Annotated in this window: 35 protein-coding genes (2 of these 35 running past the window's edge); 21 read left to right on the top strand and 14 right to left on the bottom strand. The window is 44.9% G+C overall.

Translation table 11 applies throughout. The features are described from left to right. Positions 1-853, top strand: partial view of a GGDEF domain-containing protein gene (locus tag NDI52_RS12125; protein WP_190772586.1) — the 3' portion only. It extends 47 nt beyond the left edge of the window; 853 of the gene's 900 nt are visible here — the last part of the coding sequence; its start codon lies off the left edge, out of view; the stop codon is at positions 851-853. Here the strand turns inward: NDI52_RS12125 and miaA are convergent. Further along, the gene (gene miaA / locus NDI52_RS12120) at positions 831-1,811 is read right to left on the bottom strand and encodes a tRNA (adenosine(37)-N6)-dimethylallyltransferase MiaA (RefSeq protein ID WP_190789435.1); all 981 of its coding nucleotides are present in this window, start codon (positions 1,809-1,811) and stop codon (positions 831-833) included. The two genes, NDI52_RS12125 and miaA, sit on opposite strands and share 23 nt — an antisense overlap. Positions 1,812-2,221: 410 nt before the next feature. Between miaA and gyrB the strand changes: the two genes are divergently transcribed. From gyrB to NDI52_RS12080, 8 genes are all read left to right on the top strand, one after another. After that, entirely contained in the window at positions 2,222-4,159 is a 1,938-nt protein-coding gene (gene gyrB / locus NDI52_RS12115; RefSeq protein ID WP_190772585.1) for a DNA topoisomerase (ATP-hydrolyzing) subunit B, read from the top strand. A gap of 130 nt (positions 4,160-4,289) precedes the next feature. After that, positions 4,290-4,952, top strand: a complete 663-nt coding sequence (locus NDI52_RS12110) for a TnsA endonuclease N-terminal domain-containing protein (RefSeq protein WP_348256433.1) — start codon at positions 4,290-4,292, stop codon at positions 4,950-4,952. A 55-nt stretch (positions 4,953-5,007) separates the two neighbouring features. Next, positions 5,008-7,371 (top strand): Mu transposase C-terminal domain-containing protein, encoded by a 2,364-nt coding sequence (locus tag NDI52_RS12105; RefSeq protein ID WP_348256432.1) that lies wholly within the window; start codon positions 5,008-5,010, stop codon positions 7,369-7,371. 15 nt (positions 7,372-7,386) lie between these two features. Further along, the gene (locus tag NDI52_RS12100) at positions 7,387-8,472 is read left to right on the top strand and encodes a TniB family NTP-binding protein (protein ID WP_348256431.1); all 1,086 of its coding nucleotides are present in this window, start codon (positions 7,387-7,389) and stop codon (positions 8,470-8,472) included. Between the two features lie 116 nt (positions 8,473-8,588). Beyond that, positions 8,589-10,094 carry a TniQ family protein gene (locus NDI52_RS12095; RefSeq protein ID WP_348256430.1) on the top strand — a complete coding sequence of 502 codons (1,506 nt, stop codon included), beginning with the start codon at positions 8,589-8,591 and terminating at the stop codon, positions 10,092-10,094. Between the two features lie 426 nt (positions 10,095-10,520). Next, a complete protein-coding gene (locus NDI52_RS12090) occupies positions 10,521-12,452 on the top strand; it encodes a TniQ family protein (RefSeq protein WP_348256429.1) in 1,932 nt (643 codons plus the stop codon). 149 nt (positions 12,453-12,601) lie between these two features. Continuing rightward, the gene (locus NDI52_RS12085; RefSeq protein ID WP_348256428.1) at positions 12,602-13,075 is read left to right on the top strand and encodes a TniB family NTP-binding protein; all 474 of its coding nucleotides are present in this window, start codon (positions 12,602-12,604) and stop codon (positions 13,073-13,075) included. Positions 13,076-13,194: 119 nt separating this feature from the next. Further along, positions 13,195-13,389 (top strand): hypothetical protein, encoded by a 195-nt coding sequence (locus NDI52_RS12080; protein ID WP_348256427.1) that lies wholly within the window; start codon positions 13,195-13,197, stop codon positions 13,387-13,389. A gap of 151 nt (positions 13,390-13,540) precedes the next feature. Here the strand turns inward: NDI52_RS12080 and NDI52_RS12075 are convergent, their stop codons facing one another. The 8 genes from NDI52_RS12075 to NDI52_RS12040 all read right to left on the bottom strand — a co-directional run bounded on the left by NDI52_RS12075 (position 13,541) and on the right by NDI52_RS12040 (position 31,984). Continuing rightward, positions 13,541-18,283: an ATP-binding protein gene (locus NDI52_RS12075; RefSeq protein WP_348256426.1), complete on the bottom strand. Its 4,743-nt coding sequence runs from the start codon at positions 18,281-18,283 to the stop codon at positions 13,541-13,543. Between the two features lie 727 nt (positions 18,284-19,010). Then, positions 19,011-20,675, bottom strand: coding sequence for a hypothetical protein (locus NDI52_RS12070; RefSeq protein ID WP_348256425.1), 1,665 nt, complete (start codon positions 20,673-20,675; stop codon positions 19,011-19,013). Then, positions 20,675-24,901 (bottom strand): protein kinase, encoded by a 4,227-nt coding sequence (locus NDI52_RS12065; protein WP_348256424.1) that lies wholly within the window; start codon positions 24,899-24,901, stop codon positions 20,675-20,677. The genes NDI52_RS12070 and NDI52_RS12065 overlap by 1 nt, the downstream gene beginning before the upstream one ends. After that, on the bottom strand, positions 24,901-26,304 hold the full coding sequence (locus tag NDI52_RS12060; RefSeq protein ID WP_348256423.1) for a restriction endonuclease subunit S: 1,404 nt from the start codon (positions 26,302-26,304) through the stop codon (positions 24,901-24,903). The genes NDI52_RS12065 and NDI52_RS12060 overlap by 1 nt, the downstream gene beginning before the upstream one ends. Continuing rightward, positions 26,305-28,356, bottom strand: coding sequence for an N-6 DNA methylase (locus NDI52_RS12055; RefSeq protein WP_348256422.1), 2,052 nt, complete (start codon positions 28,354-28,356; stop codon positions 26,305-26,307). It abuts the gene before it with no gap. Next, a complete protein-coding gene (locus NDI52_RS12050; protein ID WP_348256421.1) occupies positions 28,353-30,893 on the bottom strand; it encodes an N-6 DNA methylase in 2,541 nt (846 codons plus the stop codon). Before NDI52_RS12050 ends, NDI52_RS12055 begins: the two co-directional genes overlap by 4 nt. Before the next feature lie 48 nt (positions 30,894-30,941). Beyond that, the gene (locus NDI52_RS12045; protein ID WP_348256420.1) at positions 30,942-31,331 is read right to left on the bottom strand and encodes a helix-turn-helix transcriptional regulator; all 390 of its coding nucleotides are present in this window, start codon (positions 31,329-31,331) and stop codon (positions 30,942-30,944) included. 149 nt (positions 31,332-31,480) lie between these two features. Further along, positions 31,481-31,984 carry a MerR family transcriptional regulator gene (locus tag NDI52_RS12040; RefSeq protein WP_348256419.1) on the bottom strand — a complete coding sequence of 168 codons (504 nt, stop codon included), beginning with the start codon at positions 31,982-31,984 and terminating at the stop codon, positions 31,481-31,483. 257 nt (positions 31,985-32,241) lie between these two features. Here NDI52_RS12040 and NDI52_RS12035 point away from each other — a divergent pair, with 257 nt between their 5' ends. The 10 genes from NDI52_RS12035 (at position 32,242) to NDI52_RS11990 (ending at position 42,095) form a co-directional block, all read left to right on the top strand. Then, positions 32,242-33,234 carry a nucleotidyltransferase gene (locus NDI52_RS12035; RefSeq protein ID WP_348256418.1) on the top strand — a complete coding sequence of 331 codons (993 nt, stop codon included), beginning with the start codon at positions 32,242-32,244 and terminating at the stop codon, positions 33,232-33,234. Continuing rightward, a complete protein-coding gene (locus NDI52_RS12030) occupies positions 33,231-34,925 on the top strand; it encodes a ThiF family adenylyltransferase (protein WP_348256417.1) in 1,695 nt (564 codons plus the stop codon). The genes NDI52_RS12035 and NDI52_RS12030 overlap by 4 nt, the downstream gene beginning before the upstream one ends. After that, positions 34,903-35,364: a Mov34/MPN/PAD-1 family protein gene (locus NDI52_RS12025; protein WP_348256416.1), complete on the top strand. Its 462-nt coding sequence runs from the start codon at positions 34,903-34,905 to the stop codon at positions 35,362-35,364. Before NDI52_RS12030 ends, NDI52_RS12025 begins: the two co-directional genes overlap by 23 nt. Beyond that, positions 35,361-36,797 (top strand): SAVED domain-containing protein, encoded by a 1,437-nt coding sequence (locus tag NDI52_RS12020; RefSeq protein WP_348256415.1) that lies wholly within the window; start codon positions 35,361-35,363, stop codon positions 36,795-36,797. Before NDI52_RS12025 ends, NDI52_RS12020 begins: the two co-directional genes overlap by 4 nt. Before the next feature lie 237 nt (positions 36,798-37,034). Beyond that, positions 37,035-37,631, top strand: coding sequence for a hypothetical protein (locus NDI52_RS12015; protein ID WP_348256414.1), 597 nt, complete (start codon positions 37,035-37,037; stop codon positions 37,629-37,631). 563 nt (positions 37,632-38,194) lie between these two features. Next, positions 38,195-38,509: a hypothetical protein gene (locus tag NDI52_RS12010; RefSeq protein ID WP_348256413.1), complete on the top strand. Its 315-nt coding sequence runs from the start codon at positions 38,195-38,197 to the stop codon at positions 38,507-38,509. 440 nt (positions 38,510-38,949) lie between these two features. Then, on the top strand, positions 38,950-39,297 hold the full coding sequence (locus tag NDI52_RS12005) for a hypothetical protein (RefSeq protein WP_348256412.1): 348 nt from the start codon (positions 38,950-38,952) through the stop codon (positions 39,295-39,297). Positions 39,298-39,408: 111 nt separating this feature from the next. Next, positions 39,409-41,235, top strand: coding sequence for a DUF262 domain-containing protein (locus tag NDI52_RS12000; RefSeq protein WP_348256411.1), 1,827 nt, complete (start codon positions 39,409-39,411; stop codon positions 41,233-41,235). A gap of 35 nt (positions 41,236-41,270) precedes the next feature. Continuing rightward, entirely contained in the window at positions 41,271-41,693 is a 423-nt protein-coding gene (locus NDI52_RS11995) for a hypothetical protein (RefSeq protein WP_348256410.1), read from the top strand. A 78-nt stretch (positions 41,694-41,771) separates the two neighbouring features. Next, on the top strand, positions 41,772-42,095 hold the full coding sequence (locus NDI52_RS11990) for a hypothetical protein (RefSeq protein WP_348256409.1): 324 nt from the start codon (positions 41,772-41,774) through the stop codon (positions 42,093-42,095). Between the two features lie 43 nt (positions 42,096-42,138). Here the strand turns inward: NDI52_RS11990 and NDI52_RS11985 are convergent, their stop codons facing one another. Further along, on the bottom strand, positions 42,139-43,962 hold the full coding sequence (locus NDI52_RS11985; protein WP_348256408.1) for a Mu transposase C-terminal domain-containing protein: 1,824 nt from the start codon (positions 43,960-43,962) through the stop codon (positions 42,139-42,141). Between the two features lie 721 nt (positions 43,963-44,683). On the opposite strand from NDI52_RS11985, the gene NDI52_RS11980 reads away from it, so the two are divergent. Both NDI52_RS11980 and NDI52_RS11975 read left to right on the top strand, forming a co-directional pair. Beyond that, positions 44,684-45,715 carry an ATP-binding protein gene (locus NDI52_RS11980; protein WP_348256407.1) on the top strand — a complete coding sequence of 344 codons (1,032 nt, stop codon included), beginning with the start codon at positions 44,684-44,686 and terminating at the stop codon, positions 45,713-45,715. A gap of 787 nt (positions 45,716-46,502) precedes the next feature. Beyond that, positions 46,503-47,921: a caspase family protein gene (locus NDI52_RS11975; RefSeq protein WP_348256406.1), complete on the top strand. Its 1,419-nt coding sequence runs from the start codon at positions 46,503-46,505 to the stop codon at positions 47,919-47,921. 59 nt (positions 47,922-47,980) lie between these two features. Here the strand turns inward: NDI52_RS11975 and NDI52_RS11970 are convergent, their stop codons facing one another. The 4 genes in view from NDI52_RS11970 to NDI52_RS11955 are tightly spaced (at most 39 nt apart) and all read right to left on the bottom strand, a layout consistent with a single transcriptional unit that may run on beyond the window. Then, positions 47,981-49,078: a hypothetical protein gene (locus NDI52_RS11970; protein ID WP_348256405.1), complete on the bottom strand. Its 1,098-nt coding sequence runs from the start codon at positions 49,076-49,078 to the stop codon at positions 47,981-47,983. A gap of 26 nt (positions 49,079-49,104) precedes the next feature. After that, positions 49,105-56,532 carry an SAV_2336 N-terminal domain-related protein gene (locus tag NDI52_RS11965; RefSeq protein WP_348256404.1) on the bottom strand — a complete coding sequence of 2,476 codons (7,428 nt, stop codon included), beginning with the start codon at positions 56,530-56,532 and terminating at the stop codon, positions 49,105-49,107. A 14-nt stretch (positions 56,533-56,546) separates the two neighbouring features. Continuing rightward, positions 56,547-57,614: a MoxR family ATPase gene (locus tag NDI52_RS11960; RefSeq protein WP_348256403.1), complete on the bottom strand. Its 1,068-nt coding sequence runs from the start codon at positions 57,612-57,614 to the stop codon at positions 56,547-56,549. A 39-nt stretch (positions 57,615-57,653) separates the two neighbouring features. Further along, positions 57,654-57,671, bottom strand: the end of a protein-coding gene (locus tag NDI52_RS11955) for a hypothetical protein (protein WP_348256402.1). The gene runs 1,254 nt beyond the window's last position; only the last 18 of its 1,272 coding nucleotides appear in the window; the start codon falls outside the window, past its right edge; its stop codon occupies positions 57,654-57,656.

The following is a 57,671-nucleotide window of genomic DNA, read 5'->3' as shown; positions in this document are numbered from 1 at the left end:
CTGGAATGTTCCCCTGACAACGGTGCATGTTGTGGCAGATGGGTTAATTGGGCTGGCCTACTTCTCAATTCCCCTGATTCTGTACATGAACCGCCAACATGTGAGTACTGGAGCGACTCCACTGTTGATGCTGTTTGTGGCATTTATTTTTAGCTGTGGCATTGGTCATTTGCTGAGTGTCTGGAACATCTGGCATTCAGACTATTGGCTTGAAGGAATTGAGAAACTCATGACAGCAGCGGCTAGTGTGTACACAGCTTTCTGCTTGTATCAAAAACTGCCCGACTTGCTGCAAACTCGCAAAGCTTTAGAAGAAACTACGGAGATGGCACGCACCGATCCCCTAACCGGATTGGCAAATCGCCGTGGTTTAATCGAGGCCATGACGACCTCCATGCCGCAACTGAATGCCCCGGGTATTTCCCATGCACTGGTGCTGCTAGATCTTGATAATTTCAAAGAGATTAATGATACCTGCGGGCACCTGATGGGCGATCGCGTTCTGTGCCAAGTATCCGAATTGCTTCGGCTGAATACGCGCCTGCTGGATACCTCGGCTCGCATTGGGGGGGATGAGTTTGCCGTGTTTTTGCCAGGTTGTCCTTTACCTCAGGCCCTCGAAATTGCTGAGCGGTTGCGGATGGCGATCGCCCTGCTTAGCAAAGAAGATCTGCTTCCCCCTGAGCTGGAATTCAGTGCCAGTGTAGGGCTTGTAGTGACAAACCGTATCCAATCCGACGAACAGTTCTATGCCAAAGCGGACATGGCACTCTACCAGAGCAAACGCAGTGGTAAAAACCGAGTTTCGTGGCTAGAAGATGGTGCGGATCTCATGCCTCTAGCCATTGACTAAGCCAAGCCTGAACATGTTCCCAAACCTGTTCCACTAGCTGGGGATGATTAGAATCAAACCATTCAATTTGAGTGTCTGAACGAAACCAGGTGCGTTGTCGCTTGGCAAATTGGCGGGTATGCAAAACAGTTTGGGCGATCGCTTCATCCAATGAAATTTTCCCTGCTAAATACTGCTTGACTTCGGCATATCCCAGGGTATTTAGCAGGGGTAAATCAAATCCATACCGTTTACCCAACGTTTCTACTTCTTCGATAAATCCTATTTCAAATAAGTGTTGGGTCCGTTTACGAATGCGTTCCGTTAAAAGATCTGGCTCTTGTGGTACGGGTTCACCACAGTCCAACCCAATCTGCAAAATAGGATAATGGGGGGGATATTCACCCTGTTGCTCTGAAATAGGTTTTCCCGTCACGTAGAAAACCTCCAATGCCCGTAGGGTACGCACCTGGTCATTGCCGTGAATCCGCTCACAAGCCGCAGGGTCAACCTGTTTTAACAGGGCATAGCAGAGGGGTTGGCCTAGAGCTGCGAGTTGCGATCGCAATTCCTCTTGAGGAGCGACACGGGGAATTTTCATCCCTCGGGTTACCGCTTTAATGTAAAGCCCCGTTCCTCCCACTAACAAAGGAACGGCAATTCCGGATTCTTTCCCCTTATGGTGAAAGAGGGAGATTAGGTGCTGCGCCTGTTGCTGGTAGTCGGCAACGGTGAACGTTTCAGTAGGGTTGCAAATATCAATTAAGTAGTGAGGAGCCTGTTGTTGCTCTTCTGAGGTCGGCTTAGCAGTACCAATGTCAAATTCCCGGTACACCTGTCGCGAATCAGCACTCAGGATGGGGCTGCCGAGACGTTGGGAGAGGGCGATCGCCAGCCCGGTTTTTCCGGTAGCTGTAGGGCCACATACCACAATCAGGGCAGATTTGTTAGAATTTAGTACAGAGGTATTGTTGTCCAACGCGTGTAACCAAGGGAAATCAAGATTGGAATTTGTCTATCTGTTCGGGTTTCTCCTACCCTAAGGATCTGCTAGCTCAGTCAGAATTGTTGAGGAAACCTAACGGAACGGTCAAGATTCTGGTCGCCATGAGCTATCGATTTAATAGCAACAAGTAGGAATATTTTGCGGGATCTGAAGTACCCTCAAAGCAACTTAGACAGAATCTTAGCGGACTTTGATGCCCATCTCCCCTGCCCCCCTTATGGCCCCTTGTGCGGTTGACGACAATTTTCCCCATTTCCATCCCCTCTTCAAATCTCAATTCAGATGCCCTTAGAATGCCTTTAGAGGCGGATGTGTTATAATTTTAAGGCGTTTTTTTGTTTTGAGGCTTAAGAGGGCTTCAGCGCAGTTATAGGAGACACTCTATGACAACCGGCTATGATGCTGGCCAGATCCGAGTTCTTGAAGGGCTAGAGGCGGTTCGTAAACGTCCGGGGATGTACATTGGTAGTACCGGGCCTAGAGGCTTGCATCACCTGGTCTACGAAGTAGTAGACAACTCCGTTGACGAAGCGCTAGCAGGCTATTGCAAAAATATTGATGTATCTCTCAATGCCGATGGCTCCGTCACTGTCACGGATGATGGTCGGGGCATTCCCACAGGCATTCATCCACAAACGGGTAAGTCAGCGCTAGAGACCGTGCTGACTGTGCTCCATGCTGGGGGCAAGTTTGGTGATGGAGGTTATAAGGTGTCCGGCGGTCTGCACGGGGTTGGCATCTCCGTTGTAAACGCCCTGTCGGCAAGCTTAGATGTCTCCGTCTGGCGGGAGAAGACGGTTCATAAGCTGCACCTGGAGCGGGGGGCTGTGGTAGGCGAGATGCAGGTCGAGCCGACTAAAGTCGATCGCACTGGCACCTCTGTCACCTTCATGCCTGATGTTCAAATTTTTACAACGGGTATTGAGTTTGACTATGCGACCCTGGCGGGTCGTCTGCGAGAATTGGCCTTCCTCAATGGGGGCGTTCGCATCACCTTCACAGACAACCGCCTGGAGCTCCGGAAGTTAACCGAGCCCCATGTCGAAACCTATTACTACGAAGGTGGCATCAAGGAGTACATCTCCTACGTTAACAGTGATAAGCAACCGATCCACGACGAAATTATTTTCGTTCAGGGCGAACGCAATAATATCCAGGTGGAAGTAGCGTTGCAATGGTGTGTTGACGCTTACACCGATAACCTCTTAGGGTTTGCCAACAACATCCGCACGGTGGATGGTGGGACGCACCTGGAAGGCTTGAAGACGGTGCTGACCCGGACGATGAATGCGATCGCCCGTAAGCGCAACAAAATCAAGGAAAACGAATCTAACCTGGCTGGAGAAAACATCCGGGAAGGTTTGACAGCGGTGGTTTCGGTGAAAGTTCCGGATCCGGAATTTGAAGGGCAAACCAAAACCAAGCTGGGTAACACCGAAGTTCGGGGGATTGTCGACACCATTGTTGGCGAAACCTTGACGGAGTACCTCGACTTCCGCCCCGGTGTGGCCGATTCGATTCTCGATAAGGCCATTGAAGCGTACAAAGCCGCCGAGGCCGCTCGCAAGGCCCGCGAACTGGTACGCCGGAAGTCAGTTTTAGAATCTTCTACCCTTCCCGGTAAGCTGGCCGACTGTAGCTCTCGTGACCCCAGCGAGTCTGAGATCTATATTGTGGAAGGGGACTCTGCGGGTGGTTCAGCCAAACAAGGGCGCGATCGCCAGTTCCAGGCGATTCTCCCACTGCGGGGTAAGATCCTCAACATCGAGAAAACTGACGATGCCAAAATCTACAAGAACACGGAGATTCAAGCGCTTATCACGGCTTTAGGCCTAGGAATTAAAGGCGAGGAATTCGACGCATCACAACTGCGTTACCACCGCATCATCATCATGACGGACGCAGATGTGGATGGTGCTCATATTCGTACCCTACTACTCACCTTCTTCTATCGCTACCAGCGAGCCATGGTGGATCAGGGCTTTGTTTACATTGCCTGCCCTCCCCTCTATAAGGTGGAGCGGGGCCGCAACCATTTCTACTGCTATAGCGATCGCGAACGCGACCAACTCATTGCCTCTTTCCCCGAAAACGCTAAGTACGAAATCCAGCGATTTAAGGGTCTGGGTGAAATGATGCCTGTGCAGCTTTGGGAGACAACCATGAATCCTGAGACACGCACCCTCAAACGAGTCGAGATCGAGGATGCTGCCGAGGCCGATCGCATCTTTACGGTGTTGATGGGCGATCGTGTAGCTCCCCGTCGTGAGTTCATCGAAACCCATGGCCCTAAACTCAACCTCACTGACCTGGATATTTAATACTCCTGTCGGATCGCGCATAAGTTGCAATTTGTCGCACAATACCTGCAATTTTGTCGCGTAATAGTTGCAATTTTTTATAAGCTCAGCTAGTCTAAAGTCACTAGCTGAGCTTATGGGCGTTTAAGCCATGGCATTACCTGACAAACCTGCCAGAAAGATTACTAACACAGGCACGAAAAAAAATATTTGTAAATTTTCCAGTGCCAAGATGGGGAGGATGATCTGGTGTGAGTCGTTGCTTGAGAAATCTTTGGCTTACTTGCTAGAGATTGATCCTGACGTTGTGTCTTTCACAAGCCAGCCCTTCAAAATTGAATATGTTGCTGACGGGAAGAAAAGAAAGTACACACCTGATTATTTTGTTGAGCGCAGAAATAAGAAGCAGGTTGTAGAGGTTAAACCTGCAAACAAGGCACGCTCCGATAAATACGTCGCTCTATTCCAACGAGTCGGTCCCATATGTCGGGATCAGGGTTGGGAATTTATCGTAGCAACGGATGAATTTATTTGGCTTCAGCCAAGGCTTAATAACGTGAAGCTGTTGAATAGATATGCCCCGGTGACCTATACCTTTCAGAATCTTCTCGATTGTGAGCAGTATTTTAAGTACCAAGGAGTTGTGTCTTTAGGGAAAGCCGCGGAAGATTTGCAGTCCCGAGGAATCACTAGACAGATTCTATTCAAGCTAATCTACTCTGGTTTTCTACAGATAGACATCATGCAACCAATTAATTCACAAAGTTCAATCAACTTGTCAAACATGGTACTCGACCCAAAATCATGTAATTAGGGATGTGAATCATTCTGTTTAAAGTTCATTCTTTTAACCTTTACGCATTATTTATATGGGAAAGTTTAGATTTAAACGAGGGTTAAGTTTTTGGTTAAGTGGTAAAGAATACGTAATTAAGAAACGCTTAAGTAATAATGATTTCCAAGTTTGTAATGCAATTACAGAAGAACTTTCTAGCTTCAGCGAAGAGGCTTTAGTTAGCTTTCTTTTTGAGCGTAAACTATCGTTAGAACCTCCACAAGCAAATGCTGATTCTAAAAGGAGAGACTATAGAGAAGCAGACTTCTCACAAGTAGATGATAGCCTCAAAGAAGAAGCGAGACGAAGAGAAAAGTATGTTAAAGAGTATCTAAGTCAAGGGCTGCAGAAGCGAACAGAAGCAGTCCTTAAGCCTATTATTGAAAAAGTAGCAAATGAAATAAAAGATAAAAATCCACCTAACTGGTCAACACTCTATCGGTGGATTAAGAAGTACGAAGGTCAAAGAAACGATATTCGTGCATTAATTACTAGAAATGTTGGAAAGGGAAATAGAAAATCGAGACTTGATATAGAAGTCGATCAAATCATTAATGAGGTGATTGATGAATATTATCTTACTTTGGAAAAACCAAATGTTCAGGCTGCATGTTCTGAAATTATTTTTAGAGTTGCTGCAGAAAACCTTAAACGCTCAAGAATTGGTTTAGAGCAATTAAGACTTCCGAACCGATCTACAATCTATCGCCGTGTTGATAAGCTTGATCCTTATGAAGAGGCAATCAAGCGCTATGGTCGAGCGACAGCAGACAGAATGTTCCACGTATCAGAAAATGCTCGTCCCTACCCAACTCGCCCATTAGAAATGGTAGAAATTGACCATTCAAAACTACCAATTTATGTAATAGATCCTGAAACTAATCTTCCAATCGGAACTCCGTGGCTAACGACAGCACTAGATAAATTTACAGGTATTCCTATTGGATATTATCTAAGCTTTGAACCACCCAGTGCATTGTCTGTAATGCAATGCTTGCTTCATGCTATTAAACCTAAAACTTATGTAAGCAAAAAGTACCCCTCCGTAAGCAATACTTGGGATACATTCGGATTATTGGAGGCTCTTAGACCTGACAATGGACCAGAGTTTTATGGAAAAACGCTTGAAGATGGCTGTGACCAGCTTGATATTGATATTGACTATACTCCCCCCAGATCAGCCTGGTATAAAGGTTCGGTTGAAAGATTCTTTGGAATGATTAACACTATGTTGCTTCGAGGGCAGCCTGGTAGTTTTCTTAAGTTTCTGAAGGTGTATGACGATGAATATGATCCCAAAAAGCCTAGCAAAAAGGGAGCAGTTTCATATGATGGATTAAATGAAATAGTACACATATTTATTGTTGACATCGTTTGCCAAATGTCTCATCCAAAATTTGGCACCCCTAGGATCAATGTATGGCGAACAGCTACCCTTGAGTTTCCACCTGCTCTTCCTTCAGATGAGAAGGATTTACGAGTGCTGCTTGGAGCAATTACTCACCGTGTTATTAGCGAAAAGGGAGTAGAGTTTGAAAGGCTTTATTACAATAGCCCTGAACTAGCACGGTTACGTCACATTTACGAAAAAAGAGATAAACGCCGTAAAACTGGAGCTAAGGATAAGGAAAAGGCAAAAATCAAGTATGACCCGACAGATATATCTTGCATATATGTCTTTAATCCAGAGACGGATAGTTTCGTCACTGTTCCTGCTGTTGATCAGCAATATACTCAAGGTCTTTCTCTTTGGCAGCATAGAGTAATTAAAAGGCACGTAGCTGAACAGGGTAAGGAGGTTAACATTACGGAGCTCGCGATCGCTAAAAAGAAAATTCAAGAAATTGTTGAGCGTGAGTGGAAAAGTACCAAACAAGGTAGAACGAAAGTTTCAATGGCCCGATATCTTGGAGTTGGACGTGATGCTCTTGATCTTAGTGGAGTGGAAGCCTTTGTTAAGGAACAAGCATCTAAAGATGAAGAACGGCAAGACCAGGAAACTGCTCCAAATTTTGGTTCTGTTCAAGATAGTTCTGATATCTTAGCTGGGGTCTCTGACATTGGTATTACCTATGATTCTGTAGAAGTCAAACAACAAGGTGAAGAAGTGCAAGAGGATGCTCAGGGAAACGAAGCAGTGGGTGAGTTGATCAATGATACTGATCTAGAAAATGAGTGTAGCTTAGCTCCTTCTACACAACAGACAGACGCTGAGGAAGAAGATTCGGAAAAAACCTTACAGACGTCGAAGAAAGAGAAAAGTGATAAGAAGACCAGAGAAAAAAAATCCTCTAAAGATAAATCCACTTCTAAGAATGATTCAAAACCTGCAGAGCAAGAAAATGAGTTGGATGATTGGGTTCCTGATGCAGGATGGAGTACTAATTACGATTCTTGATTAAGGATTATTGGCATGAATGATAGCAAATCGTCTTTCCTAGATATGACTCCTAAACAGAGGGAGAGAGTTTTATCCGAGATGACTTATGCACAAAGGAGAAAACTCTTGCATGAGCTTGTCGTCAAGTATAAAAGATTTGAAGATTATTTGAAACGAATAAAGAAATGCCATGAGCAATTTGGCTATAGCTCTGAACCTGATTGCCTTTTTATTGGAGGTGATACTGGAGCAGGTAAGTCTACCTTGAAGGACACATATGTCAAAAACTTTCCAATCGAAGAAACAAGTGAGGGTACAAGAATACCTGTTTTTTCTACTTCTGTTCCGGCCCATCCAACTGTTAAGGGTCTTGTAAGCAAACTCTTGTTTGACATCGGTGACCCTCACTTTAGTAAAGGAACAGAAGTGAGTATGACTGCACGATTGCTAGGTCTTCTAAACGATTGTGGAGTAGAGTTAATTTTGTTAGATGAATTAAACTTCCTAATTGATCGTGACTCAAATAAGTTTCTATACTCAGCTTCAGAAAAAATTAAAGAAATAATTACTGACAGTAAAATTCCTATAGTTGGGCTTGGTCTCCTGGCAGCTGAAGAGATTCTTTCTGCTGGAGTTAATAGGCAGCTTAGTAGAAGATTTTCGGACAGAATTACTTTAAAGCCTTTTCCATGGTTTGAGCAAGATGAATTTGGTAAACCGAAGAATGGTCATGAGTTTAGAAGTCTCCTTCACTATATAGAGTCATATCTTCCACTAATTGAAAAGTCCAATCTGTCAGTTGGATCCATGGCTCGCCGAATTTACTACGCTAGCGATGGCAATATTTCATACGTGATGTCATTAGTGAAAGGTGGTTTCGATATTGCACAAGACAATGGTGAGGAGAAGTTAGATTTGAACACACTGGCTGCCTCTTTTGAAAACAGAATCAGAAAGGAGAAGCCAATGAAGAAAAACCCCTTTCTTGAAAAAGACATTACTTTAGAAGAATTAAAAGATTGTCAAATCATACCTCTAACTAGTACTGTAGGAGCAACAAACCGGAGAAATCGCACTAAAGAAACTACTCCGAGAGCATCTGACATTTTACACACATAGAAGCACATCTCTACTTGGGTATATGTAAATATCACAAGTTTGTTTGCAGATCAACATGTAGAGATATGTTAGGTATTAAAAACACCTTTCGTTCATCTTCAATTTGAAATTAAAGAATGCAACCAAAGCCAATTCTTCGTACAGTTCATCCACATCATGATGAAAGTTTTGTAGGCTTTATTGCACGAGTAGCTGAGCAGAACTACTACGAAAATCTCAACTGGGTTCTCCAACTAGTGGATGCTCCGCGACTCATTCATGGGGCAAAAATATATTATCCGTATCGTACTGATAATATTGATGTACCTTCGAGTCTAGCTCATATATTAAGAGTTGATAGAAATTCCCTATGGTCAACTTATCCTTGTTTCGCTTTAAGGAAGCTAAAACCTGGTTTACAATCCTCAAGCTTTTGTCCTCTATGTCTTCAAGAGCAGGCGTACTATAGGAAATTATGGCAACTAACTATATTAACAGCATGTGTTAAGCATCGTTGTTCACTTATAAATTCATGCCCTTCATGCAAACAGATCCTATCCTTAGATAGAAGCAGTATAGTTAGATGCAACTGTGGGTTTGACCTACGTCGCTGCAAACCCATTTTTAGAAACAGCGTTGATCTTAGGCTCTCTCAACTTATTGAAGCTAATTGGGGCACTTTTTCCAAAGATGAGGCACTTTTGAAAGGTGCAGAGAATAGACAAGAAATACGACTTGAGTTAAGCAAACTGAATCATTTACTCGGAGTCATTTATGAAACATTTGAGGAAGTGCGTAAGAAACCTTTGGATGAGGAACTTTTAGAAAAAATACAACCTTATAAGCAGCAAGATTTGGAAAAGTTCAAGTGGATTAATGAAGCCCTTTCAAAAACTGATTCGATCTTTGACTCAATCTTTGAATTACTAGGAGATCCTGTCAAGCTTAAGTATTTCAACTTAATTCAATACTACTCAATGATAGGGCAGTTTTGTATTCAAACCAATTGTGGCACAACACATAATTCAGAAGAAAGCGTAATTTGCAAAGCTGTAATGACAATGATAAGTAGCTTTCGGCGCTACTACTCATACAGTGAGTTCCTCAGACTTTTACAAGGAGAAGAAGTTGAAGAAGTTGGAGACATTGCACTTAACTTTTTTGACTCAGCCAATATATCTATAACTGTAAACTGGTATTACTTGAACGACCAAGACAAGCGTATTAAAACTTCCAGGACAATTCCTGCTAAAAACTTTAATTTTCTTATTTTAGATATACGTAGAGATTTGAATATGCCAGATTTGACCTTTATGGATATTATAAATGGTACAACAATCTACACTAGACATTACGATGCCATCAGTAGCAATCTTACTTTGAACTGTGCTGGTAAGAAATGGTACAGGAAAGAGGAGTTTCAGGAGACTCAATCTTATAATATCGATCACACCGCTAAGAAGAAATATGAGCAAGAATATGAACCTCCAGTTCCTGAGGAAGGATATATTTATGATTTATGGATTGGAATGCAAGCTACAAATGCTAAAAATTGTACTAAAGAAAAAGCTATCCAGCTTGAGACTCCACAGGTTGAGGAAATAGACTGGGACGAATATGGTAGCGATGGAATTTTTGTGTGAATCTCTTAGCACTAGGGTAGTGCTTAGACGTGTGAATAGTCATGACACGCAGTACATTGTCTTCCAGTTGAAAGACAAATATCAAAGATAGGCAGTCTTTGACTTGGTACTTAGTTATCGATGTCTCAGATTTCCCGTTAACACGACTGGCGAATTTAGAGGAAATATCCCCTCTTTGATACTTATTCAGAGAATAGATAGAACAACGTTTTTTCTTATAGAGGTAGTTTTCACTATAGAGAGGCATAGGCGAAAAGCTAACTTTATAAACTTTGTCCAATTAAAAAATAGATAGTGCTACTTAATTAAGTTAATGCAGATGACGAGCAATCTAGTCGTGAATCACGATTAGGTTGAACTTTAATAGTGTCAATTGGCATAGATGAATAACTATGATGCTTCTGTACAGAGCTAGCCTTAACAGAAGTGCCAAGAAACGACACACTTTTGAGAAGACCTCGACCATATTCAGATGAGAGCCTAGCAGGTTTTTTCCTTCGACTTGCTGACAGTAACTACTATGATTCCTGTCGCTGGATCTTTCAATTAGCAAATATTTCTAAGTACGAACCTAATGCAAACTTACTCATACCCGAAAAACATGACCTTACTCGGTTGAGCCAGTTGACCGCAGTTCAAGAATTGGCTCTCTGGGACATGGCTTTTCCCCCTATACGAGGAGAAGGAATAGGTAGTTATTTAAAAATCTTTGGTGAATTCATTTCGTCTTACTTTGTCCATAAAACTACTGCAAAAGTATGTCCGGAGTGCTTAAAAGATTTGCCATATCGTCGAAAAATATGGGACATATCTACAGTAACTACATGCCCTAAACATAGTTGTCTCCTAGTTGATGTATGCCAACAGTGTAAAAAGCTAATGACATGGGGTAGGAGCTATTTGCTGAAATGCAGGTGTGGTTTTGATTTGTGCAAAAGTAGCATTAAAACTGTTTCTGAACAAGAAATAATATTGTCTCTGCAAGTTCAGCAGCTTTGTAATCAGAGTAATTGGCAAAACAAATTATTTCCTAAGATTAATCTTGTCGCTTCTTTCTATTTGTTGAAGATAGAGGAATTGCTTACATTGATTAATTTCCTGGCTGGGCAATTTGTAGGAATTTGTGATGCAACAGGAAAACGAATTGCCACACAGTACCAGAATTCTGAACTTCATGTTTTACTAATGAAAGCCTTAAATCTGTTAACAGATTGGCCAAATGAATTTTATAAATTTTTGGATTGGCGTAAGTCTCAGCAGCAGACCCACGATCGCGACACGGGAATAGCGAGAGATTTTGGAAGCTTCTATAAAAAACTCTACACGAATTTTTCATCTGAACCTTATTCATTTTTACGTGAAGCATTTGAGGATTATCTGGCAAAGTTCTGGGATGGTGGGTATCTGAACACCAAATTAGGACGCATTGAGAACTCTATTCGAACCGACAAAGTATTTATTCCTGGTACAGAAGCCGCTCAAATTTTAGGTTTAAGCGAAGCATGGGTTCTTAAACTTGTAGAGCAAGGAGTGTTAGATGGTAGTGTCAGAAAAATGGGGACGAGAAGCCTGATTTTAGTCAAAAGTGACAGTGTGGCTACCTATCAGCAATCTTTAAATACAGCATTAACTTTAAAGGAAGTTGCTGTCATGCTGTCTATAAATCATAGAACTGTTGTTGGTTTAGTAGAGTGCTCTTGTATTCAAGCTTTGCGAGGACCTAAAAGCGATGGTTACAAACAGTGGCTTATTAATTCTGAGAGCGTGGAGAAATTTTTACAGCAAGTTGAAGCGCTATCAAATTTTATCTCTGACACCACCCAGTCAATTATTTCTTTTTCGGACGCTATTCGAAGAACCTCTGGCTTAGGCTATACAGCTGGAAAATTGATGCGTTTAGCCTTAGATCGAGAGGTAAAGGTTTTTCAAGGCGCATTCAAAAATGGATTAGATAAGTACTATTTCCTTGACGATGAAGTGAATGAATTGATACAGAGAGCTACCTTGGCGAAAAGGGATGTTCACCTTACAGTTGTTGATATAGCAAATATATTAGGAGTAAAGCAGGAAGTAGTTCGTTTTTGGATAGACAAGAAATTCATAAAGTGCAAGCAGGTACTTGAAGGGAAGCATCGTAGACGGCAGATTCTTGAGGATGACCTAAAGGCTTTCCAACTCAAGTATGTTTCTGCTGTGGAGTTGGCGATAGCTTTAAAGACATCTCCCAAGAAGGTAGTTCAGTTACTTGCTGAACAACAAGTTACACCGATTACAGGTCCAAATATTGATGGTGGGAGACAATACCTCTTCCAAAGGAGAGACGCAGAATTTTCTATGAAGGAAGTGAAGCTGCCCTAATCAAGATTTTAATTTATGCTTATCTGTGAATGGATAGCAAAATAGCTTATACGTTAAATAAACATAAACTTACCACCCTGCTGAGATTAGTGCTTTAGAATATCCAGATTACGGTATATATCAGTCTAGAGCTTAGGCACCGTACATATATGCAGAATTTTTTTAGCTGGTTGGATAGGTGCATTGACTTGAAGTCTTCTGGTTGTGTTGTCAAAACATCATCTCAGAGGTCTCACATTGTTTACCAGTACTGTGTGGGGAAGAATCAAGTAGATGACCAAGGTCGATTAAATATCTGCCCTGTTTCTTATGTACTCCTACCAGCCAAATGCACCCAAAGGCATTTACTGTCCTTAATGTCCGATCCATTTAGGATTCCATCAGCGAAAGAATCTCTATCGCAGATTAAGATGCGTTTAGCTGAAAAGTTGAATGTTTCTGGTATTCGAATGCTAATGGTTGAAAATGCTGAGCTGCAAGATATTGATGTGTTGAAGACTTTATTCGATTTAGCTAGGTTGCTCAATGTTCCCTGTATTTTAGTGGGAGATAAAGGTTTAGTTAAAATGCTCTCAGCAGATGAACAACTTCGGCGACGCTTCTCAGAGGTCTTTTCACTGTAGTTGAAGGACTTGAAGTGTGTTGAATAGACGATGCTTGTATCCTGCGGAGGGGGACGTTCGCACTGTTAAATTTTTGCTGTAAGCCTTTCACTTAAGTATCTAACTTCGGAGATGATTATATGTCTTCAGGTAATGAGCATATCGACGGAAGTATCGATATACAACAGCTCGATATCATGATTCTTGATAAATCCGGTAAATCCACAAGACCTTACTTGGCAGTTATCACAAATCCTGAAACTAAAGAGATTCTGGAGTCCGAAGTTGTTCTACAACCTGAAGACGTTCAACCAGCATTTAACTCTGATAGTTGAAGAGTTCAGAGGGGCTGGATACTGCTGATCAAGCTATCAAAACAACATTACCTCCTCATAACTCACCAATTTTAGCTTGGTGGTTCTCACCAACCTTCTTCGTCTCACTGTCCTTATTTTTTAGGCAGAACTTGAAGCCTCAACAAAATTTTCAAACTGCTGTTCTTGTACTCCCACCATGCTGAGTTAATCTCGGACGAAGTCTAACCTTCAATGCTCCTTTAACAAAACTATCCTCGCTAGACTTGCCTGACCAAATATATGCTTCTCCCGGACCTAACTGGCTCATCTTTTCAGGAGTCAAATTGTCCAGAGCAGCGTTAGCTTTTTGGATGTGCTTAAGCCAGGCTGGCGAATTAAATCTATGTAGGATTATTTGTGACGATAATTCGATGAGAGAGGTTGGCACTGAGGGGGGATCTTGTGACGCAACCATTATGCTAGTGCCCTTGTGACGCATCTCACGGACAATCTCGATTAGACCAGCAACAAGGTCTGGACTTTCTATGTATTTGTGAGCCTCGTCAAATACGACAAGTTTGTTAAATAGCGATTCTTGATATGTCGCCTCTGAAAAAATTTGCAACATTACAACGAATAGACCTAGCGCCTCATCCTTCTCGATGAATTCATCGCGTAAGTCAACGATTACAAGGCGTCCAGGGCGAATGATATCTACAAGCTTTTGGCTGTCCTCAATATACTCAGCAGCAAACTCTAAACGAGTCTTAGCTAAATCCTTTAAGTGGTCTGCTAATCCTGATTCCTCGACTGCAGTGACTAGGGATGCATAGGTCAGGTTATCCCTAAGCTTTCTCAAAATTAGATTGATTTGGCGCAGGTACATACTTTGGCTACCTACAGCACCCATTAAAAATTTCCAATGTGATGACTTTAGTTCTGAAGCAGCAAAGGTAATTGGTAGAACTTGAATGTCTGGGTATTCAACTTTTCGCTCATCAACTTTTGACTTGGGAACAAGAATTACGACATCCTCTAAGCACGTAGGTTTAGCATGATATCGCTCTCGCAAGGCTAAAACTTGATCCTGTTCCGAATTCGGCTGAACCATTGAGGTGAATTCGGGTTTATAGTCTTGTGTTGGACTGTAGTGAAAGATGACAGTTGCAAGAGGTTTCGGAAGCACATTAATGCCGGGTGCGGGCAGACAAGCCATCTCGACGATACTTCCTAATGTGTAGCTTTTTCCTGCACCTTGAACTCCAAAAAGACTTATTGTGTGGGTCTGGTTCAAATCCAATGCAATTTTATGTCCAGATGATTCCCCTAGTATTCCGTATTGAGGGGAGCCTGTTTGTGTTCCAAGAATGATGTCGTATGAAAGCGTAGACGCCAGTGGAACTTCAAGTTGAACAGGTATTTGAGGTATTTGATCTGGTACCACACGTTCCTCTGGGACGGGCACCGTAGGAGATTCAGACAATGCCTGAGGTTGCTCAACGCTTTGGGAATTTGACGAAGTTTCTTCGGAAGGAGACTCGACTGGAGACGGTACCGTACTGAATGAGTCTATTTTTGTTCCTTCAGTCTGTTCATTAATTTCAATGGACGACGTTCGCTTGGATTGTGAGTAGGATTCCCACGTCACCAAATGGCTACGCTTGGGTCGAATGAAAGCAGCAGATTCTAGGCGAGGAATAGAATCTTCTGAGTTGGAAGATTTGCCAGTTGAGTCATCTGATTCTGGTTCAGTCGTCTCCGCAATTAATGCCCTAATCAAATCAATTCCAACACGATGGAATTCGATACCAAATTCTTTCTCGGGTGGCTCTGTTCCAGGTTTATCAAAATCAAAAATTAGCGCACTTCGAGTGAATTCAAGTGTATAACCTTCCTCCAAAGTGGTTAGTAAAACATCAGCTTCTTCAGCAGCTTGCTGATCAATGAGTCCATAACGAACTGTCCTATCTAGATAAAACTTGAGCAATGTGGCAAATTGTCTGGTTAGTAGCAGACGGTCAGGGCGATCTGGGCATTTCCAGTTGGGATCAAAATACTCGCGTAAGACTTCCTCGCTGCGATTGATTTGCTGAACAATTTTGTCGCGTAATTGATTGTAGGCATTTAGGCTACCAACGGTATGGCATTTCACCTCAACTAAGTTGCAGGTCACGGTACGGGAGGAAGCATTTAGCTCAAATAGTGCTAAATCTGTTCTTTGCAGCGTAACCTCGTTCCCTACTGCTTCTGCATATTTCTTTGAGGACTGAAATAGTTCTAGGTGGGCATCTAGGGGAAGAACAATTTGATTTGATAACGCCCCCTGATACTTTAGGAAAAGACGAGCTAATGCCAACCCTAACACTTCAGCTTGTTGAGTAGATGAGGAAAGCAGCTTTAGTGCCAGACGACTGGATAGCAGCCTCAGTTGTTCTAAAATCAGCGAAGTCTGCGGTCTTTCGATGCGAGAACCATAACGGTCTAACACTTTGTAAAGTAAAGCCTCTAGCTCAGATAGCGATCGAGATGTAATCACAATCTGATAACTGCTCCCAGTGAGCGCGCTTGGAATGTAATCTACAAGGTAGTCAGGGCGATCGCTCTTTCCACCATGATCAAAAAACTCAATCCCTAAGTTGCGATCGATGGTAAAAACCCAATCACTGACGCCATGAACATAGTGAATTAATTCACGTTTATCCGCATCGAGACCCAATGTAATCTGAGGGCGCTGTTCAAATGCAGGAGCGTTGAGGGCAATTGTTGAAACTGCACCAGATAGAGTTTTCGGTAACGAGGCAAGTAAATCAATAAGATGGACATCTTTGTTTGTTAGATGGGTTGCCTCACCATGCCGAGGTTGTCGTAGCCAATATGTCCCAGTCTCGTCATCATGATACTGAATATCAAAGTCCTGAATTAGTCCGTGCAGCGAAGCGACATCAGTCGGGCGCGTAGCCTCCCCCGTTGAGATTGCTGCTGCTGGGAATAAGTCCAGCAATAAGCTGAGATGAGCACGGTAGGTATCTGGAGTGGCTCGAAAATCGTCAATTGAATGGATTGACAGACTGAGTTTAGGAAAGAGGTGGTTTCCACTCGATATTGAGAAGGCATCTGCATCAGAACTGGTTGTTCCAGTTGGCGAAAGAAGTTGCTCTAGTGCCTCACCTACTCCGGGAGCCTCTGAATCTGAGACGAATAAACGAATGTCATAGCGAAGCTGTGAAAAGGCTTGCTGCTTTTGAAGGGATACTAATGCACTTGCTAAGACAGATGCCTGACCTGGATTGAAAAGATTAATACAAAGTGTGCGAATGTATGGGTGCTGCACCAAGTAGCGGGTGATTCGAGATGCCAGTACGCCTCCTGTAATTGACGAGCCACCAATGTTAGGCTCAGGCAGGTCAAATACAGTACAAACTTCAGCTAGCAGTCCTCTAGGATCTTCAACATTTGCGGGAGCATAGAGAGACCAAAAAGGGTGAATGTTGTCTATGGCTGCAAAAACCCTGCCATCAGACAAAGGTAAAGTTGAAGGCACATTGGACAAAGTAATTGTTTGAAGTAAAGCGTCTCTCACAGGAGCGGCATACTCGGTTCCTCCTTTTTTCGCCTCTAGCAGCCAACTTTGAGCCACCTGTGCCCAGCTTGTAAGCCAGAGTGCTCGTAGTGGATGAATTGGACCTATTAAAATTGCTTCCCTAACTTTGCCTCTAAAGTCTGTCAGTACGAGGTGGATGGTGTCGAGTAAAAGTACGGTGCGGAGAGCTGCGATCGCTCTTTGTTGATCTGCACCAGTGCTGCGCTCAATTTTAATTTTTAGGTCTAACAAGAGGTCTTGATATGCAGCAGCATACTCACTAGAAATATCTTTAAGGTTCAAGAAATCCGCTGCCTGAGAAATCAGCTCTTTCTCTGAGCCAAGAATTGATTCAAAATATTTGCTTCTCGCTGCCAGGAAGCTTTCTACTGCTGTCAGTTTAGGTAACTCCAGAATGTCTGGAATAGGCATCTCAATCTGTCGGTTGTTGATCTGTAAGCGCCAACTTACTGGGCTGCTAGGAGATGATAGGATGCGTTGCTCGATATGTCGAAGATGCCGCGCAACCGGAATGTGAAAAATACCATTCCGACCAAATTTCACTTCCAATAGTTCTTGGGGCGATTGACGAGTGCGTTTATTGCCGTTGCTCCAGCCAACCGATTCAAGTCTAATAGCCTCCGGGTCACGCCCCTCTAAAATAGCTGCAAACTGTAGCTGAAGCCTTGCATACTCAAGGCTATGCTCCTGCGGGAAGGAGCGTTGAGATGCTTCTTCCTCGAAATCTCCCTCTGGTAGAACGTAGAAAGGTTCACTTTCATTCGGGGCAAGCAAACTGTCGTCTGACTCCTTACGGGGATCGACTACGGGAATTGGATCGTTATCTTCTGTCCAAGCAAGAATCCGAATGAAATGCCAGCCCTCTTCCCAATCAACCTTGTTCAGCTTGTCGAGTGAAACTGTACAAGCTAATTTCTTAGAACTCCAGGCTTTCGGAGTCTTAACAACCCCTACCGGAGTCCCGTCTTTCGTAAGAATTTGTACTGAAAAGTGGTGTAAGCCTTGAACTTGAGATGGATGAGGATCACAGCTAAAAGTTACGCTAAACTTGCGGCGATCCTGGGGCAGTAGAATTTGTTGCCCAATAAGTCCCTGCAATCGCTCATCTGATTCAGTTTCGGGAACGACGGGCAAATCAATTGACATCACCTCCACCAGTACTTTGTCAGTTCTGATCTCGGTTTCAAACTGCCATTTGTCGAAAGACAATCCCCAGTTTGGGGCATTGAGAACAATTTGGCGAGTCCAAGCTTGAGGATTGTCTAACCCTGCCTCAATCAGGAATTGGGTCAGCCGACGCTGAAAAGTTTTATCGCTCAATCCCAATTCCATAGCTCTGCCTCGGATCGACAAATCCGAGTAGGTGAGTTTATGGACTGACTCATGGTTTCTGGAGATACGGTTAATGGCGATCGCCGGATCGTTAAAGAGCTTGAAATCTGGTACTAGCCCCAGTTCAAATAAGGCAGCTCCCAAGGATGTACCATCAATGCCATTACGGATAGCAGTGAGCAAATAGCGGACTTGAGCAACCTCATCTGCCCATGCCCAACGAATTGTTATTAAATGCTTCAGAATTGCCTGCGTATATCCTTGAAGCGCTGAAGGAACTTGCAACAGCAGTGTTTCTGCTAGTCCACGATAGATATTGCTGACATCGATTTCTTCAAATGTTGCAACGCCAAAAGAGTCTTCGGCACTGGTTTGGAGATTGGGTGGTAGGAAGACAAGCAATGGTGAACCGAGAGAACCATCAGGTAGAGGATTCCGCAGTTCTACCAACTTCGTGGCGGAAACAAATAGGTCGGGATAATCACTGCCCTGCTGCTGGTCAGCCAGGATAAAGACCTGAGTATCTACAAGGCTCTCTCTCAGACTTTGACAAAGGGACAACATTAAATCCCAATCCAAGTCCGCAACACGCATACAGTGACCAGGAGCACGGGAGGTCAAGATTTTCTGAAGCTGAGGCAGTAGCCATTCCTTCAAGGCGTCAGTCAGTTCTGCTGGTTGTAATTCTCGAAAACTGGTACTCATGAGCTTGCTCTCCTGTTATGCGCTATCGCCGTGCGTCTTGGGTAATGGTGTAACGCGGAGTTACAGTCTGAGTTATGTAGGCATCGGATAAGTCCTGGAAAAAGCCAATTTCCCGCAGTCGAGTCTTGAAGGCATTGACGTTTTGTCGTAAAGCTTGGCGATCGAGAATACTTGCTTGTTGAAACCCGTCGTAGGAGGGCAGTTGATCAATGTAAATTCCATAACGCTCCCTAAGGAACTGGAGCAATTCTTCAATCCGAACTTCACGGGTTTTGAACGATGTTCCCTGGGGCGTCAGAACTGCAATCTGCAAGAGAACTTCTAGCAAGCGACTGCCCATTGCAAAATAGCGTGGACTGCCTTTAGCACGAGCCTGGGCAAGTAAACCGGTATCGCTATTCTTCATCAAGAACGAATCTAAGCATTTGGTAACCCGCTCTCGATGAAACTTGCCTCGAAGTGCTACCAGGATTTCGATATAAGTCTCAAAGGCATCGAGTCCCATATCTAAAACCCGCTGCACTTCTGGATCAACATCTTGAGTTTTGCCAGATTTGGTTTCTTCAACCAAGCTCGCCAGCCTAGCCTTAAAGTAAGCATCTCGATCGAGTGCTTGTTTAGGTCCTAGAAACTCAAGAACCTGCCCAACAGAGAAATAGCCAGCACTGGGCAACGCTTGTTTACCTAATTTGCTGGTTAAGTAGTCAACGAACTCATCCAGCTTTTTAGTGATGAACTGTGCCTCGATATATTTGGGAAGACGGCGGTAGTGGCTGTCAGCACTGCGATACGCTAGAGCCGTCATATGGGAATTAGTGGGATCTCCCATATCCACGACTAAGCCGATTCGGTGTGGGCAGTTTCCATGAGGTGATGTTTGATCATCAGGATCAACAGGGCACTTAGTGCAGATTGGGTCATCACTACGTTGCTGAACTAACGAGGGAAGAAGTTTAAGCAGGCGTAAATGGTAAAGCGCTAAATGAAATGACAGTAGGGTTTTGAGGTAATCCACCAGGACAGAACGGGGGATGTGTTTCTCATATACCAAGAGGCGGCGAATATCATCAGCGAGAAAATCAGCTTGCCCAATGCAGAGGGGAGAAAACCGATTGGGAGCTTTGGAGTCGCGCATGTCACCCGTTACCTGTTGATCAAGCCGTAACAGAGCTTGAGTTTCAACATCAACAGCAACTTGGGGATTATAGCGATCGGTATTTAGGTCAATGCCTAAGAAGAAGAACCGTTTGAGGGCATCTCGCACGGTCTGTCCGCGCCCCCGGCGCGCGTAGTAGAGCATCCAGTAAAGCTGATCGGCTGCTCCATAGTCGCGAGTATGTCTGGCATTGCGAAATTTATAGGTGTTGCCATGCAAGGGACGCGGAGCAGCGATCGCCTGATTTGGCTTCCCCCGATTCACTAAATCCATCAAATCGGTTTCGATCCACTTTCGGACAACATCTGGGTATTGGGTAAACCCCGAAAACCATTCAGGGTGTTCAAGAAACTCTTTGGTGAATTCTTCCAACGACAGTTCCGATTTACGGGGCGGTCGGCGGCTGTTGTGACCATCAAAGCGAAGACGCGGAAACAAAAGCGTTAAGACCCGATCAATCTCGATGTGAGTATGATCTACATAGGTGACTTTGGGTAAGCGAAATTCTTTGTCTCGTCCTTGAATTGCCATTACTGGTCGCCTCCCGTGCTACTCAGATCGCTAGGTGTTGGAGGTGAATTAGAACTCGCCCCCGAACTAGACTGAATTTGCTCCATCAAAAGCTTGCCGTCTGTTTCCCGTTTAATTCGGTAGAACTCGAACTCGTTCTCCGTCAGTAAAACTTCCTGGTAAGGAGCAGAAGACAGGACATTCTTAAACATTACGAGACTTTGATAGAGTCCCTGTTGCTCCTCGCGGCTGGGGCGATAGCCATTCTTCAAGCGGGTCAACATCTCATAAACATCCAGATTCAAAACGAGATTTGCCTGCTGCCCTGTACCAGAGGAGTACTGAAGAATCAGGGTTTGAGGCAGATATTCAATGAAGCGAGAGTTGATGATAGAACGTAGAAGAGAAAAGGCACTGGCGGGAAAGAGGCGGTAGCTACGGACGGTTGCCTTCTCAACTTGGCGAACGCGCAAAGCCAGTTGATCGCCCAGTCGAGTTGGATTCTTTAAGCCCTCTCCACGATTGATAGCAGTGAGCAAGGAGGGGACTTCGGTAGCTAAATCTTTTGTGCCAATGATCAGTTCCTGGAAGCGATCGGCACTTAGATAGGGCAACATTTGCCGCCAATCGCTATCTCGACGCTCAAAATAATGGCGACGGCGGAGCATCGCAACATATTGACGGTAAGATTCCACGCGCTGGGAGCTGTTGCCTTCTGAGTAATCTCGTGGCAACTGATCAAACACTCTTTGGAGCAAGTCATCGTCGTAGTGCCCTCGCTCTGGAAAAGCAAAGCGTGCCATTTCTCGATCATTGGGCTGTAGGAAAGCGAAGCTACGATCGAGTTCTGGGCTGCCTGTTTCACCAACATCCACTTGTCGAAGGAGGGAAACCAGGCGATCGGTTGAGCCTTCGGTGCCACCTAACCACGAGTTGAAGTAGAAGCCGTCGAGAATTTTCTGAATTGCGTCTGGAGTGCCAGCCCGGTACAGTTCATGAACACTGTCACAATCAAGAGTTCCTACCAGCATGAATGCCAGTGCCGATCGCAAGTCGCGCAAGGTGATATGGAGCCGTCCACGCAGATGGGTGAGGGTGTATAGCTGTTTTAAGCGTTCGATAACTTTTGGTCCCGCCGTTGCATCCATCAAAGTGCGAGCGTTGTGATGGATGTAGCACTCCTGTTTGAGGTCGCAGCTTTGGCATGCTTGCCAGAAGCGTTCCTCAGTCATGCGACGGGCAAGACGACCAAAGATTGATGCATCCGTGAAGGGTGGATTCGTGACGATGGCATCGATCGCCCCAGATGCTGTTCCGCTGCCACAGAAGGGGTCAGCAACGACCGAGCGCAGATTGAGGTTGACAACAGCGACGCCGTTTACAGGGTCGCCTCCTTGCAGCCCACCTCGAACGATCGACATCAGGCGGGAAAATTGAGTTTCGTGATCGGTCAGAAAGTCAATTAAACGACCTTCGTTAATAGCAATGAGTCGAGTTTGGTCAGTTGCCCAGGTGGTTTCATTGCCCTGGAAGGGGCTAAAGAAATCGGATAGCACCGCATCGTTGACACGATCGCCCTCATCCTGGCTACCGTCGTAATTGGTGACAAAGTTACGCCCGTTTAACTGGAAGGTTGCACCGTTCTGCCCACGATCAATTTGAGCGGACTGGCGTTCAGCGTGTTTTTCGAGCTGTTGAATGAAGGCGGTCTTGCCATCCCCGGCATTTCCAGAAATAATGACCAGGCGGAATTCTCCGCTCAGAACAGCGCTCATAAGCTGCACGTCCAGCAGTGTGGGGATGTAGAGCGCTTCCCCGATCGCGTCTAATCCCCGTGTGCCAGCGTTCGTTTTTTGGCTTTGGCTGTAGACAGTGAGTAAATGGCTGACAAAAGGATTGAAGTTGGGTTTGTCAGAGAGAATGCCATCAGGCAGAGGCAGCAGCGAATCAGCAGAAACTGCTTGAATGGGTGTTTTGGGAAGCCGTAGAGTTTTAATCTCGTTGAGCGCTCGCAGCAGGGCTTCAGCCGAGGAGAAACGATCGGCTCTGGCAGGAGCAATCATCTTTTGCATTAGATCGACCAATTCGATGCTGAGATCTTCACAGCCTTCAAATTGGCGAGGATCTAGTGCTTGCTTGCGTTTTGGAGGTTCTAGCTCTTGAAAGGGGTACTGTCCGGTAACGCACTGGTAGAAAGTAATTCCAAGTGCGTAGAGATCCCGGTCAATTTTGTCAGTCTCAGTTAGCTCAAAGCTGAAGTTGAGATCGGGCGGGAAATAGCGACGTGTGCCACCAATGCCAAGCTCATCCTCCAGGTCGGATTCTGCCACGTTGAAGTCAATAATCCGCACCCCTTCGTTCGTCCAAAGCAAATTGGAGGGCTTGATGTCCTGGTGATAAACCTTTTCGTTGTGAATGTGAGCTAACCCCAGAGCCGTTTGACGAACGATTGTCATCGCATCTTCGAGCGGAATGGTTTCTTTGTCCAATCGCTCTTCAATGTTTTGCCCTCGGAGAAAGTCAAAGACGATATAGGGAGTGTCGTCTGGTAGCTTTCCTGCTCCAGTAACCGGAACTACGTTGGGGTGGGGAGGCAATTTGCGGAGCGTAGCATACTCTCGTCTCAGCCGTTCGTGGGCTGAAATTTTGTCATAGAGAATCAGCTTGATGACCTGGTCGCAATTGGCGTAGAAGTCAAACACCTGGTAGGCAACCCCAAAGCGTCCCTGTCCCAGGTATGCCTGCACTCGAAATCGTCCGTCCAGCTCATGTTCCTTCGGCAGGTTCTTGAGATCTAACACGGGAGTTTCGGCTTCAGCAGCAACTTGAGCAGGGGTGGGAACGGCAGAAGTAATTATCTGAGACAGCTCGTGTAAGGCAACGGCAGCGCTGGGAAAACGGTCCTCAGGGTCGATCGCGCAAAATTTTTGTAGCCAATCATCAAACCCTTGAGGTAAATCAGGTTTGTGTTCAGAAGGCTTGATTGGGAAGATGGCATCAAACTCCATCACCTGGTCTAGGTTCTCAAAAGCCAGTTCCCCCGTCAGCAACTCAAAGAACACTAGCCCAGCCGAAAACAGGTCAGAGGCAATGCTGGCTTGTTTTGGATCCTTATCGCACTCTGGAGCTAAATAGAGCGGATCGAGGTCATCGACAATCATGCCAGCGACGGTGCTGGTACGATGCTTGCCAACGCGAGCATAGTCAAAGGCTGTCAGGCGGGCACGCCCATCCGGGCTAACCAGAATGGCATCGGGGGTAAGGTTGCGGTGGATGACTTCATATTTGTGTGCGTGATCGAGAGCAACCAGAACATCACGCAGGATTCCAAGCTTTTGATCGAAGGTGAGGGCAAGGGAGGCTTTTTTGATGTGTTGCCGTAAAACCTGACCAGGGACATCTTCTGTGACCAGAATGGAACGATCGCCCTCTTCAGTTTCAAAAAAGTCTTTAACAGCGAGGATATTTTGGTGGCTGGGCATCTTAGCCACTGCCCGGTAAGCGTTGCTGATACGCAGCCGTTCAGCTTGACGGGCGGCAGTTTCTTGATAGGGGTCTACCTGGTAGATGCGGAGCAGTGTAGTACCACCCCCTTTGCCGGTGAAGATGTTTTTAGCCCGGTAGTCTGTGAAACGATCGCCACCACCGAGCCGATCTTCGATTTGCCAGTTGCCGTAACAGGGAGGTGCTGTGAGGGCTTTTGCCTTGCCTCTGATAGCGTTTTCGACCAAACCCAGCAGGGATTGAATGTTATCAGAACGGGAGCCGGGAATGTGGGATTTGTCTTTGAAGTAGGTGACGCACTTGTTGTTGAGGTAGGTGATATCATCCTGGTCACGTCCGCTGTAGTCATTGACGTGGGTGGTGGGATGAGTCATGAGAACGGCAGCATGGACGTGGATGCTACGCAGGTCAGACCGAGTGGGGTGAGCTGATTGAATTAAGGCTTTGACGACTTTGGCGTGTTGGCGCAGTTTTGCCAGAGGAGAGAGGTAGGGCTGGCGACCATCGGGATACCATTTGTTGCCATAAATATCGAGTTGCCCTTTGATGCCCTTAACGTCAACGACAAAAACGCAGTGGGGAGCCAATATTGCGAGGTCAATTTCAAAGACTTCTGCACCCTGGGTAATCTCAAAATTGTGCAGCACGGTAAAGGTGCTGGGCAAATGGTCGCGCAAGTAGGCGATCGCCTTACGCTCAGAATCATTGACTGGCTGACCAATGGGAACAATTCGCGCTGGCATTAAACCCCCTCCAAAATTGCCCGTTCTACCATTGCCACTGCCTCGTTTTCTAGCACATTGGAGCGGTGCCGTTTTTCGTAGGCATCAACCACCAACTCATGAATAGCTTGCTGGGTGTTAGGGTCGGGATAGGGAACAGGTAGATGGGGTAGAAAAGCGTAATGGTGATCTTGCAGTTTGCTGCCAACGGCAATCGATCTGAGCATTCGGAAAGCCGTTTCAGAACGCATGAAAGCAAAGAGGCAGCCCCTTGGCATGACTTGCTCATTGGCAATCACACGTAACAAATCCTCTGAATAAGCCCTTTCAAGGGCTGGACCCGAAATGAATTCTGAACGACAATAAAGTTCGCTTTCGCCCAGTGTTCCCCGTGCTGCAACTAGGGTAGTTCCGTCTGGAACGATGACATCACTGCCAGCTCCAAAGCGAGCAATCCAACGTCCTTCCGGCTGCTGCCAAAAAAGTTGCTTTTGATTAATCAACAGATAACTGTAATCTGGGTCTGCTTCAATCCGGTTAAAGCGATTGCCACGCCGTAGAGTTCGAGGGATGCAAATGTTTCCCAAAGTTTTGTATGAAGCCGACTTTATTTTGTCACAAAGCTCCTGGAACCTTGGATTGAAATTGGCTGCGCGAAGTGAGGCGGGAGAGTTGAGTTTTGCAGTGAAAGCGAGGTTGGGGCCTGTACTATGCCACTCACCGCAGGTTATGTCTGCTAAACCAACTGCAACAAATAACTGTTGGGTAGCTTGCTGAACTTGAATCTGATACTCCGTTCTCAGTTGAGCAGCTTCTACTACCTTCTGATGGACTTGTGCTTCAAAGGAATCGCCTAACCGAGGAACATTTAAATTCTTGATGTGATCAGGTTCAATATGTTGAATTACTGCTCCATATGTTCCCGAAGTAACTAGGGGAGTTCCAAAAGGACTTTTCAGAAAAGCATACAAGTAACCAGGTTTAATTTGATTTGTGTCTGGAATAACCCTCATTACATCTTCAGAACAAGCCATACCATCCATATCAGGACGACAGTAAGTCATCCGCCCTATCGTGCCCGCTCTTGTTATTAGAATATAGTTCTCGTGAATGATAAGTTTAGGGTTGATTTGAGCAACTCTCTTTGCGATAGGGCGAAGGTAAGTAAAATCTGCTTGCAAAATATCTGTACTGGAAAGAAACGGGATCCCATTCTCGAGGTCGTTTACCCAAATCCTTGAAATTCTGCCAGCATTAATGATGCCGGCTATCCCGCCTAGCGTGAGAGTCTGCAATGGATCTTTCCTGACCCTCAAACCATCTATTAATAATTTCGCTTGAATAGCTCCTGACAGATAGGGACCACAATCAAGCCTTCGCCCTTCTTGTTCTAACCAAGTGCTAGGGATGACATCGGATTTCATTTATCTAATCTCCCTATCTTGAGCGTATAAATGAAACCTTTCAGCTACTTCAGGAAGTTCATCATGTATTACAAACTCTCTACGCCTTTCAGTTTGAGTTATTACTCGTTCACCTAAACGAATCCGCTCAACCACATCTTTCGTAACAACAATAATTTCTCCGTTGGCTGCTCGCTTAAAGATTGGCTTACCACGAGAGTTTACACCGCCTTTTTCAGCAACCGCCATAAATACTGAATATTCAGCATGACCCAACTGCATCAATTCTTCTATGCTGCGTCGTCGTAAAACTAGAAAACTAGGTAAAGCTGGTGACAGGCGATATTGGTTTACTGTCACCTTAAATGGCTCGAGTGGCAGTTCTATACTTGCTAATACTTCACATCGCTGTAGAATCCACCAACGAATCGCCTCATCTCCTGGATTACCTAACAAACCATTGGGTAATAGAATGCCGACACGACCAGTGCCTGGTTTAACCCATTCAACGGCTCGTTCTAAGAATAAAACTTCTGGGGGAACACCACCTTCTCGTAGATTGCCAGTATTACGATAGTTACCGTCTTCAGTTCGCTCCCAAATTTTTCCTAATTCAAAGCTTTGCAGGATAGTTCGATCATTTTCAATATCTGTGCTTCGAGTGGAAAATCGGGGATTTACCACAACAATATCAGCTGTTCCAAGCTGGATAGCACTAGATGCTGGTTCTACACCATCAAAATCTCCATTAGGAAATAGCAGCGAGTTCAAATGAAAAATACGCCCAGGATTGCCAGATGTTAGAAGCATATTGAGACGGGCTGTAACTGCTAGATCTGGATCTTTCTCGCAACCAAAGGCGTATTGGGCAGCCCAATCTCTCATTCTTGTTTGAGCATTTTCCATCTGGCTAGAAGTTGCATGTTGGCGATCAGTTCCTGTTTCTGCCAAGAAATGATCAAATAAATGAGCGGCTGCTACTGTCAAAAATGTTCCTGTCCCACAAGCACAGTCTAAAATTCGTTCATTCGGTTTAGGATCAAGTATCTGAACCACCATCCTGGCAACGTTAAGAGGAGTAGGATAGCGGCCGTCCACTCCGTCCATTACCATACGAACAATAGAACGGTAAGCAAAAGTTCGGTCCAATGGATGAGTTTGCGAAAGAGAATACTTTGATAACTCTTTTACAACCTGAGCTGTTTCATTAGGTGCTAGATTTAAGCGCCAACTTCTAGAGAGGATATTGGGTTGCCATGGTTCAGCATCTCGAAGACAACTATTAATTCGTTGTGAAATCCTGTCCTGTCCTTCTGAAACAAATGGTTCACTTCCTCTAACCCAGAACTGTCGATCATTAATTTGGCAAGTCTCATCATATAGTTTTGCAAATAGGAGTATTGCAAGTGGTTGAAAAGCGGTCTGTTGATTGTATCCACGCAAGCTTCGTAGATAGCGGTAACATCTTTCCAATACATCCTTTAAATCTTCTGATTCAGCAGGAACTTGAATGGGTCCACCCGTTTGATTTACTGCTTCTGTATCTTCACCAGGAGCAGGTAAAACTCCTAATGGAGTAAACCGAGTTTCAAATCTGTCATGTTCTGCCTGAAGATAAAAGTCTTCAAAACCATTTGTCCAAATACCAAATCGGCACTCTGGTAAAGCTTCCATCAAACGCTTCAGTGGCTCTAAATCAGAAGCAGCTTCCTCCGGTGTCCTCAGTCTTCCTCTTTGCTTTTGTGGTTTACAAATGACGATACGGTGAATATTGTCATTGATATGTTCTGTACCAGGACGGAAAATTGCAATGTCAATCTTGGTACGATTACCTGAAATGCGAGGATTGTAATCTCTCTTCAAATCATGACGGCTAAAACCAAAACTGTTAATCAATTGATGTAGAACTCTCTGCACCAATTGAACCTTTGATTTATTGTTTGAGGTTAATTTGATGAATTCCCCTGTGAGAATGTCAATGATAAATTCTTCAGGGTTCTCTTCATCGCCTGAAGAAACTTCATCATTTTCATTTTCCCCAGCGGTCAGATTTTCATCATCAAAGTCAGTCATTGCTTCTGCTCCTGGAGGAACTGATCATACTTATCACCAATAACTGGCAGATCATCATCTAAAACAGGCCGATTGAGCTGCATCTTTCGAACGATGAGGCGATTGCCTACTTTGGATTGAAAAACTAATTCCTCCGGCTCAAGCACCTCCTCACCTGATGGCTTCCGTTTGTATAACTTGTTGCCTCTCCGATCAAAACCTACTTTTTCGGCAACCGCCATAAAAATGGCATAAGGTTTCTCTGCCTGTTTTTTCTCATCGGGAGCCTTCCGCCGTAAGAACAGCAGGCTAGTCAAAATGTTGACATTGGCATCCACGATGAAGATCTCTACTGGCAGGTCAATGCTGGCTAATACCTGCGTTTCCCGCAAAATCCACCAGCGAATGTACTCAGCTCCAGGATTCCCCAAAATTCCATCTGGAAGTACGATTCCCATCCGTCCAGTTCCCGGCTTCAACCATTGAACGCACCGCTCAATAAACAAAATCTCCGGTGCCACACTGTTCTGAATCTTGTCGGTTTTCCGGAAGCTACCATCGCTCTGTCGCACCCAGATATGCGCCAAGTCATACTGCTTCAAAATTTTGGGGTCTGTAATAGGAATGTCCGCTCCAAACGGAGGATTGGTCATCAGCACATCAATGCTGCCTAACTTCACCTTCTCTACGGCATCCTTAACATCTGCCATTGCCCCAGCCGGAAACTCCAACGAGTTGATGTTAAACAGATTGCCATGTTCGTTACTTGCCATCGCCAGGTTCATCTGGGCAGTACGCACCAAAAATTGGTCAAATTCTGCCCCAAACACCTTCGTGCGGACGTAGTGACGGAACTGGGCGTAATAATTGGCAAACTCCTCAGAAGACTCAATTTCCTCGGTTCTTGTCGGCTTGTGCTTAATTTTGCGGAACACATGGTCCAAAGCTGCGACTAGAAACCCACCTGTACCAGTTGCAGGATCAAAGACCGTTTCGTCCTCCTTCGGATCCAGCATTCGCGCCACCAGTTTCGTTACCCCTCTAGGCGTGAAATACTGACCGCGATCGCCCCGCAGGTTTGCCCCGACCAGTTCTTGATAGGCTGCTCCTTTGACATCAATCTCCGTCCGGGTGAACTCAAACTTGCCAAGTTCTGACACCACAAACGCCAGGGCACGCTCTGATAGCGATATTTCTTCCGTCCCGCGAAATAGCTTTTTGTAGATCTGCTTAACCTCTTCAAACAATGCTTTAATTCGTGCCTGAATTGCCTTACGTCCCTCCTCCTCAAACTGGTCTCTGGGACCCGCCCAAAATCGCCGCTCCTCCCTGGGTGATCGCTCATCATGCATCTTGCAGAAGATGAGAAAAAGGAACTGCCAAAAAGCAGCATCTTTGGGCAATCCCTCATTGCCATGAATGAAGTTGTGACAGCGCCGAAATGCAGTTCGCAGCATCTCTGCGTCGGCATAACGAAGTTGCACCATCGGGATTGAGTTTTCCTGCTCGATCGGAACATCAATCGGTGCCCAATCAGCGATCGGCTCGAAAATCAGCTTTTCGTCTACCTTCTTCTTGGTTAGATAAAAACACTCCAGCCCATTAGTCCACATCCCATGCTGGCAAGACTCAATCTCACCCATGACCTCTTCCAATTCCTTGAGGTCTTTGGAAGCCTGCTCGTGGTCCCGTACCCGAACCGACTTCTTCCCCACCTTTGGCTCAGGACGGCAAACCACCACATGGGTAATATTGGCTGCTTCGTGTTTCGTACCCTGCTTAAAAATGGCGATATCCAGCTTTTTTCGCCGCTTCCCCACTTTTACGGCAAAGTCCCCCTCCATATCACCCACAGCAACCCCATACTCGTGGCAAATTGCCAGGGCAATCCGTTGCCGCACCTGCTCTTTGGGGGTCTCCTTCAGTCGCTTCTCCCCGCTGATGAAGTCCAGAATGTAGCCATCGGCGATCGTGGTGTCATCCTCCCCCTCATCACTCTCCTCGTCCAGTCCACTACCATTGCTGATGAAGGAGCTATCTTGGCTATCTTCTAAAGCAGTCTTTTGCTTTGTTTTTCGTTTTGGTTTAGTAGGCTCCACTGCCGCTTCAGACTCTGGAGGCGACACCTGTGCAGCCTTTTGACGAGTTTTTCGCTTCGGCTTGGCAGGCTCTACCACTGCCTCAGACTCTTGAGGGGGCAACTGCTCTGTCTCTTGCTTTGTCTTTCGCGTGCGTTGGGTAGACTCCAGCACTGCTTCAGACTCTGGAAGTAGCACCTGTGCAGCCTTTTGACGAGTTTTTCGCTTTGGCTTAACAGGCTCTACCTCTTCTTCAGACTCTGGGAGTGGCAATTGCTCTGTCTTTTGCTCTGCCTCTTGCTTTGTTTTTCGCTTCCGTTTAGGGGGTTCTGCCACCACTGATTCAGCCTCTGAAGACGGCGGTGGGGCAGCTTTTTGCTTCGTTTTTCGCTTTTGCTTAGCAGGTTCAACCGCCACTTCCTCAGGTTTTAGAAGTGCCAATTGTTCTGATTCTTTACTGGTCTCACGCTTACGACTCATGCAGTTGCTCACTCTTAATACATCGCCCTGTGGTTTTAGGAATAGGAGTTAGTTCGGGGAGGGCGAGTAATCTCTCAAATCACCTAAGGAGGAAGCAGTTGAAAAATCTTTCTCAATAAACATCAACACCTGATTTAGCTGCTCATCCGATAGCCCTTTTGCCATGACTAAGCGAATCAGTTCGAGCAATTTTGGCTTCTCCTTCAGCAACGAGGTGATATCTGGATCAGTCGTTGAGGTCAACCGGAACAAAACATCGGGATCAGCAGCCAAGACTCGTGCCAACTCTTTAATGACCTCTGGTTTAGGAGGTGGCTCCTTGCCCCGCTCAATACGGCTTAAATAAGCAGCCGAGATACCCACCCGCCCTGCGGTTTCCCTTAGCCCCATATCCTGGGCTACTCGAAGCTGTCTGAGGGTATCGCCGAACTTGTTCATGGCTTCATAGATGTTGTCTGTTGCATAACGCTAAACACTTTTCTTATTCGATTGTCCTTTGAGACAACCCCAAAGGGGAAGGGGGTTAGAACCGAAACTGCGGTAATCTTAACGACACATCATCGGGAGAGCATTTCTCGCAACAAACCTTAAGCTGAACGGGCGGGTTGGGCTTTAGCCCTTAGCCGAAAGCTTTCAAAATCAATCACTTTAGACTGGCGGGCAGCTTCCCAAACCTCCTCAACCACGCTTGCCAATGGTGGGATCACAATCAGCATGTACTGTCCCAGTTCGCGATCGCTTTTATCGGCAACCTTCATAACGCGAGGCATATCTGACCAATCCGGCATCACCCAGTACACCTCGTCGTTCAGAACCACAATCTTTTTGTCCCTCAAGCTATTGTCAAAACCACTGTTGTCCAGCAGATTGATAATTTTTCGGACGGTTTGAAGCGAAACCTCCTGGCGCAGATTCTTAATTGCCCGGATCTCTAACACTTGCTCCCAGGTGTAAATGACTGTTGGCTTCTTGGAATTGCCGTAACGCTCTGGCACCACAAGCCCGCTGCGATCGAGATGTTGCAGCCGGTTTGACGTGGTCTCAGTCAGAGCTAGGGTCTCTTGTCGTGTAAACCCCTCCATCACACCCATAGCGATCCTTCCAGTAATTGATCTTGAATCCTCAACATAGAAATACGGCAACCGCCTGTAAGATTAATTTTACTTATCAGAAAACAACGTATTAGATCCTGGGCGATCATGAATACGTTAACTTATACTGTGATCAAACGCAATATAGAGCCTACTCTAAGCTCTAACTCCTTGGAGCGAAAGTAACTTGAGGGTATACCTCTCTAACTCCTTGCGTTGCAGCGTAAGCCATTCACATGGAGGGCAGCACAGAGTACATGGTTCCAAATAAACGCTTTGATGAACTCCTTACCGACATTGAACCGAGTTCTACAACCAAAGGAAACGCATCTTCTGCTCACACTGAAGTTCGGAGCCACCTAAGTTCTTGCGAGGAGTTCAGCGATCGCCATGTTCGGGACTTCTTGGCAGGAAGTTACGCAAGGGATACGGCGATACGACCAAAGAAATTAGAGGATGGGTATGAGAGACCAGACGTTGACATCATAATCGTCACGAACTACGGCATCTCAACCGATCCTACTGAAGTGCTTACAGACTTGAGCGATGCTCTCAGCACCTCCTTTGAAGTCGAGCGGATCAACAAACGGTCTGTCAGAATTGTGACTAGTAAAGCTGAGATGGACGTTGTGCCGGTAATCGAGACTGGTACTACTTACCATCTCCCTGATAGGGACCTTGGTTACTTCAAAGAGACCAACCCACCTGCCCATAACGATTGGAGCAGGGATCAAAATACACTCTTCAACGGTCGTTTTAAGCCGTTAGTCAAGATGTTTAAGTGGTGGCGGCGCGAAAACAAGAGTGGAAAGCGACCTAAGGGTTTTGTGCTCGAAGTGTTAGTCGCAAAGCACGCACCGATCAACGAGACTCACTATGGCGAAGCCTTTACACAAATGCTCGAAAACATTTATTCAGCGTATGGGCACGTAGATAAGCCATCCATTGAGGATCCAGGGTTACCTGGTAGTGGTAGTGACATCCTATCGAAGGTATCCATTACCGATTGGAAAAACTTTATTGAGCGTGTTCGTGTTCACGCTGGCTATGCACGACAGGCACAGAAGGAAACCGATATGGAGGAGGCAACCCGTCTCTGGCGTAAGTTGTTTGGTTCAAGATTTAAAGCTACCGCGAACGCTGCTCAGGAAGATAGCTTGACTACCTACGCAACTGCACCTGCGGCGACGACAGGTTATGTCTTTCCCAATGCACCTGCCACACCTAACAAGCCGCGTGGATTCGCATGAAATTTTGGTGGCTCACAAACTATGCCCGCATTCGCGCTGAGAAGACAGCGATCGAGCAGATTGCTACTGATGAGGGCTGGTTCCGGCTCTCCGGTTGGCAGATACATGAGTTTCGCTTTTCAGCCAATGGCATAATTATCGCCCATGGAATCGAATACTCCATTCGCCTCATATACCCAGACCAGTTTCCTTCCGTCCCGGCTTGGGTCGAACCTCAGGATTCTAATGCGCGGTGGAGTTCTCATCAGTACGGCAAAGGCGGCTTATTATGTCTAGAGCTTCGCCCAGATAACTGGTCTCCAGATGCCTCTGGAGCTGATGTTCTGCGAAGTGCTTACAACCTTCTTTACTTGGAAAACCCGCTCGGTGAAGGAGGACACGGAGCTGTTCCTTCTGCGGATCAGATCGGTGATGTGCAATCTTACGATTGGGGGTCGGAATCAGTTTTAATCAGCTCCGGCTGCCTTAAACGGATCCGAGACGGTGCTGCTGTAGGTGTCCGTGCACTACGGTGGACACCTGAGGACAATGTATGGCCCCTTTTGGTATTTGACACTGCCGATTGTCTCCAGCCTCAGCATCTTGCCTCCTCTGACATTGACACCTTTTGGCAGGAGTTGCCGGTTGTGATCGTGCAGTCATCCATATTTGACTCTACCCCTGAGGATCGTGCTGCGCTTGCTTTAACGCTGAATACTGATCTCTCAGATGAATTTCTCAATGATGCAATCGTTATTATTGCTATTTGCGAAGACGGTATAAAACCAATTCATTCCCCGAATGGAGACTCAGTTTTCGTGCGAAAGTGGGTTGTTTTGCCTGAGGATGCCGGATCTCGAACAGGGAGGAAGACAGAGGGGAGGAGTAAAAGCGTTGCTTTAGCTGGGCTTGGTTCAGTCGGATCTAAGATCGCTGAGATACTGCTGCGTTCGGGTGTTCATCGCCTTGTTCTCATTGATGGTGATGTGATGCTACCTGGCAACCTTGAGCGCCATATTCTTGACTGGCGAGATGTCGGTTTCCGTAAAGCAAAGGCAGTCAAACGCCGACTGAAACGCATCGTCCCGGGTGCAAACATTCATGTGATTCCCGCTAATCTCAATTGGCAGCGATCGGCGAAGACGTATGCTGATCAATTGGAGGTTATTGCGGAGTGTGACCTCATCGTTGACGCAACAGGTGATATTCCAACTGCCTTACTGCTTGGGGCGATCGCCGCTGAGAACAAGAAGCCGTTTATTTCGACTGAGGTCTTTGAAGGGGGACTCGGCTGCTTGGTCGCTCGATCTATCCCTGAACGGGATCCACCTTACATCAGAGGGCGAGCTGCTTATGTTGCCTACTGTGATCAGAGAAACGTGGAACCTCCTGCAAGCGGTCATCGAGCTTATGAAGCATTGACTGAAGCAAGCGAACCTTTGGTCGCAGACGATGCTGCGGTTACCATCACTGCTGCACACGCCGCCCGAGTAATTCTTGATGTTCTCGACCAACAGATTGGAGCGACCGATAATGCCTGGCTTCTCTTTGGTTTTCGTGAAGGTTGGCTTTTTAAGCATCATGGTGACAACATCAGCCTTGATGTTGGTCCAGAGCCTCCTCGCCCCCCAATTGTCGATGATATTGAAATGCAAACGTTCGTATCTGCATTAGCAAAGGAAGTGCTCGATGCGACTGCGCCTTCCCCATGACCAAATGAACCTGCTGATGGACGCCCTTCGTAGAGCAGGGGAAAAAGAGATTGGAGGGCAGATATTCGGTGAGCAGCTTATGCCATCGGACTTCCGAGCCATTGAATTTACCGTCCAGAGGCGTCCTGGCAGGTTTGCACAATTCATGATTGATCTCGTACAGGCTGCTCAGGATGCCGCACGCTTTTTCGATCGCACAAAGCACCGCTACACACGTTTTAACTACCTTGGTGAATGGCACAGTCATCCCAGCTTTGAGGTCCAACCAAGCAGCAAAGACATAGCTACTATGCGAGCGCTTGTATCAGATCTGGAATTCAAGGGTAACTTCGCTGTCCTCTTAATTGCTCGTCTAGATGATGACCACCTCAACTGCGGTGCCTGGCTCTTCGAGCCGAACGGTTCTGAGCAGCGCATTACATTAGATATAGAGTTATGACGATAGAGGAGCCAACATTAACTGACGCAAAGGGGCTGGGCGGTATCATCGCGCAGGCGGGATTTGATTATCAAGTTTGGGATGCGCTCATCCGACTACCAAATTGGCTCAAGAATCCTGCTTTTGACGGCATGATCTTTGAGGGGTTAGAGGATTTGGAGGTCCGCTTCTTCGCCCCGCATGCTCCGCATGGTCATTTTTTAGATCGGTTCCAAGCGAAGTCAGGTATGTTAACTCGTGCCGAACTCATTGATGTTTTCAACTCCTTCGAGGTTTTTGCAGCTAAACATCCTTCCGTAGCGCGTGTTCAAACTCTGGTGACACCAGCCCTTCCTCCAAAATTGGCTTGGCTCGCCCGAGACCCCGATCGCGTTCGTCAAGCCAGACCGTTCTACAGCCCATTTGCTGATATTCAGGCAGCCAGCAACGAAAAACTTCGACAAGATCTTGTTGAGGAATTTGGAAATGAGCTTGGTAGCTTGTTCGCTAACTCTATTGAAGTCTCTTTAAGAAATTTGCCAGATCGAACGCATGCCGAAATGGGTTTCGCAGCATCGATGGAAAAAGCATTCCCCCATTTAGGATTTACCTCTCGCAAAATAGTGGAAGGATTCGGTGCATTGGTCGATCTCATCGCACAATCTCGTGGTGTGATGCTAACCCAAAGTCGTCTGGTTACTGTACTGGAGGAAGCACTTGGATCTGCCCTAATTCACAATCGAAAGCTTAAGATCCATATCCGTTCAGACCGCAATGGTTCCAGTGAAGATGCGATCGCGATAGACGCAAGTAGGTTTTCTGGGAGTGAAGGTCAATTCCCTCCTTGTGAAGAATGGCAAAACGATCTAGTTGCCCCTCTTACAAGGACCGCCGATTGGGCTAAGGTGAACCATTACCAACACATTGCGCTATCGGGTTCCTACCGTCTAACAACAGCTTTTGCTCTAGGATGGTCATTTCGATCAGCAACCGGATTTGAAATTGACATTCCCACACGACAGGATGCTTGGGCTACTGACGATCGCCCAACAGTTGACGATGCTTCCTTGCCATGGAAACTAATTGAGCCTGGATCACTCGTGAATGGATGTCTAAAAGTTGGAGTCGGAGTTATGCGCGATCCCACCTCCGACATCCTAGCGACTATTAGACTCCAATCAGCGACTGATATTTTAACTGTGTTTCTTCCGGCTCCACTTGCCACCGGAACCCAAGCTCAAGCTTCTGTTCGATTCGTGAAAGGTGCAGTCGTTCAAGCTGTGGCACGGCTACGTCCGATAGCCATAGATCTCTATTTTGTAGGTCCAGCAGCATTTGCCATAGCATTAGGACATCGTTGGAACGCACTTCCACCCACACAACTACACGAGTTTATAAACACTAATGGATGTTATGTACCCACTTTAATGATTGATGGTTTGTCCCGAAGATAAAGCGTTTACATGAGTGGCAATGGCATTACAATTTCGCAACGACTCTTAACGTGATTTAAACAAGGTGACGAATTGATTAAAAACCAGCATTTGAGGCGATTATGCGATTATAAGGACACTTAAAGAGCAGCTGAGTTCTCGAAAATATTAGTGAGAAGTTAGCGATTGTACCTGACTTCACAACCTTTCAACAGTCAGCACGTTGAAAATGGCAGAACAGAATTAGGGGTTGTAGAGATGGAACCACTACCGCAGACCAGCCAACTTCAAGATGAAGCCCTTGTTGCACAACAACAAGAGGAGAAGTTTAGGATTGATGTCTTTTGGCTAGAAGAAATTAATGCACTGTTTGAAGAGTTGTGTTTAGGTCAACAGCGAGCTTCAATTAGCGATCTCTTTCGGCATCTCCGATATAAAGCCTGCCTTTACAACCGTAATGATTATCCCTCCTACAGCACGGTACGCCGAGTTTTTCACTCTATTCAGAGGGAAATTTGCCGGATGTCCAACAACACTCCGCAAACGACCAGCCTCCAAGATGAAGCCCTTGTTGCACAACAACAAGCAGGAAGGTTTAGGATTGATACCTTTTGGCTAGAAGAAATTAATGCACTGTTTGAAGAGTTGTGTTTAGGTCAAGAGCGAGCTTCAATTAGCGATCTCTTTGAGCATCTCAAATATAAAGCCTGCCTTTATAAGCGTAATGATTGTCCCTCCTACAGCACGGTACGCCGAGTTTTTCACTCTATTCGCACAGCATATTTACAGGAAATTGAGTCCAGAAAACTGAGTCCCAAAAACATCAGGTCTCTCCATGGCAGATCTATATCTTGAAGAAAGAAGGGCAGGATCAACTAAAGGAATAGTCGTGGTATCCTACAAATCTATAGTCGGGATTTGCGACCATAGCTCATTTGGGGAGTGGGAAAAGCAATAGACAGGGGTACACAGACGACTCAATATTAGATCGGCGTATTTATTGGGACGGCTTTGGAGCCTTCTGAGTACTGTAAACGGTGGGTTAAAGTGCCCCCCGACGAACGTGGTTATAGGAAAGCGTGTGTCACTGCCCTAGCTGAAGCTACAGGGCTAAGTCCACGCACAATTAATGATTGGGGTGCTACTTTTGAACGACGCCCTGATCATGTTCTTCATGTCCTAAAAATGGCGGACATGCTGAATCGCATTAGGGAAATAGTACTGCCTCCCGAAAATTCTACAGAATAATTTGATCGTATTTTACGACTAAATCTCTTGCCTTTGGAGCTAGCCTTTCCTAATCTGGTAGTTGAGCTGAAAAGCTTTAGGAACAGGCGTGGATCCGCTCTTTGCTGTCGTACAAAACGCCAACTGCCTGAGTTTCTAGACAATACCAGTGCTAGCTTGCAATTCAGGCAATGCAGACCGATGGCTATCTACGTCAGATTGAGCACCGAATCGATGCTCTCCGCAAGCTCCCCCTGGAACCAGGCGAATATTGCCGACGATGGGTTAGCCAGGATGACAGTAGAGGTTATCGCAAATCCTGTATTCATGCGATCGCGACAGCAACGGGCTTAAGTCCAAGCACCGTCAAAGACTGGGGTCCAGACTTTGTTCGTTGTCCTCGCTATGTCCCTTATCTCCTGCGTCAGGCGGACTTACTCAATCAGTTTAAACAACTGGCTCTAAACAAACAAATATCGTTGCCACCTGATTTTCCGCAAGAGTAAGGTGCTATTCGCAACATCTCGACCACTTAGAAAGTAGCTAAGAAAGCTGCGTAATCTCCTGTCTATGTCAAACTCTGACTATTTTTACTCTTCAAGTGGCAGCCGCAATCCAGACTTTGTAGCCTGGCAGAGTAGTAACTTTAAAGACATAAGCTTACCAGCGAGGTTACCGCAGGTGATACCAAATCCTACATATCCATTGGGCAGCCGTTGCCGTTGGATTCCTAATCCAGACACTGATTGGGGCACAATCATTGGACAAATCTACTCTCCGTACCGATTGGATCACTCATCAGAGGTTCAATGGTCTTGGCTCTACTTGCTTTTGCTGGATCCTAATAGCCCTTCGCAGCAATGGCTCGTGGCAGATTGGGTCGAAGAAGAACATCTTGAACTGCTGGCTTCTGCACCTTCTGAAAATTCTGATTTGGAGGGATTTCATGAGCCAGCCCCCTGATCAGCGTGCTTTGACAGATGTGGAGCGATCGCTCTTTCGGCTCTACGTCAATTGCCAACTGGAAGGAGTTCATCCATTCCAGCTTTACCAGGAGTACGACTTCAATTACGAGCAACTCGCCATGATCGCGGGATGTAGCCTCCCTACCCTGACTCGATGGATGAACCATAATCAGGAGCCTCGTTCCCTTAAGGATGTCTATACTCGGCGGTTGGGAGAGTTCTACTTCCTCCTTAAGCACTATGAGCAGATTCCGATGGAGCTATGGGACGTTGTATGCCCACTACCCCCTCGTCTGCGAGCCATTCTTTACCCTTCAAGTGAACCTTAATTCGTTGCTGTGTTTGGTTCTTCCTATCAAATGATAGGTATAAGTAGCAAACTCTTGCTTCCCCAGTACAACCGATCTATCGTTGCCAACATCCGATACACCCATCTCCACATGGCAACGATGAACACACCCATTTCTGCCTTCGATCTGTCCAAGGAAGCCCTACCGGATCTGCTTCTAAAAATTCAGCACGGATTTATTCAACTCCCTGACCTCCAACGGAGCTTTTGTTGGCAGGATGACTTGGTAATTGACTTGCTGGCAAGTGTCAGTCAGGGATGGCCGATCGGCGGCATCTTGTTGCAGGAAGTCAGTCATGGTTCCTGGAAAGTGTGTTCACGATTGGTTGAAGGAGTGCAGTTGGAACAGGTGCCAACGCCAACAGAGTTGATCTTGGACGGTCAACAACGTTGTACTGCTCTTTTCATGTGTTTGTTTTCCAATCGCCCTGTGCGGGTGCAGAGCCGTCGGAATGGCAAGATGAGCGATCGCTGGTATTACATCGCCATCGACAAAGCTCTGGATCCTGAGGTTGAACGAGAACAGTCAATTCTGAGCTTTAATAACCGTCGGATTCGCCCTGGCTTTGCGGGGCATCCCGCTATCAATTGCTCTACTCCAGAGCAGGAATACGAATTGGGATTATTTCCCCTGGCTCGGGTATTCAGCTACGCGGCTTGGCGTCAGGGGTACTCGAAGTACTGGCAGTACAATCCTGAAAAGCTGGAACTACTCGACCGCTTTGAGCGCGAGGTGATTAAACGGTTTGAACACTTTCAGGTGCCGGTCATTCGACTCAAACCCGGATTGCCCAAAACTGCTATATGCAGAGTGTTTGAAAAGGTCAACACCCAGAGTGAACAACTCAATTTCTTCGATCTAGCCACTGCTTGCTTTGCCAGTCAGGATTTCTCACTGCGCGACGATTGGGTGAAGCGGGAGCAACGACTCAAGCAGCAGCGGGTGTTGCAGACTGTCAAAGAAACGGACTATCTTGCTTGTGTGGCGTTGGTAGCGACCTATCACAAACGACAGCAGGCGATCGCAGCAGGCGTGTCCACTCAGAAACTCCCTGCGGTTGCGTGTGGTCGAGCAGAAGTGCTGGATTTGTCGCTAGCGGATTATCAGAAATACGCTGACCAAGTAATTGTTGGGTATGAAGAAGCCGCACGGTTTTTGTATGGGCAAAAAGTGCAGACGGCTGAAGATCTTCCCTATCAGATCCAACTGGTCGCGCTGGCTGCCATCCTATCGGTCGTGGGTTACCCACAGGATCGAGTCCGTGCCAAGTTGGAGCAGTGGTTCTGGTGCGGTTCCTGCGCTGCCCTCTATACATCCTGGCATGAACGTCGGGCATCACAAGACATCGTACAGGTTCCTGCTTGGTTGCATGAGGGGGGCGAGTTGCCGAACACCGTTCAGATGGCACATCTGCAAGTTGAACGCTTGCTGATGGTTAGACGGCGACATGGGGCGGTGTACAAAGCAATCAATGCATTACTGCGAAAACATGGGGCGATCGACTTTGCGGCAGGAGAGGCACTGGCAGAAATTAACCTGTTCAATGATCCGATTGACAGTCATCACATCTTCCCGGTGGCTTATTGCAAGAAACAGGGGATTGACAAAGACCGCTACAACAGCCTCGTCAATTTGACTCCTCTATCTCGGTTGTCTAATCAGAAGATTGGTGGCAAGGCTCCCAGCCAGTATTTACGGGCATTGGAGGCAGAAGGCATTAGTCGGCGGCGCATGGATGAGATTTTGCGATCGCACTTGATTGAAGCTGAAACATTACGAGCAGACGACTTTGATGCCTTCCTCAGTAAGCGTGCTCAAGCCTTGATGGAATTGGTTAATCGGGCGATGGGGAAAACACCTGCCAGTAACTTGCTTGAAATTACCTCCGGCTCTTCCGCCCAACGGGAAAGTGCCTGATGAATGCGATCGGACTCTAAAAGGAGTGTTTTTCCATGTCTCAATCGTTGAACGACTACCGAGTTGCGTTGCTGGAGCGATCGCGAAACATCCGGGATAGCAATCAATCGATGCGGTGGCACTTTTCCCAAACGATGCAGTTAGCGGAAGAGGCGATCCTCTGTTTGTACCTGCTGTTGGTGGAGACAATCGCACAAGATGTGCCATTGACGCTTCCACCAAGCCAAGAAGTAACATCTCCCGCATCAATGGAAGATCTGAGGCGACAGTGCTACGAGTTGGCGGAGCAGTTAAATCGAGCGCATTTGAGCTTAACCCAGCAGATAGAAATAACACTAAAGCTTGTTGGGTGTATTGCTCAGTTAGTTGGTTTGCATACTGAACAAGCCAAACAGATCAACACACTTCGTCGATCAAGTTTATCCAAAACCAGGGTAATGAGTCGTAAACGCGGATAGCCGCCTAAGGATCTTGTATAACTCATGTTTAAGAAGGACTCATTGCGACTCCCATGTAAGCGATATTTCTATATTTCAATGTTTCTAGCTCAACTACTGGGCTGGAATAAATTCCTGCTTTTTCGGCAAATCTTGCCTTATAAATATGCCCTTAAAGTTCAAAGTTGGTTGTTGCAAGTTTGGGCTCTAGAACAGAAACAATTGTGCCGTGTGACTTTTAGGGTTTTAGAGCGATCGTTTGCAGAAGGAGAAATTCCTTTAGACGAAGACACCTTACAATATTTCAAAGATTTAAAGTCCTTAGAAGCAGAGGGGCGCTACAACATAGTTTTACATCTTCTGTACATACCACGAAATAAATCTCTGGAAGACGATGACAAATGTACAATGGATTCTAATTAAACTTGTAAGGGTGTTCAGATTTTTGTGTATCCTGAATTGCAGCTTATTCAACCTCGCTTTCTGCTGGTTCTGGAGCCTTTGAGGCTTTGAGGGTTTGTTCCTTGGCTTCAGAAATCACTTGCTGGATTTGGGTATTCACAATCTCCCGAAAGACTTGTGCTCGTTCTGTAGGTATTTCCACTATTTGTTCCTGTGATTTGAAGAAATCATCAACTTCATGCAAATCACATCCTTGAAAGGCTTTATCTACATCTATTAAATGACAAGAGTCAATTAGGGTGTAATAGTTAGCTCCTTCTCCACCTTTGATACCGTACAAGTAAATAACATCAACATTTCGAGGATCATGAATTATTGGAAGTTCTATGTATCCTTGAGCTTTTATTTGCTCAATATGGGGAGAGGAGTAAGACAAGCCCTCAAAACGTATTTCATTGGAATGGACAGATGCAATACCTCGAGGTAAAAAATTTGTCTTTAATATTTCAGCTGACAGTTCCCTAAGATGACCGTTACGATTACAGACACCCCAATTCCACAAATCAATCGGATACAGATTGACTGAGTCAGAAACTATAAATTCATTAAGCTTATACCAATCCATTTGCCAAGCCTGATTGTGCTCTAGAGCTAAGAGAACTACAAGCCTGCGAAATTGATGTATATCTAAAACAGCATTAAGGTCCTGATTAGAATCGGTTTGTTTAGCAGGATGATAATTAGTCTCAGATGAAGCTTGTAAAAACTCATCTTCACTAACTTTGAAGTGCTGCTTAATCACAGATTTCCAATTAGTTCTATATGCTGAAGATTCTAAAACACTGATGTTTAAGCTATTAAGAGAGTGTTTAAGTTCATCACAAAGTTCTGCCTGCTCTATTAAAACTGCCTCTGGTACATAGCAGCTAGGCCAATCATCCGCTTGAATTTCAACTTCGTTTTCTTTACAAAAAGCAACCTTATCACTGGCTGCGTTTTCCAAAAGACGCATTACACCCGAAGAGGTAGGACTTGCAAATTCAACACTAACTCCTACAATCAATCTGCTGAAAACGTCAATGGCTGCGTAAACTGTTGGGCATCCAATAACTCGTTTCCGATCTAAGGAATTCACCAGCAAAACATCGCAAACCGTGATCTCTATTTGATATTGAGAACCAGGACCAAACAATGGCTGGACTAAATGCCCTTGAATATAGTTCTGTCGTCTACGCTTAGTGTTTGTTTGGTTGATTCCTCGTTCTTTTTTATACCAATAACAAAATTGTTCATACGTTGGTAGCTCAATATACCCCTCATGAAAGTACTCCTCAAGGATTCTCCTATAGAGATCACGCATTCCTATACCTAGAGTCTCTGAATATATTTGGTCTATCCCCTTCCTAAATTTTTCTTTAATCGATGCATCAACATTAACTCCTGTCGGAGTCTTAGTGTCCTTTGCGAGCTTGCTAGGGCGACCTCGCTTACTACTACTACTGTTGCGTTCTTTTCCCCTCGCACCACACTTGTCGAACGACGGGAGAAGCGCATTTTTCATTTGCCCTCCTTGCCAGTAGCGACGTAGATACTTATACAGGGACATTTTTGTTCGCCCTGTCCGCTCCACTGCACTATTAATAAGAGTGCCTCGTTCCTTAGCCAGGAAAATCCGTCCACTTGAGTCATCAACCAACGCAGAAATAGCTTCCCATGCCTCATCACGATATTTTCGGTGTTTTTCCGGGATTGTGTGATCGGGCCTAATGAGAGAAGCATAAGGATCTACACTTAGCACCTTAACTTGTTCAGATGCTATCGCTGCTTCAATGGCTTTTCGAGATTGAAAAACTGGCAAAGCATTTGGCTCGAAAACATCAATAGTCACCAGATCAGAGCCGGATGGGCTTAACCAAAGCAACCTTTCAGTACGAGGTTTGCCATCCTTCTCCCCAAGTTGCCATTCAAGAAGCATATTGACGCAAAGTCTCATCCGCAGCACTTAGAGAATCCAGCTTCCAACATCTACCTTCATTTTATTATCGGGCTTTTAGGACAGGCTCTGCGATCGCCCTTGTTCAGGATTTTAGCTATCGCTGCAGTTATTGCAGGATGATGAAGCCGCCTCAAAGCCTAAAGTTTCCCTGATATACAACAGCTTGGTATACTACTTTATTTTTGGTATATAAGTTTATTTTTGTATATAAGATATTAAGAAGGTTTGAGAATGGTGTTATTTCAACCACAGTCCCTCCGTCAATCTATGGAACCAATTATTCTAAAAGCCATCAACAGATGTCTGATGAACGTCCTTAATCGTACTAATCGAATTTGTTCTATCTGCTGGCTTTCCTATAAGAATTAGTGAGGTGGAGAATGACATCTATTGACTTTCATAGTTTGTTGGAACAACTGGATTGGTATTTGAGAACTGAGCAATGCCGCTCCTTAACAGTAGGTTGCTCAGACATTAAACTCTCTGTTCTTTTAGGGAAAGAACTAAGAAAGTATTGTCCGGAAATAATTATTATTGATGCTCCGGATTGGCTTTGATTTCCATAGAAATCTAAAACCTTCAACTTTTCTAAAGCTATTTTTTGAGGTGCAAAATGTTGATTCATGATTCAAGCAAATCTCTTCAGCAGCAGAAATTTGATCAGATCAAAGCTCTAAGTGACTTTGTTCTGCCTCACCCTTTCTATCGGCAGGCTTTTGCAAGTTCTTCAGCTTACTTACAATCCCACACCCCAACTTTAGTAGTTGGTTCAGCAGGTGTCGGCTTAACTACTCTAGCCAAACATCTTGAAATGATGTTTCCCCAATCACTTTTTGTTCAGGCTTCCTTCTCATTACCCCCACAACAAAATTGGCGAAATCTTCATTTGCGCACGCTACAGGCTTTGTATGATCCTGATGAATTTGTACAAGACTTTTCAGATACGCAGCGAGGATGTAGAGTTGCAAACTTAGAAATCGAAGAACCTAAAAAGTGGATCGGCAAACGCTACACACTAATAAAATTAGTAGAGAAACTAATGCGAAATCTTGCGGCTTGCCAGAAGAATTGCATAATTGTAGATAATGCTCAATATTTATTTTCTTCTCGCAATTCCAACAAGTTTTTCGAAGATTTATCTTACTTTAATTCGTTACTCGATTCAAACATTAACTATCTCCTGGTCGGCAATCATGAATTGCTAGATTTATCCTTTTCTCCGATAGAACAACTTTGTCTTCGAGTTAGGCAATTTGATTTTCCTGACTACGACAAGCATGACTATCAAGTATTTCAAGAAATACTTGATGGATTTCAACCCTATCTCGTAATTAATGAGGAGCCGGAAATGCAAGATGTAGAATTTTTCCAGACGTACAGTATTGGTCGTGTTGGAATTCTTAAAGATTGGTTAGTAAGAGCCTTTAGGCTTGCTCTTGAGCATAACGATGCTTTAGTCTCCAAGGCACATTTTGAGAAAACGGCTTTGTCTACAGACAAGATCCAACATTTGTTTGATATCAGGTCAACCAATGAGAGAAAGCTTGAGAGAATTCGGGAAAGAAGCAGAGACTTCATTAGTACACTGACTTCATCTGAGAAGATACCAAATGCCAGAAAAGCAAAGAGGCCTTATATAAGATGACAGCTATACTGGCAAAATACCAGCTACAATCGCTGATGTGAAGGAAACGATCGCAAAGCGCCGACAACAAGCGGCAACACTCAGATCCGTTTAATTTCAAGCTTTCAGCTTCGATCATAACTATCGCGACAAATAAGACAGTAGAAGGCAATTGGGTTTATGGCTGTCATTATCCAAATTCATTCTGTCATTTGATCGATAGGCATTCATGGCTATAGTTGCGATCGAGGGCTTGGTCAATTACTTTGAGTTTTATAATCATCAACGCTTACGTGGCGTTGAATTATCAAGTCCCGGCAGTCGTGCATTTCAGTAAGTTAGGCGGTTGTGATGTATTATCTTAAAGTTTTATAAGAACTGTCTAGACAACGGGGTACACCTTAGCCGAGGAACGGTATGATGTGGTTCTGGATCAACTATACATGCCGCGAAATCAGGTTCATGAGGACGATAGTTACAGATGCATAACTCCTGAATCAGAAGTGAGATCTCCCCTACAACTAGACGAAGCATTACTCCACTTGAACCACTGATTCTAAATAAATTTCAGCTTCATTCGTATTCTGTGTAGGTCAATTCGCCTAATAGGGCCTTTGTAAATTGTGTTTTCAAGATGCATCGGGATTTGGAGGATCAAACCCGAAGAGACTGAAAAATATGTGTAATTGAAGTAGGGCTGGTTGGAGTAGAAAAGCTTCTGCCCCTTTTGTATCGATGGGTTTAACTTCACGGGATTCTCTCAGTTCTAGGAGTAAAATCGGGAAAGCGCTTACCAAGGTTAAACCGAATGGTTTTTAGTAGTGGATATGCTTTAGTCATTGGAGTTGGCTCTTACCAAAATGTACCCAACTTGAATGCACCTCTGACAGCAGAGGATGCCCAGGAGGTGAAAGCTGTATTGTGTGATTCAAGGTACTGTGCCTACCCGGAAGAGCAGGTCAAGCTGCTGCACGATGGCAGTGCTACACGACAAGCTATTCTGTCTGCTCTGGATTCTTTTGCCCAAATTCAGGAAGGTGACACCTTCTTGTTGTTTTACAGTGGACATGGTGAGTATGGGGAAGATAAGCACTACTATCTAACCACTCATGAAACTGAATTAGTTAACGGCAAAGTTAAAGAAGGGAGTGGGATTCGGGAAAAGGAGCTATTAGAGAAGCTTCAAGCTATTAAGGCTAAACGCACACTCTTGATATTTAATGCCTGTTATTCGGGTGAAATCTCACCCGAGTCTTTGAGTGCAGCCGAAGAAGTATCTGGTCAGAGGAGTTTACCGGAGCAGGCTATAGCTGCATTGCTTGGAACTGGCCAAGGACGAGTAGTGATCACGGCGTGTCGAGAAACGCAAAAATCATATTTCCTTAAAAATGCGTCTATGACGTTTTTTGGTAAAGCATTAAGCGAGGGTTTGCGAGGTGAAGGTATTGAGAATCGACGAGGATATGTAAGTGTATTTGATTTATACCAAGCCGTCTTCGAGACTGTTAGTGGTGAGGTTCAACGACGGTTTGGAGAATACGGTCTTGCTCAAGAACCTGAGTTGACTGTCCAGAAAGGAATTGGAGCAATGGCTGTAGCGTTGCATCGTGGGAAGTCTCCCGGGGGCGAACTGACTGATCAAGAAGGGTTGGGAACTCTCAGTGGCGAAGCACGAAAAGCGGCAAAAGAGATTGAACCTGCTCAAAGCCAAAAAGCACTACAACAAATTCTGAGTGGTGAATTTAATTTCGCAGTTGGTGGTGATATTCAAAATGTAGAAATCGTTAAAGGCAACAAGCACGAAGGCGATATTATTAACGCTGAAGGGGCAAAAGGAATTGTTAATCGCCCTTCAGGTCCGGTCAATATGGATTTTGGTAATAAAACTACAGTTCATGGAGATTATGCTGGTCGTGATATAAACAAAAACGTATACACGAATGCATTTTCATCCTCTAATGCATCTACTCCAACTATTTCATTAGAGGAAGTAGATGCACAACTTAAGCAAAAAATAGAACTGGCAAGGCAAAAAGGACAGGATGACTTGGTTGAAGATTTAGCCCCCCTCGATGCGGCATTACAGTCTGCATTAAATGCTGAATCTTCAGGTCGTTTGGATAGGAAGCAAGCGAAGCTAGGCGAGGCAAAACGAATTCTTCAGAGTCTCATCAGAACCTATCCAGACCTACAAGGTATAGCAACTTTATTTCAGCAATTGAGATAGGCTGCTGCCAAATGACTGAGACGCATTCAACTTTACTGTCAGTTCTCCGGGAAATTCGACTATAGCTTAAGGTCAAGGATCTCAGTTGCTTTGCTTAGGCTAGACTCAATATTGGTATCACCTTCAATAGCGCCGATATCAAAGCCATCATCTCCACTGAGAGAACCTAAACCAACAGCAGTGGCATGTAGATAGCGCATTTCCTGCACGTAATTGTTCACAAGATTCCTCACCTGACCAGGAATTAAATCTGGACTAAGTACTAGATTCTGATAAAGGGTCAGCATATTTGCTTTAGCACGTTTCCAGCTTTCAGGATCGGGTTTCGCGGCAGCTTCCTTAACTTGTTCAAACAGTGGATAGAAAGGTAATGCTGTCTCGTCCTGCCGCTCAGTTGTTTGGACAATGCTATACAAGACGTAATCTGCATCTCTATAAGGTTTGGCAGTTGAGAGGCTAGAGCCATAAACGAGCTGATTGTCTCGAACCCACAGTTGGCTAGTATCAACTTCAGATTCAGGCTTATCGATAAGAACAAAGAAGTTTGGTTTGAATTGATCGCCTGCTGATGGGTCAAATTCTTTGCGTAGACCAACGAGTGTTTGTGTATCTCCTAAACCAAACAAGGATTCAACACCATCCAGTAATACATTGGCAACTTTGACGTACGTGCTGAGAGCAGTCGAGAAATCGAGGGCTGAGGCAGTGCTTTCTACTAATTTGAGAACTTGTTTAGCATAGTTACTTCGTCGAACTCGACCTAAGATGATGGAAAGTGCGAGTTGCCCACCTTTGTAAGGATATAAGCCAGCCACTTTAGTATTGGAAAAAATCATTCCTGCAGGGGCTTGTTGACCATGCTTCTCAAGCAGTGAGGGACCGACAATGAATGGAACAGCCTCAACCTTCTTGTTATAGGTAAACTCAGTAACGACAAAGACTAAAGGGTCATATTGGCTAAACCATTCACGGCTATTTGCGAGAAACATCTCATTGATGCGTACTTGGAAGTAGTGACCATCTCGCTGAAAAGCATCTCCCATCGTGCCGCCGATATCAACTCGATCTCGAGAAATAGAGCTACGCATCGGAGATTGAGTCGGAGTTTGCTGAATACGAGACCAAATGTTTTGAAAATGCTCAACTAGTGAACTCATACTTCTCTCACTTCGATTTGAAAAGTTTACTCAGCGCTTCTTTCAAAGAACACTTGGCTATTCCGTACTCTTGTATAAAGAACAGGTGTAGCAAAGTCTCGTTTACGATATTGAGTTGGTCCCAAAGCGATCGCTCTTCGCCCTTGCTGTACTGCAGTATCTACTGCATCTCCTTGGACTAAAGATTGGTAGAAACGGAGAGCGAATCGATTAGCTGTTGCATTAGTAACCTCATCTTGGAATCCTATTACAGTAGGAACATTTTGCTGCACTAATCTTAGTGCAATACTGACAGAAGTTTTTGAACTAGACAATTTAGCACTTTCAGACGCATGCATTAAAACAAGTGCAGGACAATGACGATTGAACAATTCGCTGAAGTAATCAGCATCAACCCACATTGACTCGTCAAAAGTATCATCTACTAATGCTACTTGTCCCATCTCTGCTTGAATTTCATCAGTTAATCGCACATGTCCAATAAAGTGAAGAATATGAGGCTTTCTTGATAAGGTATCATCAAGAGCATTTAAAGTAGCTGAATTAACAACTGGAAGAAACTCAATTTTCTTAGAATTTTCCTTGACTATCTTGTTGAGTTCTTTCTGTATAGAGTCGTAACTAATTGCAGGTAAATCAGGAGGTGAAGCAACAACTAATGCAACTCGCAATTTTTCACCTTCACTAAATTGAATCGGAGATGGTGGCATCCAAATACTTCGATGACGTACAAAAACTATCTCCGGTGTAGTAGCGAACCAAACTGTTCCCACCCCAAGCCTTTCTGGCAAACGCATAAATTCCCATGGAATGGCTGCAATCTCAGGCATTGCTTGTTCGTCAATGTCTAGTTCAATGCGTAGAAACTGTTTTTTTTGTCGTACTACTTCATTATAAAAATCAACAAAGTCTTGACTTAGAGGTTCATCAAATAAACAGTCAAATAAATATTCTCCAATAGCTTTGGATTGATTAGCACTATTTAACTCATTGTAGAGAATGAGTTCAAACAATGGTGTAAACTCAGCTTTTCTATCTGAATAACGAAAACGTCCCACAAGTTCTCCAAGAACTTGTCCTTCATTTTGTTTTTGGATTTTTACAGTTTCATTATTAGTAATTTGAATACGATAAATATAAAGGCCTTTATTTACGATGCTTGAATTACTAGAACTAGGCACAGAAGAATTAGTAGAGGTAGAAAGTTCAAAAACCCATTCTTCAACAGCACTTTTAGCAAGCTGGTTTGCTGCAGTATCTCTACTTCTCAATAAGTCTTTAAAGCGGTTTGGCAATTGACTAAAAACGTCTCTAATTTCTGATCTAAGCCAATTTATATTAGGTTCAGCATAAACCATACCTCTTAAGCTAATCGATCTTCTTGCTCCCTTAGGTACTTTGAAAACAATAGCAAATTTTATTGTCCCAATTTCCTGTAAGTCTTGACCTTTAATACACCACCGACAGGTTGCACTTCCTTCACCAGTCACAATGATTTCAGGATTCTTGAGTTTAAGCTCATAACTTGGGATCGTTAAAGCCAAATTAAATTGTTCTTTACTTACAATATTTGTCCTAATCTCATTTGGTACGGACTTTAAAGATTCCCCTAAGATAGAAGGCTCAACTCCAATACCCCAATCCAAATTCCCAGTTAAACCAACATCATAAGATGTATCCAGTTCTATTACTGATTTCCATCTAGATGAGGGAAAGAGAGTTTGAACGATTGGTTCAGCTCCCTCTTCAGAACTGAGGTTTAGCTCGCAAGTTAGTTGAGAAAAACTCACACCACGAGAAGAATGCAGATTAATGGGCAATGTCATGTAGTAAAAATCAAACCGCTCCTGCATCTGCTGTTTATAAATGCTTGTCAACTCAATGCCAACATCCTGAAAAACTTTCTCCGTAAGCTGGATAAGACTACTAAGAGGATTTCCAAATCTTAATTGGCTTTGGAGAAGTGAATCAACAGCCTCTGCTCCCTTGCCTAGCTGTGTAGTAGCTGCATGTGAAGCTTCCCAAAGCTGAACTTCTCTTAATAATTCCTGAGCTATGTCCTCAGTCCTAGTTAGGTTGGGAGAAAAAGCAGCCTCCGTTTGTTCACTTCCTATCGGTGTTTCTTGAGAATCACCCAATTTTTGGGTGGCACGGATGAGAGCTTCAACTTTTGCTTCATCTCCATCGACTATAAAGATTTCTCCAAGAGTAGTAGACTCAACGGTTTCAAGTGTTCTACTTATAGCTCCTAGAATAGAATCAGCAGTTTGATCAATGGATAGACGGTTTCTTCCAGTTCCTATTAGTGGAAATACCAAACGTGAAAACCGATATCGAACTGCCAATTTGATAACAGCCTCAGATGTAACAGCAGCGTTAGCTGTGCTAATTTCAGGGTTAACATCATTTCCTGTGATTGATTCTACCGTTACACAAATAAGGAACCGTTGGGAAGTTGAATCACCTTGTGAACAAAACTTCTGATTAACAGCTGCTGGCAACGAAACTAGTAGTGGTTGATCGGGGGTAATTGTATCTTGTCTTCTAGCTATCATCTCATCAAAAACGGCGGAAGATATAAGCTCAGAGTCTTGACCTAAAAAGTTCTGAAATGCATCTCCAAGTGCTCCAAAAGTCCCTCTGTAGCCAACTGGCATTACGAAAGCATCAAATGGTAAATTCCAAGGTGAGTCAGTATGAACTGCATAAACTCGAGTATTTTGATGCGTCCAAAGAAGAGTTTTCTCAGCTGCAGCAAAGAGTTGGCTAGCTTGTTCTTGTAAACCTGCTGGTAAATGAGGAGAGAGTCCTGTTAAAACCTGTTGTCGAAGCTCTATATCTTGAAAGTATTGTATTTCCCGAAGAGCTGCTGTGAGTATTTCTTCAGACATAAGAGGTGCTAACTGAATCAGTAACTTAGCACGATCGGGCTCATACTCAGTTTCTTGAGTTGCTGCAAAGACCTGATAATGAACGCTCTCAGGAAGATGTGGTAGTAGACGAATTAGGGTTTCAGCTCGATACCTGCTGTCTCTGATCATTTGTGCGGCTTGTAGGGCTTGTTGGAGAAGCTCGGGTTGAGAGGCATTCAGTTGAGAGGCGATCGCATTCAATACCTCAGCACGGTAAGACTCATCGGAAAGCTCTTGTGCAATGTGTAGAGCTTGTTGGAGAAGCTGGGGTTCAGAGGCATCTAACTGTTGAGCGATCGCACTCAATGCCCTCGCACGGTAAGACTCATCCTGAATAGCTGTTGCTACGGATAAGGCTTGTTGGAGAAGTTGGGGTTGAGATGCATCTAATCGAGAGGCGATCGCACTCAATGCCCTCGCACGATCGCCCTCATTCTGAATTGCCTGTGCAGCCTCTAGAGCATGAGGCACAGCTTCAGGAAACTTCTCTGCTACTGCCGTGAGTGCTTGAACACGACTATACGTATCTTCAATCGCTAGGGATGTCTCTAGTGCCATGGGCAACAACTCGGGGGGCAGTTTATCTGCCAGTGCCCTCAATGCCCGAGCACGAGAGTCCTCACTCTCAATCGCTTGGACTGCCTCCAGTGCTCTAGGCAATGCATCAGGTAGTTTGTCTGCTAATGCAACGAGGGTTTGAGAACGAGCATAAGCATCTTGAATACTTAAAGACATCTCCAATGCTCTAGGCAATAATTCTGGCATCAGTTTCTCTACCAAAACCATTAGAGCTTGGGCACGAAGAGAACCGCTTTGAATGGACTGAATCGTTTCTAAAGCACTAGGTAGCAACCTTGTAGGTAAGTGAGGAGTAAGCTCAGTTAATACTCGAACACGTTCCTGTTCGTCCTGATTTTTTACAATTGCGTCGAGTATTGCTGCCGAAACTTCCTCAGATTGGGAAGCAAAAGAGAGTGATGTTTGTATCCAGAACTCGAGTTGGTTAGGAGATGCAGTTGCTAGTAGCTCACTCAACTCATTTTCATGTCCTGCTTCTATTAAGTGATGAGCTAGATGATGTATCCCATAATCGTCAATTTGCTCCAGAGTGGATTGCTTCCAGGACCTTTGTCCCTGCTTATAATATGCAACAATCTTTGAGTGATACTCTTGGGGGTCGCACCAGAAATTCTGATTTGTTTCCCTATCCTTGAGGTAAACTCGCAGAGATTCGTGAAACAAACTATACTCGTTCTCTCCAGTTTCATTTTCGCGCGCATCTAGAAATTGGGAGATCTCATGTAATATCAGCTGAATCGTCCTATTACGAAGCTGGCTAAAGTTCCTTATTTGTTCTTGAGTAATAGAGGTCTGAGCAACTGCTAAGATTCCCAGAACAGGTTTACAATCGCTTTCCCAATCCGAACCAAGTTGTTTCAGATAATTGTGGTATAGCTCGTATAAACTTTTTGGTGCAACAGATATGTCCTGGATAGATTGTTGACCATGCTCAATTGCGTCTAATAGTAGTTTTATATATAAGAAGTTGCCTTGAGAAAGTTGTATCAACTCATTCAGTAGAAGTTGAGGATCTTTTTCAGATATCTGAACTTTTATCTGTAAACTTGGCTCACTAAGTCTTTGGCTAATATACGAGCGAATGTCATTTAGATTACTTTCACTAAGTTCATCTAAACGTTGAATAAAAGATTTTTTAGATTCCAGATAACTTAAAACGCGATTATCCGGACGGGTAGTAAATACAAATCGGATCCAAGAAGGTAAATCAGTCATGCTCGATAAGAGCATGGCTAAGTTCTTTTCTGAGCTGTAAATTACTGCTTGATCTAGCGAATCAATCAGAAACACCTTCAGCTGTGGAGGTTCTATACCCTCTTCTTCATATATTGCTGGAAGTGCTGCTATTGGAGATTGAATCAGCAGTCGCAGTTCTTCTATAGGGTCAAGCTCCTTTAGGTTTTCAATGTAAATTCCCGTAACCTGGCTATTTGTCAAACTGTTGATATTGATATTGATATCAATGTTCAAATGGACTTGCTCAAGCACCTTGTTCAAGGCTTTCCCATAATGAGGTAGGGTTTCTCCCAGCTGCGCCGAGATCGATCGCAAGACTCGCCCCGGTCGTACCGTTTCTACATCCCCAGCTCTACAGAAATGATAAGCAGCAATGATTCCTTGATGCTCCCATCGCTTTATCAATTGGGCAGTAATGGCGCTCTTGCCGGAGCCCTGCTCCCCTACGAGAATGAGAAATTGTTCAGTTGCGGATGCAAGCCAGTTCTCAATTACATCAAAAATTCGCTCACGCCCTGTAAAACTTTCTGCTAATCGTGAAATTTGAGATCTTGTGTATTCTCCTCCTAGCCGCTTCAAAATCTCAGCTGAGATTGATGCAAAAGGACGTATTTGGCTAGCGATTTCCTCGCCTTCAACTTGTTCTGGATTTCTGAGCAAATCAGCAAAACTATCTATTGATAAATTAAGCTGGTTACTTACGTAATTAGAAACTACATCTAGTACTGCAACGGCATCTTCGTTAGGAAGGGTTGCAAGAAGAATTTCTCGGACTCCACTAATGAAATCGTATTGAATTTCCTCTGAAGCTGTATTTTCAATAGCTTCTTGTGGGGTTGCGAGTAATCCTCCCGACAGTACTTCACCTACATGAGTTTCATTGGACGATGGGAGAAATCTGCCTTGGATAGTGTGTATAACAGGCAAAGTAATTTGTGGTGCAGCTGCAAGAAGTGACGCTAACCTTTTAGCTACCGAAGAAGCAGTAGCCCGAAAACGTTGCACACGCTCTTCGGCAGACAATTCGATCGGACCAACTTTTTGCTCTAGCTCCTCCGCAAAACGAGCATAATCGCCGCCTAATTGTTTCAGGATCTGAGCAGTTACAGTTGCAAATGGTCGAGTCTGATTAGAAAGCTCCTTATCCTCAATATGCTCAATAGCTCTTAATGTTGCTGCAAAAGCTTCTACTGATAACCCAAGACGAGCAGCAATATAGCTAGAAACTTCTTCAAAAACATTAACTGCATCACTTGTAGGAACAGACTGAAGGAGAACTTCACGAACCCCATATACAAAGTCATATTGAACTTGATCGGGGTTTGTATCTGAGCAAACCTCCGATAAAGGCTTCAGCAGCCCTCCCAGAAAAACTTCAGCCACATGTACCTGTCTGGACTCCGAGAGAAGCCTATCTTGGATAATGCGTACGACAGGCAAACTAATGACTGGTGCCGCCGCTAGCAGTATTGCCAATCTTCTCGCTACGGGTGAAGCAGTAGCCCGAAACCGTTGCACCCGTTCTTCGGCAGACAGTTCGTCAAACACGTCTTGCCCGATGCTTTCTGAAAAAATGTCGTTACTTGGTTCAAAGATGATGCCAGGTGATAATGCTCCACCCTTGCCAGACAACATCTTCGCCCATTCCTTAAATATACCCGGTTCAAGAGTAATAATAGGGACTTTAATTTCTTGTGGACGTATTATCTCTGGCTGACTCCGCCGCCGCCTTTTGGCTGAGCGTGAACGTCCCTCAACTATGAGCTGTTGGTTGGTTACTCCTGGGGTTAATGACCGAAACCACACCGCTGCTCCACGAGATAAGGCTGTTCTATCCCACAACCATTCAGGTAACATTTGGACGATCGCCATTGGACAACTTTGTGCCCATATGCCTAGAGTCGGCAGGAGAGTACCGTCATACCAATAAGCAGATACACAATCACTGACAAACAGGATTAGAGAGCGCCCACTAGGATCAATTAATTCTTTAGGGCTTCGAGGTCGATGATTTATACCAGAAGAACCGATGCCAGAACGGATCTGAACTTTATCTTCACCTAAAGAATCGCCATCATTAACGACTAAACCCCAAAAACGAACATCTCGAAAGACACCATAATTCTGCATAAGGCGTCGGAGTTCTACAATGGTATGACGCCAAATCACCATTGAGTTACTTTCATCCACAACCAACGCCAAATCTAGCCAGGGTTCTAAGTCTGGCTTCAAAATAGGTAACCAAAGTTTTTCTTTGGCAATACGCTGTGTAGTTGCCTCTTCATCAAGTATTGAGCGAAAGTTGGAGGGCACTCGACGCATCAAGGGTTTGAGTGCTCTTGCCAAGCTCAATGGCTCTCTAAGCGAGGGGGCATCCGGCACCTTAAAAGCTAATTCTTTGCCTCGCCCGCCCCTAGAACGATTATCTTGAGAATCCTGAAACAAACCAGCTTGTTGGGCATTTTGGTTATCTGAAGTGCTTAAGTTCGGTGATTCTTCAGCATTTTGTGATTGACTCGTTGTTTCTTTCGCTACCTTGCTCTCTGTTGGAGTTGCAGGCTGGTTAAGATCCCTACTGAGGTTATCTAGTATTACTTGACTTGAACCTTTATCTATTTGCTCTGATTCAGGTAGCTTTATGTGTAATGCAAGCCAAAGGATGTCGGCAATCTCATTGCCGGTTAACCCTAGCTTGGAATTCAGAACCGCAACTAGTTCCTCAATCATTGGAATTACACTACCTACTTCAGATGCTCCATCAATAATTCTGCTAACTTGTCTTTATCATCCTCGCTAGAATTCAATCGGCCAGCTACAAGGTATACAGCATTTAATAATTGATCAGGTGACAAGTCACCTTTTGAACGTTTGTCTACAAATTTGGTAATAAGTGGCTTTGCCTTGTCTAAAATATCCTTTCCTAAATGAGCTTCAACAATTTCCGTAAGTGCCTTTTCATCTGGGTCTTTAATCGTTAGTCTCAAGCAACGCCTTAGAAAAGCTGGAGGAAAGTCACGTTCTCCATTACTCGTAAGAACAATAAATGGAAATTCATAACAACGAACACGTCCCGACTTGATTGTTGCTCTACGCTTATCGTAGGTTCTTACATTAACCGTTTCTGTTTTATCAGCAATGCGAGCAAGCTCTGGAATCTCGTATTCCCCCTCTTCAAAAAGGTTGAGCAAATCGTTGGGCAAATTGATATCGCTTTTGTCAACCTCGTCAATTAGCAAAACTCTCGGACGTTTGGAAGGCAATAAAGCAGTTCCAACTGGTCCAAGCTGAATATATCGACCAATGTCTCGAGAGATATCCTCATCTTCAGCGGCTTTGTTATTAGGTGCAGGATTCTTGATCGGGGATTCAGGTTCAGAAGGGTTGCTGCTAGATTCAGTTTTAGTATCTTGTAAACGTGAAATTGCATCGTAGCGGTAAAGTCCTTCCTGAAGGGTTGCCCGAGCAGTAATAGGCCAAACAAGCACTGGTCCTAATTTCAATTCATAAGCTACTGCGTAGGCTAGAGAGGTTTTACCAGTGCCAGGTTTACCAGTGATAAGTAGAGGACGTCTCAAATGCAAGGCAGCATTAATAATATCAATTAGTTCTGGTTGATTTTCTGGAACTCGAAAAGATGCTCCTCGCTTTTCATTCCTATCAGAATCATTCCAAACTGGATCTTGCAAATCAAACTCTTTTACTGCCGATGCACGACCAAACTTTCGCCAAGTTGGTGGTTCTAGCTTTAGTAAATCCTCAATGCCATCATGTGGTTGAGTACTACCCCGAAAAATTTTCCAGTCGCTCATAGTGAATCCTAGCTATTACTTCAACAGTGTTACTGTGCCTCAGTGGTAAGAGGCGAT

This window comes from Leptolyngbya sp. PL-A3 (assembly GCF_039962325.1).
Taxonomy (GTDB): Bacteria; Cyanobacteriota; Cyanobacteriia; order Elainellales; family Elainellaceae; genus Vacuolonema.
This window is presented reverse-complemented; position numbering and strand designations above follow the sequence as displayed.

Coding starts and splice junctions, on each gene's coding strand:
- gyrB (WP_190772585.1), top strand. CDS start 2,222: ATGACAACCGGCTATGATGCTGGCCAGATCCGAGTTCTTGAAGGGCTA.
- NDI52_RS12110 (WP_348256433.1), top strand. CDS start 4,290: ATGGCATTACCTGACAAACCTGCCAGAAAGATTACTAACACAGGCACG.
- NDI52_RS12105 (WP_348256432.1), top strand. CDS start 5,008: ATGGGAAAGTTTAGATTTAAACGAGGGTTAAGTTTTTGGTTAAGTGGT.
- NDI52_RS12100 (WP_348256431.1), top strand. CDS start 7,387: ATGAATGATAGCAAATCGTCTTTCCTAGATATGACTCCTAAACAGAGG.
- NDI52_RS12095 (WP_348256430.1), top strand. CDS start 8,589: ATGCAACCAAAGCCAATTCTTCGTACAGTTCATCCACATCATGATGAA.
- NDI52_RS12085 (WP_348256428.1), top strand. CDS start 12,602: ATGCAGAATTTTTTTAGCTGGTTGGATAGGTGCATTGACTTGAAGTCT.
- NDI52_RS12080 (WP_348256427.1), top strand. CDS start 13,195: ATGTCTTCAGGTAATGAGCATATCGACGGAAGTATCGATATACAACAG.
- NDI52_RS12075 (WP_348256426.1), bottom strand. CDS start 18,283: ATGGAATTGGGATTGAGCGATAAAACTTTTCAGCGTCGGCTGACCCAA.
- NDI52_RS12070 (WP_348256425.1), bottom strand. CDS start 20,675: ATGGCAATTCAAGGACGAGACAAAGAATTTCGCTTACCCAAAGTCACC.
- NDI52_RS12065 (WP_348256424.1), bottom strand. CDS start 24,901: ATGCCAGCGCGAATTGTTCCCATTGGTCAGCCAGTCAATGATTCTGAG.
- NDI52_RS12060 (WP_348256423.1), bottom strand. CDS start 26,304: ATGAAATCCGATGTCATCCCTAGCACTTGGTTAGAACAAGAAGGGCGA.
- NDI52_RS12055 (WP_348256422.1), bottom strand. CDS start 28,356: ATGACTGACTTTGATGATGAAAATCTGACCGCTGGGGAAAATGAAAAT.
- NDI52_RS12050 (WP_348256421.1), bottom strand. CDS start 30,893: ATGAGTCGTAAGCGTGAGACCAGTAAAGAATCAGAACAATTGGCACTT.
- NDI52_RS12045 (WP_348256420.1), bottom strand. CDS start 31,331: ATGAACAAGTTCGGCGATACCCTCAGACAGCTTCGAGTAGCCCAGGAT.
- NDI52_RS12040 (WP_348256419.1), bottom strand. CDS start 31,984: ATGGGTGTGATGGAGGGGTTTACACGACAAGAGACCCTAGCTCTGACT.
- NDI52_RS12035 (WP_348256418.1), top strand. CDS start 32,242: ATGGTTCCAAATAAACGCTTTGATGAACTCCTTACCGACATTGAACCG.
- NDI52_RS12030 (WP_348256417.1), top strand. CDS start 33,231: ATGAAATTTTGGTGGCTCACAAACTATGCCCGCATTCGCGCTGAGAAG.
- NDI52_RS12025 (WP_348256416.1), top strand. CDS start 34,903: ATGCGACTGCGCCTTCCCCATGACCAAATGAACCTGCTGATGGACGCC.
- NDI52_RS12020 (WP_348256415.1), top strand. CDS start 35,361: ATGACGATAGAGGAGCCAACATTAACTGACGCAAAGGGGCTGGGCGGT.
- NDI52_RS12015 (WP_348256414.1), top strand. CDS start 37,035: ATGGAACCACTACCGCAGACCAGCCAACTTCAAGATGAAGCCCTTGTT.
- NDI52_RS12010 (WP_348256413.1), top strand. CDS start 38,195: ATGCAGACCGATGGCTATCTACGTCAGATTGAGCACCGAATCGATGCT.
- NDI52_RS12005 (WP_348256412.1), top strand. CDS start 38,950: ATGAGCCAGCCCCCTGATCAGCGTGCTTTGACAGATGTGGAGCGATCG.
- NDI52_RS12000 (WP_348256411.1), top strand. CDS start 39,409: ATGGCAACGATGAACACACCCATTTCTGCCTTCGATCTGTCCAAGGAA.
- NDI52_RS11995 (WP_348256410.1), top strand. CDS start 41,271: ATGTCTCAATCGTTGAACGACTACCGAGTTGCGTTGCTGGAGCGATCG.
- NDI52_RS11990 (WP_348256409.1), top strand. CDS start 41,772: ATGTTTCTAGCTCAACTACTGGGCTGGAATAAATTCCTGCTTTTTCGG.
- NDI52_RS11980 (WP_348256407.1), top strand. CDS start 44,684: ATGTTGATTCATGATTCAAGCAAATCTCTTCAGCAGCAGAAATTTGAT.
- NDI52_RS11975 (WP_348256406.1), top strand. CDS start 46,503: ATGGTTTTTAGTAGTGGATATGCTTTAGTCATTGGAGTTGGCTCTTAC.
- NDI52_RS11970 (WP_348256405.1), bottom strand. CDS start 49,078: ATGAGTTCACTAGTTGAGCATTTTCAAAACATTTGGTCTCGTATTCAG.
- NDI52_RS11965 (WP_348256404.1), bottom strand. CDS start 56,532: ATGATTGAGGAACTAGTTGCGGTTCTGAATTCCAAGCTAGGGTTAACC.
- NDI52_RS11960 (WP_348256403.1), bottom strand. CDS start 57,614: ATGAGCGACTGGAAAATTTTTCGGGGTAGTACTCAACCACATGATGGC.